This is a genomic window from Alsobacter sp. SYSU BS001988 (assembly GCF_054796215.1).
In genome coordinates, this window is the sequence record NZ_JBTAMK010000016.1 from 54,163 (window position 1) to 109,015 (window position 54,853).

A 54,853-nucleotide genomic window follows, 5' to 3' on the forward strand; every position below is an offset into this window, starting at 1 on the left:
CAACGGCGCCGCGCGACGCATGGGCCGGGACGGCCCGGCGCCACCCCCGCGCGGTCGGTCGGCCGCGCCATCAGGCGGAGGACTCATGTCCGCTCACGGTTATGGTCAGGGCGCCGTGCGCAGCCCGCGAATCGATCGGGTCGACCCGGTGTGGAGCCGCATCCGCGAGGAGGCCGACGAGATCGTGCGGCGCGAGCCGACGCTGGCGAGCTTCGTGATGGGGACCGTGGTCAACCACGACACGCTGGAATCGGCGGTGGTCCACCGCATCGCGGCGCGCCTGCATCACGCCGCGGTGCCGAGCGACCTCATCGCCCAGACCTATATGGACGTGATCCATCACGATCCCACGTTGGCGGAGACGTTCCGCGCCGACATCATGGCGGTGGCGGACCGCGATCCCGCCTGCAGCCGCTTCATCGAGCCGATGCTCTACTTCAAGGGCTTCCACGCCATCCAGACGCATCGGCTGGCCCATGCGCTCTGGAACGCCGGGCGCAGGGACCTGGCGCTCTACCTGCAAAGCCGCTCGTCCGAGGTGTTCCAGACCGACATCCACCCCGCCGCCCGGCTGGGGCGCGGGCTCTTCCTCGATCACGCGACCGGGCTCGTGGTCGGCGCCACGGCGGTCGTCGAGGACAATGTCTCGATGCTGCAGGACGTCACGCTGGGCGGCACCGGCAAGGAGCATGAGGACCGGCATCCCAAGGTCCGGCAGGGCGTGCTCATCGGGGCCGGGGCGAAGATCCTGGGCAATATCGAGATCGGACAGTGCGCCCGGGTGGCGGCGGGCTCGGTGGTGCTGAAGCCGGTGCCGCGCAACACCACGGTGGCGGGCGTGCCGGCGCAGGTGGTGGGGACGGCCGGCTGCGCCGAACCGGCGCGCAGCATGGACCAGCTCCTCGCCGACAAGATGCTCGTCGACAAGCCGGAGGCCTGAGCCCGGCTGCGGACGCCGGCGGAGGAGGCGCCCCCCCGGCCTTGCGGGGACGGGCCCGGCGTGGCAAGTCCTTCCCACGAAGCGCCGGCGCGAACGCCGTCGCAGAGGTCACGACGCAATGGACAAGACCGAACTCGCCAAGCTGCAGAACTATCTCCGGCGGCTGTTCAACAACAACACCATCAAGGTGGTCGCGCGCCCGAAGAAGACCGACTCGGCGGAAGTGATGATCGGCGATGAGTTCGTGGGCATCATCTCCCTCGACGACGAGGACGGCGACCGCTCCTACGCGCTGAACATGTCCATCCTGGACGTGGATCTCGAAGACCAGTGAGCGACGCGCGGCGCGCCGCGCCGCAGGGCTGACCGCGTCCGTTCAGCCGAGCATCCCATCGAGCAGGCGGCGCAGCCTCGCGTCGATCGCCTCCCAGTGCTGCAGGAGGGGCTGCTCCATCCGGATCTGGAGATCGAGGCCGTTGCGCCGGATCTCCGCGATGCAGACGTCCGGCAGGCCGTCCGGCGTCCGTTTCTCCCCCTCGCAGCGCGCCGCGAAGCGCCGCCCGTCCGGGGCCGCCAGAAACAGGGTCTCGCCCGCATAGGGCGACTTGTCGCGAAAGCGCCTCTGGATCAGGCCGCCCGGCCCGTCCTCGACGGCGCTGTCCAGGTAACGCCCGTAGAGCTGCGCCGGCCTTGTCTCCGGGTCGGGGCTCTCGTCGGCGGGCAGGATCGTGACCAGGACCACGTCTCCCAGCGACATCATTCCGCCACGCGTGACGTTCGGCGCAGCCGGCTCGAAGCTCGGCCAGGCCACCGCGAGGTCGAGCCGGGGCTTGGCGCCGTCGCGCCGCTGGCCCGGGTCGCGCACCAGGGGGGAGCGCACCGACAGCGCCGCATCCCCGACCGTCACGGCGAGCAGGCGGGGACGTTCCGGCTGCAGCCACGAGGCGAAGAAGGCGATCGATCCCGCCGCGAGCCCGCCCAGCAGCACGAGGGCCGCGGCCTTGAGGCCCTGGCCGTGATGATGCGCTCCGGCGTCCTGCGCCGCAGTGGTCTGGGAGGCGAGGGCCTGGGCGGCGGCGACGCGGCGCCCGTAGGCGACCGTTTCGGCGACGCCCCGGGGCGACGCGAAGGCTCGGGCGGGAAAGGGGGACGCATCGGAAAAGGGGGGCATGGGCGCGCGACTCCACCGCATTTTAACCAAACATGAAGGAAGTCCTTTAACCGACCGTTAAGGCTGCCATAAATCGGGGCGGTCCTGTGCGGGCCGCGGAGGCCCCGGCATGTCCATGCTCGTCGATCCCACCACGCTCGAAGCGTTCCAGGCCCTGGCGCTCGGGCTCGCGGCGGCGGGCGTGCTGGCGACGGGCTTCGAGGCGGTGACCGAGCGCCGGGCGAGCTTCACATTGCTGGAGACCGGAGGGCCGCGCGCCGTCGCCTCGGTGCCGCTCATCGTGTTCAGCGCGCCCTTCATCATCCTGCGCAACACCGTCCGGGGCCGCCGGTTCGAGCGCCGCCGCGTGAGCTTCGTGGCGCTCGCCACGGTCATCGCCTGCGTCTGGGGCCTGGCCTGCGGTCGGGTGCTGATGGAGCTCGTGGCGTTGCTGACGGCCTGATCCGCCCTCCCGCCCGGGCTTGACGCGACGGCCGCCGCGCCGTCTGCTCGTCCGACACAGGGAGACCCCGATGCCGATCTACGCCCTCGACGACCGCCAGCCCATCCTTCCGCCGCCCGGCCAGTACTGGATCGCGCCCGACGCGCATGTCATCGGCGCGGTCGAGCTCGGCGAGGAGGCCAGCATCTGGTTCGGCTCCGTGCTGCGCGGGGACAACGAGCTGATCCGCCTCGGCGCGCGCTCCAACATCCAGGAGCATTCGCTCCTGCACACCGACATGGGCTACCCGATGGACATCGGCGCCGACGTGACGGTGGGGCACCACGCCATCCTGCATGGCTGCACGGTGGGCGAGGGGGCCCTGATCGGGATGGGGGCGACGGTCCTCAACGGCGCGCGCATCGGCCGGGGATCGCTGGTGGGCGCCAATGCGCTCGTCACCGAGGGCAAGGAGTTTCCGGAGTTCTCGCTCATCGTCGGCGCGCCGGCCCGCGCCATCCGCACGCTGGACGAGGCCGCAGTCGCGCGTCTGCGGGCCACGGCCGCGCACTACGTCGACAACTGGCGCCGCTTCCAGGCCGGCTTGAGACGCGTCGACGCCTGACGGAACGCAGCCCGAAGGACCGGATGAGGGCTGGACCAACCCTCGCCCCGCCCCTCTCCCCGTTCCGGGGCGAGGGGGCGTCCGCGCCAGCCGCTAGTGGCCGGCGACGATGAGGGTGCTGGGGGCGGGCTCGCCGAGCTTGACCCAGACATTGGGGTGCTCCTGCGACTGGCGCTTGATGAAGCCGTAGCCGGTGCCCTCCCAGGCCAGGATGCGCGAGGTCTTGCTGTCGAGCACGAAATCGCCGCGGTCGGTCACGACCGTGAGCACCGCATGGCCCGCTCCGGTCTCGTCGCGCACGACCGTCATCAGCAGCGCCTGGCGCGGCATGCCCTCGCGCATGAGGATGCGGCGCTTCAGCAGCGCGATGTCCTCGCAGTCGCCCTTGCCCTCGTCCGGATAGGTCCACTTCTCGGAGACGCCGTAGAGGGCGATGTCCTCGACCTGCTCGATCTGGGCGTTGACGCTCTGGTTGACCCGCACGAGCTCGGACCACGCGCCCAGAGTGAGGCTGATCTTCTTGGCCGGAAGGGGGGCGACGTCGCAGTCATCCGCGTGGGACGGGCAGAAGTCGATCCAGCCGATCGGCGGCTTGACCTCGTCGAGAATGGGAGCGGAGGTGGTGGCCGCCGGAACGACCCGCGCCGCGCCAGACGGCTGTGCGCTCGCGCTCGCAGCCACACCCAGGCATACGAGCCCGAGAACCACGCCCCCAAAATGCCGCATCTGCCACAGCCCCGCCCAATTCAAGGTTAATGGACGGTAAAGAACCCCATCTGGGCGTGCAACCCTTTGGTTAGGACATCGTTAACGCACTCACGCGCTTTCCACCGCGAGATGCCGCGAGGGCGGTCGTGGGTTGAAAAAAAGAGCCGGCCCTCTGCGGAGGACCGGCTCAAGCGAAGCCCGGGCGTAGGGACGGGGTCTGTCGGCGCCGGGGCTTGGCGCATCGAACGCGCCGTCGCGCGAGGGCGACCCGCGCAGCCTGGCGCAAACGGGTTGAGGGCCGCTCAACCGGTTCGGTCGCATTCGACGGATCGGCCGCGGAGAAAGGCCTAGAGCTGGACGTTTTCGTCGAAGCTCTGGTCGGCCAGGATGCGCAGGAACTCGATGGCGACGCCGCCCTCGAAGTGGCGCACGACCTTGCCGTGCGTGGCGCCGACCGTCACCCGCGACCCGAGGTCCGGCTTCAGGTTGGTCGAGATGGCCGCGCCGGAGAGCGACACGTCGATGATCCTGACGCCGACCTCCTGGCCGTCGGCGAGCCGCATGATCGCGCCGGTGAGGCGGGGCTGGATGCGCTCGTGGCGGCGATCCTCGGGCAGGCCCAGATCCTGCCGGTTGGCGAACCAGGTGAGCTGCGAGGCGAGCTTGTCCTGCTTGCGCTTGGTCGCCTGCAGGGCGACCGCGAAGCCGCGCTCGAAGTCGCGGACGATCTTGCCCTCGACCCGGCCGAGATGTTCCAGATAGATGACGACCCGCTCGCCGAGCGCGCCCTGGACGGGGGCCAGCAGGGCCAGCCCGCCGGGAGACATGTCGACGGTCTGGCAGGCGAATTCCTGCCGGTTCTCCAGCATGTAGCGGCCCAGCAGCACCACCCGGACGCGCTGGTGGCGGCGCCGTTCGAGCGTGCGTGGATTCTCCCGGAGTGCCTGCATGACCGCCATCGTTCGACAAAGCGCTGCGACAGCAGCCTCAAGTCCCAGGCCAGTATCAGCCTGCTAGGTTAACGGCGGTTTAGCGGCGTCCTCCGCCCCGTCAATTCGGCCTCCGGCGAACACGAACAGGTGCCCGCGGCGGATCGGCGCGACGTTCGCCAGCCGCTCGCGCGGAGGGCGCAGGGTAGGCGTCCCGACCTCCGTGGCGTCGATGATCCTGCGCGAGCGCACCTCGAAGCCCGCCACGGGGTCGAGGCCGAGCCGCGGCGGGGCGGCGAGGGGGGACAAGGCGCCGAGCAGGCGCGAGTGGGTCTTGCCGCGGTGGCGCAGCGGCAGGAGCAGAAGTTCAAGGTCATGCACGCGGCCGTCGCGGCTCGAGCCCGTGACCGAGGCCACCACGGCGCTGGCGTTGTTGACGGCGACGTCGACCAGCGCCACGGCGTCCTCGCGGAACTCGTCGCGCCACAGGCCCATGAAGCTCGCGCCCTTCAGCTCGCGGCCGGCCAGGGCCGAGATCCTGGCTCCGGCGAGGCGGACCGGGCACAGCCTCTCGGCGTCGACTTCGATGATGAAGGTGTCGGCGAGGATGTGCCGGATCCGGCCCGGGTCGACCTCGGAGCGCTCCGGCGCGCTGCGCTGTCCCCGCAGTTCATTCCAGTACGCGAACAGCGACTGTGTGACGCCGTGTTTCATAATTTGTTATCCATCGCCCCGCTGGTCCCGCTTCGAGACGCTGCGCCGGCCCCGCTCAAGCGAACGCCGCGTCCCTTCGCATCCCGGGGAGTGGATTTGCACCGGGCGTGCCACGGCCCGGCCTTAACCTTAACGCGGGGTTGACGTTGCGTCCGGGCTGCTTGGGGAGCATGGTCCTCCTGCATCCTTTGCGGTCGACCGTGGCTCCTGTGTCGAACGCTAAACTGGGACAAGGCGAGGTGGAGCGGGGTCGCAAGGCCTGCTCTGCGCTTCGAAGCGCACCGCCGCGTAACGGGGAGAGTCTTCGGGCTCTCCCCCTTTTTTTGCCCCGGATTCGACTTGCGCGAGGCTTTCGCCCGGACAATGTTGCGGCTCCCGCGACAGCGCGCCCCGGATGGTCCGCCGCGCCGATGCGTCCGGACAGAGGGATCGCCCCCCGTGAAACCAGCCCTGGACGCGGAGTATCGCGAGCCGGTCTTCAACGTGCCCTTCGTGGTCGTCGCCGTGATCCTGGCGCTGGCGGGACTGCACGCCCTGCGCGCGTGGGGGGTGGGGGAGGACGCTCTCGTTTACGAATTAGCCTTCTTCCCGGCCCGCTTCACGGCCCTGTTCGGGGTCGACCCGATCCCGGGCTTGACGGAGAGGCTGGCCGCCGATCCCGGCAACACCGACCTGATGCAACGCCTCGGCCTCGCGCGGGAGCTGATGGAGAGCGGCTCCGCCAAGCCCTGGACGCTTGTCACCTACGCGCTGCTGCACGGCGGCTGGACCCACCTCATCCTGAACTCGGTCTGGCTGCTCGCCTTCGGGGCGGCGGTGGCGCGGCGGTTCGGCTCGACGCGCTTCCTGGTTTTCCTGGCCGTGACGGCCCTGGGCGGCGCGCTCGGCCACCTAGTCACGCATGGCGACGACGTCGCGCCCCTGGTCGGCGCCTCGGCGGCGATCTCGGGCTGCATGGCGGCGGCGATCCGGTTCGTGTTCCAGCCCGGCGCGCCGCTGGGCGCCTACCGCCTGGAGGAGGAGCTGAGCTACCGGCTGCCCGCCCTGTCGCTGCCCGAGGTCCTGCGGGACAGGCGGGCGGTGACCTTCCTGGCGGTCTGGTTCATCCTCAATTTCGCCACCGGGGTGGCGGGGATCGGGCTCGGGATGACGGACGCCTCCATCGCCTGGGAGGCTCATGTGGGCGGATTCGTCACCGGCCTCCTGGCCTTCCGCCTGTTCGATCCGCGGCGCGGGCGCCGCGTCTGAGCCTTCCGCCGGCCATTGCGCGTTCCGGGCTTTGAGCGCAGACTCGGCCCCTGAGCCGAGGCTGCGGACGCTCCGAGCGCGCATGGAGCGGCCGACCTGGCGCAGGCGAACCGACGGCCGCGAAGACCGTCACCGGGATGGACACGAAAGGAGGGGCGCATGACCGTCTCCCGCATACTCTCGACCAAGGGTCGCGAGGTCGTCACGATCCAGCCGCATCGCACATTGTCGGAGGCCGCCCGGGTGCTGGGCGAACGCAAGATCGGCGCGGTCGTGGTGACCGGCGCCGACGGGCAGGTGCTGGGCATCCTGTCGGAGCGCGACATCGTCCGGGCGCTGGTCCGGGGCCCCGAGTCGCTCCAGGACGCCGTGTCGGCGCACATGACCGCCGAGGTGATCACCTGCGCGCCGGACATGCTGATCGTGGACGTGATGGAGGAGATGACCTCCGGCCGGTTCCGTCACATGCCCGTGGTGGAGCGCGGACGCCTCTCCGGCATCGTCTCCATCGGCGACGTGGTGAAGCACCGCCTCACCGAGATGCAGCACGAGACCGAGGCGCTGCGCGAGTACATCACGGCCGGCTGAGGACGCCGGCCTTTCAGTACGGCCCCGGCAGCGATTCGAGCGTCGTCTCGAGGTCGGCGAGGGCTTGCGTCATCGCCTCCTCGCCGAGCGCGATGCTCTCCTGGGCGCGGTGGAAGTCGAACAGGCCCACCCGCCCGAGCCGCGGCTTGACATGCACGTCCGGCGGGTCGCCGGCCAGCCGCGACCGCGCGATGCGGTCCTGGGTGATGTTGAACGCGTCCACCATCACGCTGGCGAAGCCCGGCCCCGCGCCGCGGTTGACCATCCGGCGAAGCCGGTTCGCCGCGCCCAGCACCGGCGAGAACAGCCCCTCCGCGATGGTCTCCACCATCTCCTCGGTGGGCGGCTCGGCGCCTCCTCCATGGTCCGGGATCACGGCGCCGCGGCCGAAGAGGTCGGCGTTGAGATTGACGGCGATGACGAGCTCCGCCGACAGCGCCCGCGTGGTGGTGACCGGGATGGGGTTCACCAGGGCGCCGTCGAAGAGCAGCCGCCCGCCCAGGCGCACCGGGTCGAACACGCCCGGGAGGGCGTAGGACGCGCCCAGCGCCTCCACCATCGGACCCTTGGTGAGCCAGATCTCATGGCCGGAGCGAAGCTCGGTGGCGACGGCGGCGAAACGGGTGGCCGCGTCCTCGATGCGCATGTCGCCGAGGTCACGCTGCAGGAGTCGCTTCAGGCGGTCGCCGCTGATCAGGCCCGATCCGATGTGGAAGTCCATCAGCCAGAGCACCCGGCTCTTGGTGAGGGAGCGCGCGAAGGCCTCCAGCTCGTCGAGCTTGCCGGCGGCGTAGCAGCCGCCCACCACCGCGCCGATGGAGGTGCCGACCACGATCTCGGGCGTGTAGCCGGCCCTCTCCAGCGCGCGGATCACGCCGATATGGGCCCATCCACGGGCGGCGCCGCCGCCCAGCGCGAGTCCGATCCGGGGGCGCTTGCGCGTCACGGCGTCATGTCCTTGCGTTCTGGCGGTCGTCGGAGCCGGCGGGCCGCCGGCGGGCGCGCCCCCGGCGGCCCCGGCGCCTTCGGCGCGGGCCGGCGTGGTCAGGCCGAGCAGTTCCTGGAGCATGGTCGATCCCCGTCGCTCCTCCCATGGACGGCAGCATAGCGCAAGGCGCGTTACCGGCGGCTGAAGAGCCCACGACAACGGTCGAGCCCATGTCGGGGTTCAACGCGCCCGGAATGCCTTGCTCACGCCGCCACATGGGCGAGCGCGACCGGGCCCTGGCGCGCCTCCGCTCCGCCGCCGGGCAGCTCGACCCGGCGGTAGAAGCAGGAGCGGCGGCCGGTGTGGCAGCAGCCGCCGTCGCCGGCGACGTCCACCTTGAGGACCAGGCAGTCCTGGTCGCAGTCCACCAGGATCTCGCGCACGGTCTGGACCTGGCCGGACGTGTCGCCCTTGCGCCAGAGCGAGGCACGCGAGCGGGACCAGTACCAGCCTTCGCGGGTCTCGATGGTCCGGCGCAGGGCTTCCTCGTTCATGTGGGCGACCATCAGGATCTCGCCCGTGGAGGCGTCGACCGCCACGGCGGTGAGAAGGCCGGCTGCGTCGAATTTCGGCGCCAGGAGCAGGCCTTCCTCGACGGCGGCGGCGTCGCCGCGCGGCGACAGGCGGACGGTGGACGGGCTCATGCGGGGACTCCGGAACGCAAGCGGCCGGCTCTCGCCGGCCGTTTTCCATAGCATGGGGAGCTGCGGCGACGAACGCCGATCAGCGCAGCCCGCGCACCATGGCGAGGAAGCGCGCCTGCTCGGCGGGGTCGTCGCGGAAGACGCCGGTGAACTGCGTCGTCACCGTCATGGCGCCCTGCTTCAGCACGCCGCGCATGGACATGCACATGTGCTCGGCTTCGATGATCACCGCCACGCCGCGCGGCTTCAGGGCCTCGTCGACGGCCCCGACGATCTCGGCCGTCATGGTCTCCTGCGTCTGCAGCCGCCGGGCGAAGACGTCGACCACGCGGGCGAGCTTGGACAGGCCGACCACGCCTTCGGACGGGTAGTAGCCGATGCTGGCGCGGCCGACGAAGGGCACCATGTGGTGCTCGCAATGGGAGTGGAACGGGATGTCGCGCACGACCACCATGTCGTCGTAGCCGCCGACCTCCTCGAAGACCTTCGCGAGAACCTCCTGGGCGTCGACCCCATAGCCCGAATAGAGCTCCTCATAGGCCTTGACCACCCGCTTGGGCGTGTCGCGGAGGCCCTCGCGAGACGGGTCGTCGCCCGCCCAGCGGATGAGCGTGCGGACGGCCGCCTCGGCCTCCTCTCGGCTCGGCTTCGTCGCGACGTCCGCGGCCGGCTTCAGCGCCGGTCGCGGGGACAAGGTCTTGACCACGGCGTCCATCATGGAGCCTCCCGCCTGGATAATCTCAGCACCCTATACGGCTCGAGCTTCGGCGTGGACCACCGGCGCCGGCCCGCCTGCGGCGAAACGCGCAGGGGAGACGGCTGCGAACGCGAGCGTCCGGCGGAACGAATTCGTGAGCGTCCGCCTCGCAGCTGCGCGACGTCCGCCCTCGCACCCCAGCGCCAGGACGCCTATATATGGGAACGAAATGGTGGTGGCTTCATGCTGAACGACATCTACAACGCAAAAATCCTCGAACTGGCGGCCAACATCCCGCGCCTGGGGCGGCTCGACGCTCCGCAGGCGACCGCGAAGGCCCATTCCAAGCTCTGCGGGTCGACCGTCACCGTCGACCTTGCGATGGAGGGCGACCGGGTGAGCGACTTCGCCCATGAGGTGAAGGCCTGCGCGCTCGGCCAGGCCTCGTCCTCGGTCATGGCGCGCCACGTCGTCGGCTCGACCGCCCAGGAGCTGAGGGAGCTGCGCGACACGGTGCGCAAGATGCTGAAGGAGAACGGGCCGCCGCCGACCGGCCGCTGGGCGGACGCGGCCGTGCTCGAGCCGGTGCGCGACTACAAGGCCCGGCACGCCTCCACCATGCTGACCTTCGACGCGGTGGTGGACGCGATCGGCCAGATCGAGGCGGCGCGCCAGGCGCAGGCCCAGGCCGCCGAATAGGCGGGAAGGTTGCGAGCTGGGGCGGGGACGCCTAGCGCCGCCAGCCGCCGCCGCCGAGCTGGAACGAGTAGCTCGCGCTGGCGCCGACCGTGAACTGGTCGCGCGAGCCGAGGTTGCGGGTGATCGGGCTGTCGGCCGCCGAGCCGACGAGGCGGTCATAGGCGCCGCGCACCGTGGTCGCCCACTGGTCGTTCCACTGATAGGTCGCCGACGCCGCCACGCCGAGGGATTTCACGCCCGCGTCGGCCTTGTAGGGCGTGACGAGGCCATTCCACAGCGCGTCCTGGCGGCTCACGCCGAAATAGGCGTCCATGTATTCGCCGCCCGCGAAGGCGAGGCGGGGACCGGCCGCCAGCGTGAACTTGCCGAGGCGCTGGACGTAGTCCATCGACAGGTTGCCGACGAAGCCGCTGTATCCGTTGAAGCCGTAGCGCAGCTCGCCGCGCAGGCGCAGCGTGTCCGCCAAAGGCCAGAACTCGCCGAAGAGGCCGGGCTCGGCGGCCCATTTGGCGTCGTGGATTCCAAACAGGCTGCGGTCGTCCTGGCGGTAGCGGCCCGGCTGGTAGCGTCCGACCACGCCCACCGACCAGCGGCTGTCGCCGAAGAGCGCGAAGCTGATCCCGTCGTCGGGGGCCTTGAAGGCTTCAGGGTCGTCGGTGCGGCGGAAACTCAGGGACGGATAGGCGATGAAGCCGTAGTCCTTCGCTCCCGGGAAGTTCGGGGCGGCGATGACGTTGCCCCGGATGGTGACCAGCCAGCCCGCGGGCTGCGAGCCGGGCGCCGGCGCGGCTTCGGCCAGCGTCTCGGCAAGATCGGGGGTCTGGAGCGCATCGTCGGCGGGAGGGGCCTCGGCGGCGCGTCGGTCGGCCGGCGCCGGCTTCGGCGCCTCGGCCGCATGGCGCTTGGCCACGGCCTTTTCGGAGGCGGCCGCCTTGGCGGCGCGGGACTTGGACGCGCTCGCCTTGACGGGGGCCGCCTTGGCCTTGGCGGCGGCGTGCCGGGTCTTCGCCGACGCGGCGTCGGAGAGGGCGGCCGAGAGGGGGAGGGTCAGCGAAAGGCCGAGCAATCCTGGCCCGACGATCGATGCGGCCACGCGGAGGCTGCGTGCGGCGACGGATCGAACGCGATACACCATGGGAAAGGGGAGCTCCGTGTTGCGGGCCGCCGGCAAGCAGCATCGAACCGCGGACGGGAGAGGGATACCCAGTCGGCGGCGTCCATGCAAGCCGGGGCTGGGGCCGGCAGGCGATGGGAACGCGGAACAGGCTTTCAGGGTGAACGCGTGAAGTTAACGAAACCTTTACGTCCCGGGGTCGCGGCGGCCCATCTGCTGATCCGCGGCTACCAATTGACGCTGTCCGGGCTGATCGGCAGGCAATGCCGCCATTGGCCGAGCTGCTCGGCCTATGCGGATGAGGCGATCGGCCGTTACGGCTTCTGGGCCGGGGGGTGGATGAGCGCGGCCCGGCTGTGCCGCTGCCAGCCCTGGGGCACCGAGGGCGTGGACCTCGTCCCGGCGGCGTTGCCCGCCTCGGCGGCCTGGTATAGACCGTGGCGCTACGGACGGTGGCGCGGCGTCAATGCGCCGTCGCCCATCGTCTGCGACGCCGTCGCGCCCGACCGTGGACCGGCTTCGCCCACCCAGCCCTGATCCGGCCGCCAGCGCCGACCGGGGCCGGTTCCGCCCCGACCCAACGCTTACCTGCACCTGTTTGCAGGAGTGAGCAGGAGACCTGACCCATGATCCACGTCACCTTCCCCGACGGCGCCGTCCGCGAATTCGCTCCCGGGACCACCGGCCTCGACATCGCCAAGGGCATCTCGCCGTCGCTGGCCAAGCGCACCGTCGCGATGGCGCTGGACGGCGCGCTCGCCGATCTCGCCGATCCGATCGAGCGCGACGCCCGGCTGGAGTTCGTGTCCCGGGACGACCCGCGGGCGCTGGAGCTCATCCGGCACGACGCCGCGCATGTGCTGGCCGAGGCGGTGCAGACGCTGTGGCCCGGCACGCAGGTGACCATCGGCCCGGTGATCGAGAACGGCTTCTACTACGACTTCGCCCGCAACGAGCCCTTCACCCCGGAGGACTTCCCGGCGATCGAGGCCGAGATGCGCCGCATCATCGCGCGCGACAAGCCGTTCACGAAGGAAGTGTGGAGCCGCGAGAAGGCCCGCCAGGTCTTCGGCGACAAGGGCGAGGCGTTCAAGCTCGAGCTGATCGACGCCATCCCGGAGGGGCAGGACCTCAAGATCTACCGCCAGGGCGACTGGTTCGACCTCTGCCGCGGCCCGCACATGACCTCCACGGGCAAGGTCGGCGACGCCTTCAAGCTGATGAAGGTGGCCGGCGCCTATTGGCGCGGCGACAGCAACAATCCGATGCTGACCCGCATCTACGCCACCGCCTTCGCCAAGAAAGAGGACCTGGAGGCCTACACCCGCCAGCTGGAGGAAGCCGAGAAGCGCGACCACCGCCGGCTGGGCCGGGAGATGGACCTGTTCCACTTCCAGGAGGAGGGGCCCGGCACGGTGTTCTGGCACCCGAAGGGCTGGACCCTGTTCCAGTCCCTCATCTCCTACATGCGCCGGCGCCTGAGCACGCTCGGCTATGACGAGGTGAACGCGCCGCAGCTTCTCGACAAGTCTCTCTGGGAGACGTCCGGCCACTGGGGCTGGTACCAGGAGAACATGTTCGCGGTGAAGTCGGCCCACGCCTTCATGCATCCGGAGGACCAGGACGCCGAGCAGCGCGTCTTCGCCCTGAAGCCGATGAACTGCCCCGGCCATGTGCAGATCTTCAAGCACGGGCTGAAGAGCTATCGCGACCTGCCCATGCGGCTGGCCGAGTTCGGCGCGGTGCACCGCTACGAGCCGTCCGGCGCCCTGCACGGCCTGATGCGGGTGCGCGGCTTCACCCAGGACGACGCCCACATCTTCTGCACGGACGAGCAGATGGAGGCCGAGTGCCTGGCCATCAACGACCTGATCCTCAGCACCTACAAGGATTTCGGCTTCGACAAGATCGTCGTGAAGCTCTCCACCCGGCCGGAGAAGCGCGTCGGCAGCGACGCGCTGTGGGACCGCGCCGAGACCGTGATGACGCGTGTGCTGGAGAAGATCGCCGCGCAGTCGGGCGGGGCGATCGAGACCAGCATCAATCCGGGCGAGGGCGCGTTCTACGGGCCGAAATTCGAATATGTGCTGCGCGACGCCATCGGCCGCGACTGGCAGTGCGGCACCACGCAGGTGGATTTCAACCTGCCGGAGCGGTTCGGGGCGTTCTACATCGCCGACAGCGGCGAGAAGACCACGCCGGTGATGATCCACCGGGCCATCTGCGGCTCCATGGAGCGGTTCACCGGCATCCTGATCGAACACTTCGCCGGGCACTTCCCGCTGTGGCTGGCGCCGCTGCAGGTGGTCGTGTGCCCCATCACGCACGAGGCGGACGGCTACGCCAGGGAGGTGCTGGCCGCCGCCCGACGGGCGGGTCTGCGCGCCGAGGCCGATCTGCGCAACGAGAAGATCAGCTACAAGGTGCGCGAGCACTCGCTGGCCAAGGTCCCGGTCATCCTGGCGGTGGGCAAGAAGGAGGCCGCCGAGCGCACGGTGTCGGCGCGCCGCCTCGGCTCGCCCGACCAGAAGACCCTGGCGCTGGACGTCGCGCTGCGCAGCCTCGCGGCGGAAGCCGTCGCGCCGGACCTGAAGCGCGACGGCGAGGAGCGCATGGCGGCCGAATAGGCCGACCCTGCGGCCGGCGGCTCAGCGCTTCACGGTCTTGATATAGGCGACGAGGTCGGCGACCTCGCCGCGGTTGAGCTGCATGTCCGGCATCTTGGGATGCGGGTTCATCAGGAACTTCTCCAGCGGGACGGAGCCGGCCGGCCTCGTCGCGATGGTGGCGAAGGGGGGCGCGTCCGTCTTGGCGGAGGTCTGCCCGGGCGCGACCACGTGGCACTCCGCGCACCAGCGCTTGGCGATCCTGGCGCCGTTGGCGGCGTCCGCCGCCTGTGAGGAGCCGGCGCTCGCGACGAGGGACGCCAATCCGGCGAGGGTCGCGGCGACGCGGAATGCGGGAAGGTGGGACATGTGGGCTCATCCGGATTGCGATCGCCCACAGGCTCGCGCATTCCGGGCGCCCCGTCGACGATCTTGATCAACCTGTGGGAGAACCCGGTCCTAGCCGGCCGAGGATGCGGCGTGGGGGGCCGGATCCTGCGCCGATCCGAACTCCAGCGAGCGGCGCAGGTCCTCGATCTCCAGCCTGATCGTCTGGGCCTCCGCCTCCAGCATGGTCGTGGTGCCCAGCAGGTCCGAGGCGCAATGGTCCGCCAGTTCGGCCGCCTCGCGAATCGCATTGGCGCTGCGCGAGGCCTTGGCCGCCGTCTCCGCCGCGGTCGCGATCGTCATGGCGATGTCGGTGGCGGTGTTGCTCTGGCGCGCCACCGTGCCGGCGATTCCCTGCGTCGTGTCGCGCGTGATCTTGAGGCCCTCCAGCATGGCCCGCACGCTCTCGATGGAGGTGCGCCCGGCGCGCTGGATCGCGGTGAGCTGGGCGCTGATCTGGCCGGTGGCGTCGGAGGTCTGGGCCGACAGGAGCTTGATCTCCTGCGCCACCACCGAAAAGCCGCGGCCGGCGTCCCCGGCGCGGGCGGCCTCGATGGTGGCGTTGAGCGCCAGCATGTTGGTCTGGTGCGCCACCGCTCGGATCATCTGCACGACCCGGTCGATCTGCAGGGTGGCGCTGTCGAGGTCCGAGAAGGCCTCGCTGCTCCGCCCCGCCTGGGCGATGGCCTCGTCGAAGGTCTGCAGCGCGCCGGTGACGGCCCGTTCGGCTTCGATGCCGATGTCGGAGATGGTCGCGGCGCTGACGGCGATGTGGTCGACGTTCTGCGCCGAGGCGTTGGATATGTCGGCGGCGCCGGCGCTGCCGTCCCGGGCCCGCGCGGCCGCCTCGTTCATCCGCGAGCACTGCCCGGAGATGTCGGCGATGATCCGGCCGAGCGTGTCGATGGAGCCGCCGAGCCGGCCGCCGAGCGCCTCGACATGCGAGAGGATCTCGGCGTCCCGGGTCAGCATGGCCTCGCGCTGGTCGCGCAAAGCAAGCTCCGCCAGCTGAGAAGCGGCGGTGTGGCTGGCTTCCTCCAGCGCGAGCCGGGTAATCCTGGCGCGCGTGACGATGATCGCCACGGCCCCGATCAGGGCGGTGCCGACCAGCCCGATCAGGATCAGGGGCAGCGCCTGCCGGCGGATGGCCTGCATGGTCTCCTCGGTGGAGAGGCCGACGGCGACGATGAGGTCGTGCCCGACGACGCGCTTGAACGCGCCTGAGCGCTCGACGCCGTCGATGGGGCTCACCAGCCTGAAATTGCCCTGCGGCGCCGCCGTGATCGCCTGGAAGAAGGGCGTGCCCAGGACGGACACGCCCGTCGCGTTCTGCGACGTCCCCCGCCGGAAGCGGATGAGGCCGTCCGCGCCCACCAGGGCGACCACGCCCGCGGGGCCGAGATCGACCGCCTCGTACAGCTTGGAGAAATGGTCCGGGTCGGCCGAGGCGACGATGACGCCCGCGAACCGGCCCTGGCGGTCGGTGATGCGGCGCGTGAGCTGGATCGACCAGCGCCCCGAGGCGCGCCCGAGCACCGGCTTGCTGACGAAGAGCTTGTCCTCGGCGCTGTTCTTGTGGACCAGGAAGTGCTCGCGATCGCTCAGATTGACCGCCGGCGCGGTGGTCGGAATGTTGCTGGCGCGCAATTCCCCATCGGCCCCGATGATGGCCATCTGGAAGATCATGCTGTCGAACTGGGCCGAGCGCTTGGAATAGGCCGCCGCCAGGAAGTCGCTGGGGTCGTCCTCGTAGAGCGCCCTCAGCACCAACAGGGACTTGTCCACCTCGCGGATCGCCCGGCTGGCGTTTTCGGAGAACAGCGTGGCGAGGTTGGCGGTGGTGCGGTCGACGAGGGCCTGGGCGTGATCATACTCCGACCACAGCATCGCGGCGATGCTCGTCCAGACCACGACGCCCATTGCGACGCCGAACAGGATCGGGGTCGTCGTGAGTCTCTCGATCCAGCCGGGCGACGATGTGGAGGACAAGGCTTGCTCCTTCGCGCCACTGTCCTCCGAAATTGTAATTTTGCGATTAACAACCCTAAAGACGTCAAGTGCTAAGCCCCTGGCCCGCCGGCGACGCGCCCGCCTACCGGGCCATAACCTCGATGTCGCGATCGAGGCCGGACTTCACGCTGAACTCCTGCGTGTAGACCTTGCCCCCGTTGCGGGCGATGGCGACGTATTCACCTTCCGCCAGCGTCATGGACGGGAAGGCGCCGATGGCCTCGCGGATCGTGTCGCCGCCGGGGGTCAGCACGCTGAAGGCCGTATTGGCCAAAGCCTCGCTGCCGGGCGCGGTGACGAGCTTCAGGATGATGGTCGCCGCCTTGTGGCGCAGGGTCGCTTCGGTGATCCGGCCGGCCTCGACCTTGAGGTCGGCGGACATGATCGCGTTGCTGTCGCCATAGGTGGACACCACCCGGTACCCGCCCTCCGGCAGCCGCAGCATGGCGCCGCCATGGGCCGCCTCCACGACCAGCCGCCCCTCCGGATCATTGCCCAGCGGCACATAGACGTTGAAGCGCAGCTTCTCCGGCGGGATCGTCGAGTCGCCGATCACGCCCCCGAGGATCAGCCCGCCGGCGTTGATCACCAGGCTCTCGCTCGTCGACGCGCCGCCCATGACGATGCGCTTGACGGCGCTGGCCAGCCCGTAGGCGGCATGGACCGTATAGACGCCCGGCTCCAGCGACATCGTGGGGGAGGCGGCGCGGGACTCCTGCAGCAGCGTCGCGGGGCCGCCGTCCTGCGGATCGGAATACACGCGCCACACGATGCCGGAGCGGATCGGGCCCGCTTGTCCGCCCAGGACGGCGCTGAGGCTCAGGGTGCCGCCGTCGCGATGCACCGAGGAGGTGGAGGGGCCGCGCGGGATCGGGCTGGACGGGGCGGGGGCGCCGGGCGCGGGCCCGGGCGGAGGCTGGGCCTGGTCCGGCGCGACCAGGGGGAAGGGGAGCGCCGGAGAGACGGGCGGCGCCAGCGCCGGGCCGCGCTCCTGCGGGGCGACCTGCGGCGGCGGGTTGACTTGCGCCCCAGCGGGGGCGGAGGCCAGCATGGCGAGGCCGGCGAGGGCGAGGATGATCGCGGTCTTCATGTCGTCCTTGGCCGCCGGCGGCGGGGAGGTCTGGGCGCGGCGACCTTCTGCACGGCTTGCGCCGTCTGGCAAGCCGGCCTGCGCGACGCGCCCGTCGGCCGCGCTAGCGGGTGGCCGTCTCGGCGCCGCTGTCGCGATGCACGAGGTCCGTCGCGGCGGTCAGGAGGTTGTCCGCCGAAAGCGGCCGGAATGTGAACTCGACCGTGTGTTCGCCGGCCGGGACCTCGACGCCCCTGAACAGCAGGTTGGCCTTGAGCACCGTCTTCTCCTCGCCGTCGACGCTGACCTCCCAGCCCGGATAATAGAGATCATGCAGGACGAGGACGCCGGCCTTCTCGGTGGAGACGGTCAGCTTCACGGCGTTGCGCTTGTAGGACTGGATCGTCACCTTCGCGGCGTTCGGCCGGTCGTCGGCGGAGGGATCCTCGGTCGTGTAGTTGGCGTCCAGAAGCTCCATGTCGGACTTGTCGATCAGGGCTTCGGTCGTGCGGTCGAACTCGGGCAGCTCCTCGTCGGACAGCACCTCCTCGGTCTCGACCGGCTTCAGGCGCGTCGCCACATAGGCGCGGGGCGCGGCCGGGGCCAGCCGGTAGATCCACATCGCGTCGGAGGCGTAGAGGAGGGTGGCCGAGCCCAGCCGCGGGAAGTGGCGCGGCAGCTTGTCGGCCGGTCGGTCCAGCACGAGATATTCGAGGCCGAGCAGGCGGGCCAGATTGCAGCGGTAGCCGCGGAACGTGCCGGGGAACTGGCGCAGGCGCAGTTCGACGGCGTTCTCGCCAGGGCCGACCGCCTTCTCGTATTCGGCGATGCGCAGCGCGTTGTAGCCCACCGTGTCCTCGATGCCGAGCACCATGGAGGCGTTCTGCCATGCGCCGGTGAGGCCCAGGATCTCGACCCGGGGGCGCTCGCCGCGGGCGTGGCGTTCGTCGAGCTCGCGCTTCAGCACGTTGAGCCCGGCGAAGTCGGCCGGCTTCAGGCTGTTGTAGATGGCGTAGCGGCCGGCGGGCTCGGCGTTGAGCGCCGAGGCGGCGTTGCGCCAGACCAGTTCGCCGCCCGTCGCCGCGACGAGCAGCGCCGCCGCGATGGCGCGGGTGCGCCGGCTCGTCTGCTGCATCGCGAGGCTGAGCGCCACCGCGGCGATGGCCACGAAGAGGGCCACCTGAACGCTGGCCTCGGTGAGGTGGCCGACCCGGCGGGAGAATACGAGGCCGGACACGACGAGGCCCAGCGGAATCAGGACGGCCGCGCCCTGGCGCAGCCGCGCGGCCCAGGGCCGGATCCTCTCGGCCGCCGCGGCCGCGCCGTCCGTGACGTAACGGTGCACGCAATAGCCGGCGCAGAAGGCCAGAGAGATGTTGATCAGAAAGGTGGCGTCCGCAGGCCGGCGATAGAGCGAGATGCCCGGCACGTGGTCGAAGAGCTGGACGAAGACGGGGGTGTAGCGCCCGAGCGCATAGATCACCGCGAAGACGCCGACGAGGCCGAAGAATCGCAGGTCGCGCGTGAACAGCCGGCCCCGGGCGACGCCCTGCCAGAGCAGCAGCGCCGCCGGGATGGTGCCGGCGAAGATGTAGTTCACGGCGCGGTCCGTGTAGGTGCCCTCGGGGATCGTGTCCCACATCGGGCCCCAATAATCGTAGGTGTGGTTCAGCGTGCCGAAGATGTTGGGCGCCAGCAGCGTGACGAGGCTCGACGGCGGCAGGGAGTTCATCGCCGCGACGCCGTAGCTGATGGCGGGCCGGTTGGAGTCGGCCAGCAGCTGCATGGTGAGCAGCGCCGGAATGGCCAGCATGGCGACGATCACCACGGCCGCGAAGGCGAGCAGGGGCGCCCGGCTGGCGGCGAAACGCAGCGGGCGCTCCGCCGCGAGGCTCTGGTCGATGACGGCGGCCGCGATGGCGAGGCAGCACAGGAACGCGACCTGGTCGCGCCCCAGCGCCATCAGCCCGGCGCAGACCGCGAAGGCGAGCGCGGCGCGCCAGGATTTCCGCGCCAGGGCGATCTCCACGAAGAGGAGCGCCGGCAGGAAGAACGAATAGGAGAAGATCATGCCGGTATGCTGCAGGCGGGCCGCGGCGGACCCCCCGAGCACGATCATCATGGCCGCCGCGACCGCCCCGATGGGGTGCCAGCCGCGCCGCCAGAACAGGCCCAGCGTGGCGAAGGCGGGCAGCAGCAGATGGGCGAAGACGACCCCGTCGAAGAGCTGCATCGACGCTTCCGGCGCCAGCCAGGCGAAAAGCGCCATGGTGGGCGTGAACAGCAGCGACTGCGGGTCCGCCACCGAGGGATGGCCGCTGAAATGGAAGGGGTTCCAGAGCGGCCACTCGCCCTGCGCCAGCGCGGCGCCGAGATAGCGGAACATGGGATAGAAGTGGTTCTTGGAGTCCCACGGCACGACCGAGTCCGTTGCCTGCCAGGCGGCCGCCGCGATGACCCAGAACGCCAGGACGGCCGCCACGGCGCGCAGCGTCGTGGGCCTGTCCCAGAGGGAGGCGGAGGGCGTTCTGCCGGAATCGCGCGTCATGGTGTGCTGGACTCTGCCTCGGGCGGGGGTGGGTGCGCCAATCTTGACGTCGCCTCGAGCCGGCTCTAGCTCTCGGAAACCTCTCGCCCGGTCGCCCGGCCTTCTGCGCCCCATCTTCTTGGTTCCGCATCCAACCACGAGGCGCATGAACGGCCCATGAATGCTTCGCTTCCGCCGCCCCGGCGGCGCTCGCCCGCCTTTTCCCGACACCGACCAGGACCTGCCTGATGACCGACGCGCTGACCCTTCTGGAGACCCGCCGCTCGCTGCCGCCGCAGCTGATGACCGGACCCGGGCCGACCGAGGCGGAGCTGGAGACCCTGCTGCGGATCGCGACGAGGGTGCCCGACCACGGCAAGCTCGCGCCGTGGCGCCTCATCGTCATCGAGGGCGAGGCCCGCGACCGGCTCGGCGCCGAAGTCGGGCGCATCTTCGCCGCCCAGAACCCGGAGGCCGACGCGGACCGCGTCGCGCTGGAGCGCGGCCGCTTCAGCCGCGCGCCGCTGGTGATCGCCGTGGTGAGCCTGGCCGGCCCGCATGTGAAGATCCCCGAATGGGAGCAGACCCTCTCGGCCGGCGCGGTGTGCATGACGCTGTGCGTCGCCGCGAACGCGATGGGCTTCAGGACCGCCTGGCTGACCGAATGGATGGCCTATGACCGCCAGGCGCTCGAGGTCCTGGGCGTTCGCCCGCAGGAGCGCGTCGCCGGCTTCATCCATATCGGCCGGGGCGAGGGGCAGGCGGACCGTCCGCGTCCGAATCTCGCCGACGTCGTCACGCGCTGGGGCGCATGAGATTCACGAATCGGTTCAAGCCGCAGGGGCGTCGCGTTCATGTTCTACGATACTGTCAGCTACGCCCACGGATTGCCGCACGACCCGCTGAAGGCCATCGTGGCGCCGCGCCCGATCGGCTGGATCAGCGCGATGAGCGCCGACGGGGCGGTGAACCTGTCGCCCTACTCGTTCTTCAACGCGTTCTCGACCCGCCCTCCCATCGTGGGCTTCTCGTCGGAGGGGCTGAAGGACGCCGTCGCCTTCATCAGCGAGACGAAGGAGTTCGTCTGCAATCTCGCCACATGGGACCTGCGGCATGAGATGAACGCCACCTCGGCGACGTTGCCGCGCGGCGAGAGCGAGTTCGCCCATGCCGGGCTGGAGCAGGAGGCGTCCCGGCTGGTGCGCCCGCCCCGGGTGAAGGGCGTCGCGGCGGCGCTGGAGTGCCGCCTGTCCGAGATCGTCAAGCTGAAGACCTCCACCGGCGAGGAGCTCGATAGGTGGCTGGTGCTGGGCCATGTCGTGGGCGTCCATATCGACGAGCGCTTCATCCGGAACGGGCTCTTCGACATCACGGCCGCCAAGCCGATCGCGCGCTGCGGCTACCACGACTACGCGGTCGTCAGCGAGGTGTTCTCGATCGTCCGGCCGGAGTGACTCAGCTCCTCCGCCCGCCGCGCTCCAGCGTGCGCAAAGCGCGGCGCAGGTGGGGGCGGTCGAGCATCTCGCCATCGAGGCCGATGACGCCCGCCCCGGGCTGGGCCTCGAACAGCGCGACGATCCTGGCGGCCCTTTCGAGGGCCTTGGCCGAGGGCGTGAAGACGCGGTTGATCGTGGCCACCTGCCCGGGATGGATCGCCATCTTGCCGGTGAAGCCGTCGCGCCGCGCCGCCTCGCATTCGGCCTCGAGCCCCGCCTCGTCGCGGAAATTCGTGAACACGGTGTCGATGGGCGCGGCGTCGGCGGCGTTGGCGGCGAAGAGCGTGAGCGTGCGCGCCAGCCGGTAGGGATCCGCATAGGTCCCGTCCTCGGCGCGGTTGGTCTCCGCGCCCAGGTCGGCGGAGAGGTCCTCGGCTCCCCAGGTGAGGCCGGAGAGGCGATGGCTCGCCCCCGCATAGGTTCCCATGTGGAAGATCGAGCGGGCGGTCTCGGTCGCGATGGCGACGATGCGGGTGGCGCCGTCCTCCAGCTCGCATTCGGCCTCGCGCACGGCGAGCTTGGCGGCGGCGTGCTGGACGTCGACGCCCGACGAGGTCTTGGGCAGGAGGATTCCGTCCGGCGCGCCCGGCATGACGGCGTCGAGGTCGATGTCCGTGAGGCCCGTGTCGAGCGCGTTCACCCGCACATAGAGCCGCGGCCGTCCGGGCTGCGCCCGCGCCTGCCGCAGGACGGCGAGGACGGTGTCGCGCGCCGCGGCCTTGGCCTCCAGGGCGACGGAGTCCTCCAGGTCGAGAATGAGGGCGTCGGCCTCGCTGGCCATGCCCTTCTCCAGCTTGCGGGGGCTGTCGCCCGGCACGAACAGCAGCGAGCGCATCGGCTCAGGCCCGCGGCTGCTTGCGCATGAAGGCCTGCCGGCGGCACTCGGCCACCAGCGTTCCGTCCTGCTTGTAGGCGCGATGCACGAAATCGACGATGCCGGCGTCCGGCCGAGACCGGGATTCGCGCTTGGCGGCCACCTCGGTGACGCAGCGCACGGTGTCTCCCTCGAAGAGCGGGGCCGGGAAGCGCACGTCGGTCATGCCCAGATTGGCGATGGTGGTGCCGACCGTGGTGTCGTTGACCGAAATGCCGATCATCAGCCCGAGCGTGAACAGGGAGTTCATCAGCGGCTGGCCCCACTCCGTCTCGGTCGCGCAGAAATGGGCGTCGATGTGCAGCGGCTGCGGGTTCAGCGTCATGTTGGAGAACAGCATGTTGTCCATCTGGGTGACCGTGCGGGTGAGCCGGTGCGGGATGGTCTCGCCGACCACGAAATCGTCGAAATAGAGCCCTCCGCGAGCATGGCGCCGCTGCTCGCGGGCCGGATCCACCGTCACTGTCGCCTCAGACATGCCTTCGCTCCCTCTGACACAGGCCGGCGCCGCCGCCGCATTGACCGAACGTTTACCATAATCGCTCACGGTGAAAGGCCAGACAGCCGGCCGGCTCGCGCCGGCGCGCCCGGAGTCGCGATGTTCCTGTTCACCACCCCCACGGCGACGCCCGAGACGCGGGCCCAGAGCCCGGTCGTGGACGCGATCAAGCAGGGTTCGGAGCAGACCGGGACGGATTTCGGCTACCTGCTCCAGACGGCGCAGCGCGAATCGTCGCTGGATCCGGCCGCCAAAGCGAAAAGCTCGTCGGCCTCGGGGCTGTTCCAGTTCATCGAGCAGACCTGGCTGGGGCTGATCAAGTCGAAGGGGGCGGAGCACGGCCTCGGGTCGCAGGCGCAGGCCATCACGCAGTCGCAGCAGGGCCGTTACGACGTGCCGGATCCGGCGGCGCGCCAGCAGATCCTGCAGCTGCGCAACGACCCGCAAACCGCCGCCGTGATGGCGGGCGAGCTGACGCGCCAGAACACCGCGGCGCTGACCTCCGCGCTGGGCCGGGCGCCCAGCTCCGGCGAGCTCTACGCGGCGCATTTCCTCGGCGCGGCGGGCGCGGGCGAACTCGTCAAGCGCGCCCAATCCACCCCCCAGGCCAGCGCGGCGGACGTTTTTCCGGACCAGGCCGCCGCTAACCGCGCCGTGTTCACGGACCGGGCGACCGGACGGCCGAAGACGGTCGGCGAACTCTACGCGTCGCTGGCCAGGGCCGGCGCGCCGCAGGCCATTCCGGCCGATCCCGCCGCCTGGGGCGCGGCCGGCGAGCAGCCCCACGCTCCGGCGCTCGCCTATGCGCGGCAGGACGGGCCGCCCATGCATGGCCTGTTCAGGACCGAGGGCAGCCGGGCGCCGATGAACCAGACCGTGGCGCGGCTCTGGGCGGGGCTTCCCGCCGCCAGGGCCGCGGACGACGCGCCCCGGTTCTATCCGCGCACCGCCTCGCTGGGCGCGAGCCCCAAGGCGTCGGACGCCGCTCCGGCGGGCGCCGCGAACCTCGTCGTTACGCCGGCCGCCCCGGCCCAGGCCGCGGCCGTTCCGCTTCCGCCCGAACGCCCCGCCGAGTTCGGCCCCTCGGTCAGGACCGCCGCCATGGCGGGCGTGGAACCGGCCAAAGCCGGCCCCCGCCGCGGCCGCGCGCCGCTGGACCTGCTCTCCTTCATGAAGAAGGCCGCCCCATGATCATCCGGCGCTTCCTGGCCTGGACCCGCACGGCCCCCGCCGAACCGCGCGCCGCCGCCACCGGAGCGCTGGCCCGGGCCTATCTCACGGCGGGCATGGACGCCCACGCCAAGGCCGAGGCCGAAGCCGCCCTGACGCTGGCGCTCGACGATCCCTCGCCGCTGGTGCGCGCCGCCCTGGCGGACGCCCTGGCCGGGGAGGCCGGCGCGCCGCGCCACCTCGTGGCCGCGCTCGCGTCCGACGCGCCCGAGATCGCGGCGATGATCCTGGAGCGGTCGCCGCTGCTGTCCGACCCGGAGCTGATCGACCATGTCGCCATGGGGTCGGCGGCGACCCAAGCCGCCATCGCCCGGCGGGCGGACCTGTCTCCCGCCGTCGCGGCGGCGCTGGCCGAAGTGGCGGAGGCGGACGCCGTCCTGGCCCTGGTCCGCAACGCGGGCGCGGTGATCCCGGCCTTCTCGCTGGAGCGGATGATCGAACGCTTCGGCGCCGAAGCGGACCTGCGCCACGCCTTGCTGGACCGGCCGGACCTGACCATCGGGGTCCGCCTGTCGGCGCTGCTGGCGGGGGTGCGTGCTCCGGGCCCGGACGCGGCCCTGCGCGACGGCCAGTCGCCGGCCCGGTGGGAGCAGCTGCAGCGGGACGAAGAGGAGAAGATCGTGCTCGCGCTGGCGGCGCGCTGCGACGACGACGATCTTTCCGGGCTGGTCGCGCATCTGCGGGCGACCGGTCGGCTGACTCCCGGGCTGCTGCTGCGCGGACTTCTCTTCGGCGAGGCGCGCCTCGTCACCGAGGCCGTCGCCAACCTGGTGCGGGTGCCCGCGCGCCGCGTGGCCGCCCTCATGGCCGAGCCCCGCTCGGGAGGCTGGAGAGCCCTCTACCGCAAGGCGGGGCTGCCACAGCTCCTGCTCGGCGCCTTCCAGAGCGCGATCGAGGCCGCCCGCGCCGAGGCGGGGAACGACGGACTGGTGGGCGGGCCCGCTTTGGCGCGGCGCGTCGTCGGCCGGGTCATCGCCGACTGCGCCGCCATGGGCGAGGACGTGGGCGGCCGCGTTCTCGTCCTCCTCCAGCGTTTCGAGGTCGACATCGCCCGGGACGAGGCCCGCTGGGCGGCCGACGCCATGTTGGCCAGCATGGCGCAGGAGAGCGCCTCGGCGCTGGCCATCGCCGCGCCGGCCAACGCCGACGCTGCGGCGGAGCCGGCCGATCTTTTCGGCGATCTCGGCGCGGCCGTCGCCAATGACGGGACGGCGGAGCCGGACTTCGCGGATGCGGCGGACAGCCCGGAGCCGATCGAAGGCGCGGCGCCGGACGTCGTCGCCGAGGAGAGCGGCGCCGTGACGGCGGCGAGCCCGGACGCGGATGCGGCGGCTGAGCCCGACGAGGCGCAGCAGGTCCCGCGCGAGCCTGCGGCCATCAAGGCGAGCGACCCCGACTTCACGGCGTTCTTCGCCAAGGTCCGGGCCGAGCTCGTCGCCAAGGCGGCCTGAGAGGCCCTCAGTCAGTCCTCCGGATAGGACGCCTCATCCGGCGCCGGCGCCGTCCTGGCGCGCGGCGCGGCGTGGTCGAGATGCAGCAGCGCGGCGTGCAGCTTGCGCAGCCAGTCTTCGGCGACCTTCGCCCGGTCCTCCGCCTCCTGGGCCTCCCGCTCGGCCTGGGCCACGCGGGCGAGCAGCTTCTGCTCCTGCGCCTGGCCGTCGCGGGCCTGGCGCTCGAGTTCGCGCGCCCGGACCTCGGCGACGCGCACGCGGTTCTCCGCTTGCCTCTGGAGCTCGGCGTTGCGGATCCGGTCCTGGTCGATGATGCGCAGAAGTTCGTCGGCTCGCGCCTCCCACTCGGCCGAGCGCTGCGCCGTCGCCCGCGTCCGCTCGGCGGCCGCCTCCACGAGCTTCAGCGTCTCGGACCAGTCCCGGCCGGGATCGAAGGCGTCCAGCCGGGGCAGGTCCGGCCCGGCCTCCGGGACCAGGGCGGGCGCGGGCCCGACGGCGCGCTGAACGGGGGAGGCGCGCCGCATCAGCTCCAGGACAGGGGCGCGCCGATCGGGAAGCGACATGGTGGCCTCACGCCGGATGAGGAGAGGAGTTCGTCCGCCGTAATCGGCTCGTCCGAGCCGAAACGCTCACGAGCGGCCGGACGATGGTCGTCGGCGGGGGTCGAAGCCCTCGACGACCGCAGTGTGGAAGCGCTCCAGCCATGTCTCGGCCTCCGTGGCGCGGGTTTCGGCGAGGACGATCCGGCTCTCCAGCGCGGCGATCCGCTCCTGGTAGGCCAGGGACTCGGCCCGGTGCAGGCGGCGCGCTTCCTCGGCCGCCGCCTCCAGCTGCTGGTTGTGGTTTTCGGCGACCCGGACGGCCTCGAACGCCTCGTGAAGCATGTCGAGCGCGGTGCTCCAGTCCCGCTGGGGCTGGCTCGGAGCCTGCCCGTCGAGGAGCTCCGGCTCGGTCTCGGCCTGCGGCTCGGCCTGCGCGGCGGCGGAGGAGGAAGCCTCCGCCCCGGGCGGCGCCTCCGCCAGGCGGGCGGCCGGAACGGGATCCGACTCGCCCTCCAGGCGGACGGGACGGAGCGGGAAGTGAAGCGGCTTTTCGATCGGAGATGACATCACGCCTCCAGGGTCTTTCACGGCCGGCGGAGCCGGCCTACGCGCTTACAGTGAGCTTGGTTGCGGGTTCTCGGCGGGCGGGAACGCCCGCACATTGGTGTCCGCCGCGGGTTTCGGCTCCTCCGCGGCGGGTTGGTCCTTCGGCGCGTCCGAGGCGGCCTCCTGCGCCTCCATCTCGGCGCGACGGCGCAGATTGGCGAATTGCGTCTGCAGCTTGGCGCGGCTCTCCCGCGCGATGGTGAGGGCCCCCTGCGCCAGCGTCCGCTCGGCCTTTTCGCCCTGAAGCGCCTCGCTCAGCTTGCGGTTGGTGGCCTCGAGCGCGGCGCGCTCCTGCTCGAAGCGCTGGCTCAGCTGCTCCAGCCTCTCCGTCAGGGCTTCGATCTTGCCGTTGGCGCCGTCCAGATGGGCGCTCTTGGCCGACAGCGCCTTCGTCAGCATGTCGCAGCGCTCCTCGGCGGCCTCCTTGGCGGCCTGGGTCTCCTGCCCGGCCTCCTGGACGCGGCGGGCTTCCTCCAGGGCGGCGGCGAGCTTGCGCTGGGACGCGTTCGTCTCGATTCGCGCCTCGCTGACGGCGCGCTCGGCCGCCTGCAGGGCGTCCATCTTCTCACGCACCTGTTCGCGCATCTGGGCGAGCGTGCGGGTGGTGGTGGCGAGGCGCGAGGTGAGGCCGTCGACCTTCAGGGACAGGCTGGCGGCGTTGACCGAATGCGCCGTCCTGTCCGTCTCGCGGTCGGCCTCGGCCTTGTCCCGCCGGGCCTGCTCGGCGTTGAGCGCGGTTTCAAGCGTCGCATTCGCCTCCAGGGCGGTCTCCAGCTTGCGTTCGAGCTCCTCGCACCGGGCGGATGATTCCGCGAGCTTGCGCGCCTGGTCTTCCGTGGCCTGCTGGAGGCGGTTGTTCTCCCGCTCGAGGAGATGCACCTGGGCGTGCGCCTCGTTCAGGCTCTGCTCCAACCGGAGATTGGTCTGGTCGCTCGCCTGGGCGTGCTGGCGCAGGATGCGCGATTCGTCCGCCAGCGCCTGCGAGCGCTCCGCCTCGGCGTAGAACTGCCTCTCGATGTGCTCGGCGCGCGCGGTGGTCTCGCGCATCAAGGTGCGCAACTCGGCCAGCGCCTCCTCGCTGTCGCGCAGCATCGCCTCCTGGCGGCTCGCCGTCGCCATGGCCTGGGACAGCTCGTCCGACGCAGCGGCGCGCGCGCTGATCGCCTCGTCGCGCTCGCGGCGAAGAAGCCGGGCCGCTTCGGTCTCGCGCTTGAGGGCGGCCTCCGCGTCGAGCATCCGGGCCTGGGCCTTGGGATATTGCACGAGGAAATCGTCGAGCGGCGCGCGGAGACGGGAGAAGTCCTCCGAAAGCGTTTTGATCTCGTCCAGCCGCGCCACCATGTGGGAGACATGGACCCGAACCAGCTCGGTCTGTTCGCCCGTGACGTCCAGGGGCGAAACCCGGGGCGCCGGGAGGGCCGGGAAGGTGGGCGTCGGGCGCTCGCGGCCTTCAGCGTCGGGCGGCGTCGCCCCAGACTCCGCCACCGGACCCGGCTGCTCGTCCTTTCGGCCGTTCGGGCGTCGCGCCAAAATCGACCACCGTTTCATGCTGTTCCCTTAACTTCGTCGGAGGAGTGATCCGAAACTGAATGAATTTCTAAACTTTATCAATTACAAAAATGATGGATTTCACAACTTTAACGTTTTCATGTCAATTGATTCCCGCTATCGTGGAGCCGCTCCGGGGTTCAGGGGCCGTTCGGGTCAGTTCATGAGATCGAGGCGGATGCGAGAACGGTTGGAAACGGTCGCCCCCGTCGTCCAGGCGGGTGCGGCCGATGCTGCGAATCGCAACCCCGCCCGCGCAGATCCGCCCTGGAGCGGAACGCTCGGGCTCGCCTATCGGGCCGGCGAGCGCCTGCGCGCCGAGAACAGGCGCTTGACCGAACTGGAAGCGCGCACGCGCGAGTTGCACCGCGCTTTCATGCATGAGCGGCGGCTCGCGACCGAGAGGGTGAACGAGATCAGGAGCCGCGCCGAGGCGGCGGACGAACGGGTCAGGGCGGCCGAACAGGAGGTCGGCCGCGTCGGCGCGGCGATCGCCGACGCCGCCGCGCGCCTGACCGCCGCGGAGGAGCGGGCGCGCGGGGCGCAGTCACGGCTGCGCGACGCGGAGCTCTGGCTGCGCCGCATCCATGGCGCGATCGACGTCAGGACCGACGCAGAGCCTGGATCCGTCGACAGGACGGCGCCCGACGACGCGGCTTCGGCCGTCCGCGACTTTCTCATGCCGGCGGCCGCCGAGACGGCGCGCTCTGCGGCTCAGTAGCCGAACTGCTCCAGCAGGATCCGCTCCTCCAGGCTGTGGCCGGGATCGTGGAGCATCACGAGGTCGACGGTCCGGTCCATCGCCACTTCCACCCGCCGGATGTTGCGGTGCTCGAAATGGTCCGCCACTGCGCTCACGGGCCGCTTGCCCGGCTCCAGCACGTCGATGGCGATGCGGGCGTGATCGGGCAGGAGGGCGCCGCGCCAGCGACGCGGCCGGAAGGCGGAGATCGGCGTGAGGGCGAGCAGCGGCGCGTTGAGGGGCAGGATCGGCCCGTTCGCCGAGAGATTGTAGGCGGTGGAGCCGGCCGGCGTGGCGACGAGGACGCCATCGGCCACGAGCTCCGGCAGGCGCGGCTTGCCGTCGATGGTCACGCGCAGCTTGGCGGCCTGGTAAGACTGGCGGAACAGATAGACCTCGTTGATGGCGCGCGCCGTGTGGGCGACCCCCGCGGCGTCGGTCGCCACCATCAGCAGCGGATGCACGATGCTGCGCTCGGCCCGCTCCAGCCGCTCGAGCAGGTCGTCCTCGCCATATTCGTTCATCAGGAAGCCGACGGAGCCGCGGTTCATGCCGTAGATCGGCTTTCCCGAGCCCATGAAGCGGTGCAGCGTCTGCAGCATCAGCCCATCGCCGCCGAGCGCCACGATCACGTCGGCCTCGAGCGGATCCACGTCGCCGTAGCGCGCCGCGAGGCACTCGCCCGAGAGGCGCGCGTCATCGGTGTCGCTGGTGACGATCGCGATGGTGTTGAAGCGGCGCACGTGACAGGTCCAGGCCAGCGGCGGCAGGTCGCCGGACGCGTTGCTTAGCATGGATGCGGACGGTTGCGGAACCGCACGGCTTGCGCGCTGCGGCGGCGGCGTTCACGCTCGCCGGGCAACAGCCGGATCTCCCATGCGCCGCCACGACCGCTACGACTACCATCCCATGCCCGAGCGGGCCGACTACTCCTGGCCCGACGGCCGCAGGCTCGCCGTCTATCTGGCGCTCAACCTGGAGCATTTCGCCTTCGGGGAAGGGCTGGGCGCGGAGCTCGCGCCGGGCGGGCCTGCGCCGGACGTGCTGAACTACGCCTGGCGCGACTACGGCAACCGGGTCGGCGCGTGGCGGCTCCTGGCCATGTTCGACGCGCTGGGCCTGCCCTGCTCGGTGCTGGCCAACACCGCCATGTACGACTATGCGCCGGCCCTCATGCAGGCGTTCCGCGCCCGGGGCGACGAATTCGTGGGTCACGGCCGCACCAACAGCGAGCGCCAGGGCGTCCTCTCCGAAGCCGAGGAGCGCGGCCTCATCGCCGAGTGCGCCCGCGTGATGGCCGAGCGCGAGGGCAGGGCCCCCACGGGCTGGCTCGGCCCGTGGATCTCGCAGAGCCACGCCACGCCCGATCTGCTGGCCGAGGCCGGTTTCTCCTACATGCTCGACTGGTGCCATGACGACCAGCCGATCTGGTTCAGGACGCGCCGGGGAGGGCGCATCCTGTCGGTGCCCTATCCGCAGGAGCTGAACGACATCCCGCAGATCGTCGGGCGCAAGCAGGAGGGCGACGCCTTCGCCGACATGATCGTCGACGCCTTCGACGAGATGCTCGAGGAGAGCCGCGACCGGCCGCTGGTGATGGGGGTGGCGCTGCATCCCTATCTGGTCGGCTGGCCGCACCGCGCCCGCCATCTGCGGCGGGCGCTGCGCCACGTCGTGGACCATGCCGACGGCCGCGTCTGGCTGACCACGGCGGGCGCCATCGCCCGGCATGCGGCGGAGCTGCCCGCCGGGATCGTGCCGGGGCAGGCCGCGCCGCCCCTCTAGCCGCCCGTCAGGGCCAGGCGCACGGCTTCGCCGTCGGCGAGGTCGGCCGCGGTCTTTCCGTCCTTGTCGCGCAGCGTCGGATCTGCGCCGGCGGACAGCAGCCTGCGCACGATGGCGGCGTGGCCAAGCTCGACGGCGTTCATCAGCGCGGTGCGGCCGCGATCGTCCACGGCGTTCACCGGCGCCCCTTTTTGCAGCAGCAGCTCGACGACCTGAAGCCCGTCGCTCTCGGGCGCGTCATGGGCGTGGCCGGCGGCCCACATCAGGAGCGTCAGGTCGTTGGCGTAGCGCTGGTTGGGATCCACGCCGGCGTCGAGCAGCCGCCGGACGATGGGCAGGAAGCCGCGCGCCGCGGCGTAGACGATGGCGGATTTTCCGGTCGCGTCTCGCCCGGACGGATCGGCTCCGCGGGCCAGGAACATTTCAAGCAGGCGCAAGTTGCCGTTGAACGCCGCGGCGCTCAGGGGCGAGACGCCGCTTCGGCCGGGCGCGTCCGTCTTCGCGCCCGCTTCCGCCAGGATCTGAACGATCCGGGTTCGATTGGCCTGGGTGGCGACGAAGAGCGCCGTCGCGCCCTGCAGGTTGCGCTGCTCCGGGTCGGCCCCGCGCTTCAGGAGGAATTGCACCGTCGAGGCGTGGCCGGCGCGGGCGGCGCGCGCCAGAGCGGTGTCGCCCTCGCGGTCGCGCGCCAGCGGCGTCGCGCCGGCGTCGAGGAGGCGTCCCAGCAGCGCGTCACAGCCATTGTCGGCCGCGACGAAGCTCTGCGAGGCGATCTCGATCGCCACGGCCGTCGCGCTCACGAGGTCATAACGGCGCTCGAGGTCCTGGCACGGGATGGCATCGGCCTTGCAGATGGCGGGGAGCGCCATCGCGAGGGCGAAAAAGGCGGCCGCCGTCGGACGGCGGAACTTCAGGGGTGCGCGCGAAGCAGGGAGCTGGGCGGAGAGCCGAGCCAGAGAAGGCGGGACAGCGCAATGCGGCAGGTCATGGGCGTGCACGGCAGATCCCCCCGGTCGTCCTGTTGGCTCCGGCCATGGTGGCCCGAACGGCGGGCGGCGCCAACCGGGCGGCCGCGGCCGGCCTTGGCGGCGTCGCGCGGCCTGCGCGCGGCCGGGCTGGCGCTCCTCGGACCGTGGCTGGGCGGGGCCGAAGCCGCGCCGGACCTGAACCAGCCTCCGGGCCGGATGATCCAGACCGTCGACGCGCGCCTCCATCTGCTGTGCGCCGGCCAGGGGTCGCCCACGGTCGTGCTGGAGGCGGGGCTGGGCGGCAACCACCTGGACTGGACGCTGGTGCAGCCTCAGCTCGCCCGCCGCAGCCGCGTGTGCAGCTATGACCGGGCCGGCGCCGGCTTCAGCGGCAAGGCGACGCGGCCCCGCACGCTGGCGAATTTCGCGCAGGATCTGGAGAGCCTGCTGGCCAGCGCCGGCGTGGACGGCCCGCTGGTGCTGGTCGGCCATTCCTTCGGCGGCGTGCTGGCCGCCCATTTCTCCGCGAGCCACCGCGATCGCGTGGTCGGGCTGGTGCTGCTGGACAGCATGCATCCGAGGGAGTTCGAGCGTTTTGCGGCGGCGGGCGTGACGCTGCCCCAGGATGGCGGCGTGGCGAACCGGACCCCTCCGGCCGCGGCGGGCTACGGCCTGCCGGCGGCACTCCAGCGCCTCGCGGTCGACCTCGCCAGCGCCGACAAGGCGCGCATCGCGGTGGTGCGGGAGTTGCGGGCCGTGCCGGCCAGCCTGGCCGAGGCCGACCTGACCGGCTATCGGCGCATCCCGGCCCGGGTGCTGGTGCATGGCGACGGCGAGTGGAACGGCCTTTATCCGGACGGCCGGATGGAGGCCGCGTGGCGGGCCATGCAGATCGACCTGGCCGAGCGGCTCGGGGCGCCCGCGCCTGAGGTGGTGGCGAATTCGGGCCACCAGATCCCGCTGGACGCCCCCGCCTCGGTCGTGGCGGCGGTGGACGACGTCATGCGCGAGGGCCGCAACTGAGCGAAGCGCCGCGCCGCGCTTGATCCGGCGCGGCGCCGGCCCCACGATGCGGGCCAAGCGCTGGCGAAGCCCGCGCGCGGCCTCGCGCCGCATGAACCCGCGGCTCCGTCCGCAGGCGGACACGGGGCGGAGCGACATGAGGCGGAGCGCAACGGGCTTGGGGCGAAGCGCATCGGGCGCCGTCGGCTGGGCGGCGGGACTGGGCCTCCTGCTCGCGGCTGGCGCCGGGCCGTCGCTGGCCGGAACGGGGCTCGTCTTCGTCTCGCATGAGCGGTCCGACAATATCGTGGTGCTCAACAAGGCGGACGAGGTGGTCGGCCAGTTCAAGACCTGCGCCCGCCCGCGCGGGATGCGGCGGACCCCGGACGGCAAGAGCCTCATCGTCGCCTGCGGGAACGACGACACCATCGCGGTCTACGATATGGCGACCCGCACGCTGGTGAAGCGCTTCCGCGACATCCCGGACCCGGAGACGTTCGACCTGCATCCCAACGGGCGCGACCTCTACATCTCCAACGAGGACGACTCGGAGGCGACCGTTCTCGACCTGGAGACCGGCGAGGTGAAGGCGCATTACGCCACCGGGCCGGAGCCGGAAGGCGTGCTGGCGACCCCGGACGGCAAGCGCGTGTTCGTCGCCTCGGAAGCCGCCAATCTCGTCCATGTCATCGACGTGGAGAGCGGCAAGATCATCAAGGACATCCTCACGGCGACCCGCCCGCGCCGCTTCGCGCTCTCTCCCGACGGCCGCGAGCTGTGGGTCTCCTGCGAGCTCTCCGGCATCGTCGACATCATCGATGCCGCGTCGCTGCAGAGCAAAGGGCAGATTGCTTTCCTGCCCAAGGGCATGCGGCGCGAGCAGGTGACGCCCGTGGACCTCGTGATAAGCCGGGACGGCAAGACCGCCTATGTGGCGCTGGGGCGCGCCAATCACGTGGCGGTGGTCGACGTCGCGTCGCGGTCCGTGAAGGATTACATCCTGGTGGGGCGGCGGCCCTGGGGCCTGCGCTTCTCCGCCGACGAGAAGACGCTCTACGTCGCCAACGGGCTCTCCGACGACGTCTCGATCATCGAGACGGCGACCCAGAAGGTGCGCAAGACCGTGCCGGTCGGCATGGTGCCCTATGCGGTGGTGATCGATGACTGACGGCGCACCCGGGCGTGCGGCGCGAATCGTGCTGGCGGCCGCGTCGCTCCTGACCGTCCTGGCGGGGCCGGCCTCGCCGCAGAGCCCGGCCGCAGCGCCGCAGGACCGCGTCATCCTGTTCGTCGAGCGGCAGGACGATCCGTGGCGCCAGGCCCTGAGCGCGCATGACGGGGTGATGCGGCCGAGCCATCGCTCGCCGCTTCCGGGCGCGGAGCTCGCCGCCAAGGACGGGCGCGCCGCCGGCCGGGCGCTCGGGCTGGCCTTCAAGGTGGTGCGGCGCACGCTCCGCGCCGACGAGCCCGTCGAGCAGGCGCTGGCGTCGGCCGCCGACCAGGGCGTCGCGGCCGCCATCCTGGACCTGCCGGGCTCGGACCTCCTGGCCGCCGCCGGCGGGCCGCCCTCGCTGGCGCTGTTCAATGTGCGCGATCCGGACGACCAGCTGCGGGCCGACGCCTGCCGGGGGGCGCTGTTCCACATCGTCCCGACCGTGTCGATGCGGACCGACGCGCTGGCGCAGTTCCTGGTGCGGCGGAACTGGAAGAAGATCCTGGTGCTCGAAGGACCCGAGCCCGAGGACAAGGCCTTCTCGGCCGCCATGAAGGCTTCCGCCCGGAAGTTCGGCGCGCGCATCGTCGACACGCGCTCCTTCGCCATCACCAACGATCCGCGCCGGCGCGAGCAGGTGAATGTGGGGCTGCTGACAGGCTCGGAGGACTACGACGTCGTGTTCGTCGCCGACGTCGTCGGCGAGTTCGCCCGCATGATCCCCTACCGCACCGTCCTGCCGCGGCCCGTGGTGGGCTCGGAGGGCCTGCGGCCCCTGGCCTGGCACCCCTCGGCGGAGCGCAACGGGGCGCCGCAACTCAACCGGCGCTTCGAGCGCGACGCCGGCCGGCCGATGGAGGAGGAGGACTGGGCCGCCTGGGCGGCGGTGCGGGCCGTCATCGACGCGGAGGTCCGCAACGCCCGGGACGGTGCGGCCTCGCCCCTGCCCAAACTTCTGGGGCGCGCCGACATGACGCTCGAACTCTACAAGGCCTATCCGGGCTCGTTCAGGCCGTGGGACCACCAGCTGCGGCAGGCCATCTTCCTGGCCACCTCCAACGCGGTGACGGACATCGCCCCGATCGAGGGTTTCCTGCACGAGACCAACATTCTCGACACGCTGGGCCGGGCGGCGAACCAGTCGCCCTGCGGCGCGCCATAGTCTTGCCCTGGGAACAAGATCGACGTCATTCATTCCGTGGCGGCTAAAGTGTGTTCGCGACAGTCCGCTTTCTGGCGGACGCGGAACGTGTTCTAAAGCCGGCACATTTCAGAGGCGGAGCCGGGAACGGTCCGGCAGGGAGTTGAAAGATGATCAGCGTCGGTAATCTTCAGGTCGCGCCCGTCCTGCACGACTTCATCATGCGGGAAGCCCTGCCCGGATCCGGCGTGAGCGCCGAGGCGTTCTGGGCCGGGCTGGACGCTCTCGTCAAGGAGTTCGGGCCGCGCAACCTCGCTCTGCTGGAGACGCGCGACCGCATCCAGGCTCGGCTGGACGCCTTCCACGAGGCGCGCGCCGGCAAGCCGCTGGACCAGGACGAATACCAGGCTTTCCTGCGCGAGATCGGCTATCTGGTCGAGGAGCCGGCCGCCTTCAAGATCGGCACCAGCAACGTCGACGAGGAGATCGCCCATATCGCCGGGCCGCAGCTCGTCGTCCCGGCCTCGAACGCCCGCTACGCCCTGAACGCCGCCAATGCGCGCTGGGGCAGCCTCTATGACGCCTTGTACGGGACGGACGCGCTGCCGGAAACGGACGGCGCCGATCGCGGCCGCGGCTTCAACCCGGTGCGCGGCCAGAAGGTCGTCGCCAAGGCGCGCGCCATCCTGGACGAGGCCGCGCCGCTGGCCGGCGGCAGCCACGCCGAGGTGAAGGGCTATGCGGTGCAGGACGGCGCGCTGGTCGCCAAGTTCGGCGACGGCGGCACGGCCGGGCTCGCCGATCCGGCGCAGTTCGTCGGCTACACGGGCGACACGCTCTCGCCGAAGTCGATCCTGTTGCGCCACCACGGGCTGCACCTGGAGATCGTCATCGACCGCGGCAACCCGATCGGCGCCACCGATCCGGCCGGGGTCGCCGACCTGATCCTGGAGGCGGCGGTCACCACCATCGTCGACCTGGAGGACAGCGTCGCCGCGGTCGACGCCGACGACAAGGTGGACGTCTACCGCAACTGGCTTGGCCTGATGAAGGGCGACCTCGTCGCCACCTTCCCGAAGGGCGCAGGCACGGTGGAGCGCAAGCTGAACCCCGACCGCGTCTATACGGGCGCGAAGGGCGGAACGGTCACGCTGCACGGGCGCAGCCTGATGCTGGTGCGCAATGTCGGGCACCACATGTATACCGACGCGGTGCTGGACGGGAACGGCGCCGAGATCCCCGAGACCGTGCTGGACGCCGCCGTCAGCGTGCTGATCGCGCTGCACGACCTGCGCGGCGGGCACGCGCTGCGCAACAGCCGCCGCGGCTCGGTCTACATCGTCAAGCCGAAGATGCACGGGCCAGACGAGGTCGCCTTCGCGGACGCCCTGTTCGGCGCGGTGGAGGACGTCTACGGCCTGCCCCGGCACACGCTGAAGATGGGCATCATGGACGAGGAGCGCCGCACCACCGTGAACCTGCGCGCCTGCATCCGGGCCGCGCAGAACCGCGTGGCCTTCATCAACACGGGCTTCCTGGACCGCACGGGCGACGAGATCCACACCTCGATGGCGGCCGGCCCGATGGTGCGCAAGAACGACATGCGCAAGACCGTCTGGCTGCAGGCCTATGAGGACGCCAATGTCGACGCCGGCATCGCCTGCGGGCTGCCCGGCAAGGCGCAGATCGGCAAGGGCATGTGGGCGATCCCCGACCGGATGGCCGACATGCTGGCGCAGAAGATCGCGCACCCGATGGCGGGCGCGAACACCGCCTGGGTCCCGTCGCCGACGGCGGCCACCCTGCACGCGCTGCACTATCACCAGGTGGACGTGGCCAAGCGGCAGGCCGAGCTTGCGGGGCGCAACCGCAAGCCGCTCTCCGACGTGCTGACCATCCCGCTCGCCACCGGCCCGTTCGACGCCGCCGCGATCCGCGAGGAGGTCGACAACAACTGCCAGAGCATCCTGGGCTATGTGGTGCGCTGGATCGACCAGGGCGTCGGCTGCTCCAAGGTGCCCGACATCCATGACGTCGGCCTCATGGAGGACCGCGCGACGCTGCGCATCTCCTGCCAGCACATCGCCAACTGGCTGGCGCATGGCGTCGTCGACCACGCGCTCGTCTTGGGCTCGCTGAAGCGCATGGCCGAAGTGGTGGATCGCCAGAACGCCCCCGACCCGCTGTACCGGCCCATGGCGCCCGGCTTCGACGGGCCGGCCTTCCGGGCGGCCAGCGACCTCGTGTTCAAGGGACGCGAGCAGCCCAACGGCTACACCGAATGGGTGCTGCACGCGTATCGGCGCGAGGCCAAGGCCCAGGCCGCCAAGGCGTGACCTTACGCGCCGCGCCGCTCAGGCGGCGTGGCGCTTGCGGATGCGCCGGACCAGCCAAGCCACGGCGAGGAGCGTGACCGGCAGCGCGATGGCGGTGCCGGCGTTCGGGTTGACGGGCAGCCCCGCCTGGTGCGCGCCATCCAGCATCAGGTGGATGAGGTTGACCACGTAATAGGTGATCGCCGCGATCGAGAGGCCCTCGACCGTCTGCTGCAGCCGCAGTTGCAGGTGCAGGCGGTCGTTCATGACCTGCAGCTGGTCGCGGTTCTGGCGCTCCAGATCGACGTCGACGCGCGTGCGCAGCAGTTGTGCCGCGCGCGACAGCTTGCGCGACAGGTTGTCCTGCCGCTCCTGGGTGGTCACGCAGGTGCGGATGGCGGGGCTGAGCCGCCGGGCCAGGAAGGACGACCAGCCCACATGGCCGGCGATCGGCTCCTCGCCGATGGCCTCCATCCGCAGCTGGACCAGCTCGTGATAGGCGCGCGTCGCGCCGAAGCGGTAGAGGCTGGCGGCGGCCCCGTGCTCGAGTTCGGCGGCGAGCGCCGTCAGGCGGTCCAGCGCGCGGTGGTTGTCGTCGAAGTCGTCGCGGCCCCGCATCTCGTCGAGGATGCCGGGCAGCTCGGTCTCGATCCGCCGGATGATGGGCGCGAGGGCCTGCGCCTCCGGCAGTCCGAGCAGCGCCAGCGTGCGGTAGGTCTCGATCTCCAGCAGGCGCTGGGCCAGCGCGCCGGCCTGCGTCTCGGTGAGGCTTCGGCTGACGACCAGGATGCGGACGAGGCCGAGCGGATCGGCCTTGAAGTCGCTCGCCACGCGCGCCGCGCCGTGCTCGGCCGACGAATAGGCGAGGGAATCCGCCGCGAAGACGCCCTCGGCCGCGGCGTTGCGGTCGCTCTCCTCCGCGAGGACGAGATCGACGGCGACGATGAGCAGGCCGGGAGGAGCGACCTTGCGCATATAGGCCATCAGCCGGTCCGGCGGGGTCGCGAAGGGGACGCCCGGCGGGGCCGCTTCCTCCCAGGTGAAGGTGGAGAACTCGCTGTGCATCTCGAAGCGCAGCCGGACGCCCGAGAGGCTGAGGCGGTGATGCTTGGCCCCGGGGGCGGGGCCCTGCTCGCCCAGGGAGGCGCAGAACCGGTCGAGCGCCTCCGCCGCCGCGGAGGCGTTGTCGCCCTCGTTGAGGAAGGCGAAATGCAGGATGCGGGTGGGCGGCGAGAGAGGCGCGAAGGGCCTCGCATGCAGTTCGGCCAGAACGCGTGAGCGGAGCGGGTGCTGCTGGAAGTCCATGAAGGACGTTCTCCCGATCGCCGTCCGCCCGTCGGGCCGACGCTCGGCGCAGCTTAAGTCACCCCGGAGGGAGACCGCTAGTGCGGGCTGGCGCGATTGGCCGGTTGAACGTCCTCGGGGAGGCTGCTACTGACCGGTCCGGGCCGGTGTAGCACAGCGGTAGTGCAGCGGTTTTGTAAACCGAAGGTCGGGAGTTCGATCCTCTCCACCGGCACCATTTGATAAGAAAAGATTCTCCATTACGATTTTCCATCCGCCGAACGGGCTTGCGGTGATGCTGGATTTCGACGCTCTCCTCAAGCCGGCGCCGACAGTCCCGTTCCGCCGCGCAGGACGATGTAGATCGCCGGGATGACCAAGACGGTCAGCAGCGTGGACGAGGCGAGGCCGAAGAGCAGCGAGATCGCCAGCCCCTGGAAGATCGGGTCCGCCAGGATCACGGCCGCGCCGATCATGGCGGCCAGGGCCGTGAGCAGGATCGGCTTGAAGCGGATCGCGCCGGCCTCCAGCACGATCTCGCGCAAGCTGCGGCCCGCGCGGTCGGCGTGGCGGATGAAGTCCACGAGCAGGATGGAGTTGCGCACGATGATGCCGGCGAGCGCGATGAAGCCGATCATCGAGGTCGCCGTGAAGGGCGCGTGGAACAGCCAGTGCCCCAGCATGATGCCGATGAATGTGAGCGGGATCGGCGTCAGGATGACGAGCGGCAGCTTGAACGATCCGAACTGCGCGACCACGAGGATGTAGATCCCGACGAGGGCGATCATGAAAGCGCCGCCCATGTCGCGGAACGTCACCCAGGTCACCTCCCACTCGCCGTCCCACAGCAGCACGGGCTTGCCTTCGTCGAGGGGCTGGCCGTGCAGGGCGATTTCGGGCTTCGCCAGGCCGCCCCAGTCCAGCTTGTCGAGAGCGTCGTTGACGGCGAGCATGCCGTAGATCGGCGCCTCGAAGGCCCCGGCGAGCTCGGCGGTCACCATCTCGGCGGCGCGGCCATTGTGGCGGAAGACCGGGTAGGAGGACGGCTCGGTCGTCACGCTGACGACATCGCCGAGCTCCACGACCGTGCGATTGCCCGGCAGGGCGTTGGCCGGGACCGGCGTGGTGAGGGCGCGCTCGCCCCAGACCCGGGCGGCCTTGGACAGCTCCAGGCGGATCGGGATGGGCTGGCGACCGCCTCCACGGTGGGAATAGCCGACCATGGCGCCGCTCTCGAGCGTGCGCAGCGTGTCATAGACGTCGCGCTGCTCCACCCCATGATATTCGAGATTGTCCTGGTCCAGCCTCACCCGAAGCCGTGGGGCGGGCTGGCCGAAGCTGTCGTCCACGTCGACGATGAAGGGCACGGAGGAAAACGCCTGCCGCACTTTCGCGGCGACGGCGCGCCGGGTCTCTGGATCCGGCCCGTAGATCTCGGCCAGGAGCGTGGCGAGGACGGGCGGACCGGGGGGCGGCTCCACCACCTTGATCGCGGTTCCGGCCCGGACCGGCAGATCGGCGAGGCGGCGGCGCAAGTCGAGCGCGATATCGTGGCTGGCGCGCTTGCGGGCGTCCTTCGGCGCGAGATTCACCTGGACGTCGCCCATCTCCGGCGACGTGCGCAGCGCGTAATGGCGGACAAGGCCATTGAAGTTGAACGGCGCGGCCGCGCCCGCATAGGTCTGGAACGAGACTGCCTCGGGGACCGCGCCCAGGCGGTTGGCGATCTCCTGCAGCGTGCGGTTGGTGTCCTCCACCGAGGCGCCCTTTGGCAGGTCCACCACGACCTGCAGCTCCGCCTTGTTGTCGAAGGGCAGCAGCTTGACGGTGACGCCCTTGACGGCGAACAGGGCCAGCGAGCCGACCGTGGCCGCGCCCACGACAGCCAGGAACAGCCAGGCCCGCGCTTTCGAGGCGAGGATCGGCTTGGCGACGGCGAGATAGATGCGGCCGAGCCGCCCAACCTCTTCATGGCCATGGCTCTGGCCATTTGATGCGGCGGCGCCGATCTCAGTCCCGCCGGAGGCCAGCGCCCGCGAGGCGATCTTGACCATCAGCCAAGGCGTCAGGATCACGGCGACGAAGAACGAGAAGATCATCGCCGCCGAGGCGTTGGACGGGATGGGGCTCATATAGGGGCGCATCATCCCGGACACGAAGAGCATCGGCAGCAGCGCCGCCACGACCGTGAGCGTCGCCACGATGGTGGGGTTGCCGACCTCCGCCACCGCGTCGATCGCGCCCTGCGCCGGCGGGCGCCCGTCCCGCATCGCCCAGTGCCGGGCGATGTTCTCGATGACCACGATGGCGTCGTCGACGAGGATGCCGATGGAGAAGATCAGCGCGAAGAGGCTGACGCGGTTCAGGGTGTAACCCATCAGCCGGGCGGCGAAGAGGGTCAGCAGAATGGTGGTCGGAATGACCACCGCCACGACCAGCGCCTCGCGCCACCCAATGGCGACGGCCACCAGCAGCACGATCGAGATCGTGGCGAGGCCGAGATGGAACAGGAGCTCGTTCGCCTTCTCGTTGGCCGTCTCGCCGTAGTTGCGGGTCACCGCGATCTCGATGTCGGGCGGGAGCAGCGAACCCTTGAGCCGGGCGACGCTCTCCACGATCCGCTCGGAAATCACGACCGCGTTGGCCCCGGCCCGCTTGGCCAGCGCGATCGAGACGGCCGGCGTCCTGGCGAAGCCGCCCTCGGCCTTGGCGTCGCGCACCATGCTCGACACGCGCGTCTCGGCGGGCGACGTTTCCAGGGTGACGCGGGCGACGTCGCGGACATAGACAGGGCGGCCGTCGCGGGTGGTAACGAGAAGGTTGCCGATTTCGTCCGCACCCTGGAGGGTCTGGCCGGCCACAAGGGCCAGCTGGCGGCCGCCCTCGCGCACCTGCCCCGCCTCGAAGGAGCGGTTGGCTCCCTCGATTTTGGCGGCGAGCTGCTGCAGCGTGACGCCCTGGCGCGCGAGCGCCTCCGGGTCCGGCTCGATCCTGATCTCCTCGGGCTGCTCGCCCACGATGTAGGAAAGCCCGACATCGTCCAGTTTGGAGAGGGCCACGCGCAACTCGCGGGCCACGCGGGTGAGGCCGTTGGCGTCCCAGCGGGCCGCGGCCTCCGGCTTCGGCGTGAGCGTGAGGACGACGATCGCGACGTCGTCGATGCCGCGCCCCACAATGAGCGGCTCGGGTATGCCTACGGGGATCCTGTCCATGTTGGCGCGGATCTTCTCGTGAACGCGCAGGATCGCGGCGTCGGAGCTGGTCCCCACCAGAAAGCGCGCCGTCACCATCACGGCGTCGTCCTTCGTCTGCGAATAGACGTGCTCGACCCCGTTGATGGCCTTGACGATCGTCTCGAGCGGCTCGGTGACGAGCTTCACCGCGTCCTCGGCCCTGAGGCCGTCGGCGCGCACCATGATGTCGACCATGGGCACGGAGATCTGCGGCTCTTCCTCGCGCGGCAGCGTGACCAGCGCGACGAGGCCGAGAGCGAAGGAGGCGAGCAGGAACAGGGGCGTGAGCGGCGACCGAATGAAGAAGCGCGTCAGCGAGCCCGCCAGGCCGAGCCGATGGGGAGTGGGAACCGACCCGCTCATGGCGTCACCACGCGGTCTCCGGCGCGAAGGCCGGAGAGCACCTCGACGCGGCCGTCCCGCGCCGGGCTAACGACGACGGGAACGTCCAACGCGCCGCCTTCGCCGGCGACGCGGACATAGTCGACCCCGCTGCGGGTGGCGACCGCCGCGGCGGGAACCAGCAGGGCCTGCCGTTCCGCCACGGTGATCCAGACGGGAACGCGCTCGCCCACGAAGAAATCCCCGAGCCCGTCAACCTCGGCATCCGCGATGACGCGGCCGCCCTCGAGTTCGGGATAGACCTTGACGATGCGGCCTTGCCGCCCGGCGCCGGCCTTCGCGTTCGCCCCCTGGCCTCGACCGCCAATGCGGACTGGATCGCCAACTTTCACATGGGCCGCATGGCGCTCCGGCAAGGCGAGCCGCAGGTAGTAGCCGCCCGAGGCGATGCGGGCCACGGGTTCGCCGGGCATGATCACGGAGCCGGGCACGGCGGGCGTGGTCAGCACGCGGCCATCCTTCGGCGCGAGGACCTGACCCTCGGTCGTCTGCTGCACGATGACGGCGCGCTCGGCCTTGGACGCCTCCAACTGGTTGGTGAAGACGTTCACAGCCGTGCGCAGCTGGTCGAGGCGGCTCTGGGTCTCGGCGCCGCGGCTGATCAGCGCCTGCGAGCGCTCGACATCCACCTTGGCGTTATCGAGCTGCGCCTGCAGGGCCTTGATCCGGGCGTCGGTGGCCTGGAGCTGCAAGGCGAGCTTTTCGTCGCCGACGACACCGATCACGTCGCCCGCCTTCACGGCGCTGCCCTCCTCGACGCTGCGGGAGATCAACGTTCCGCCGATCCGGGCGCGGGCCGGCACGGTGTCGCGGCTCTGGACCTGGCCGAACACGGCCTTGGTGTCCTGCACGGTCGTGGGTTGCACGACGACCTCGCCGGCCGCGGCGGAGTGAACGAGAACGAGCAGCATCGCTGCGGCAGCAGGGGCTTTCCGCATGATATCTTTCCATCGATTCGGTATGCGCTATTCGGTGCAGCAGCGGCTAACGGGGCGAGCCCGTCAGTGATTGACATATATTCGAACATCCGCAATTATGCAACCCATGATCATGGACATCGAAGCCCTTTCCGCCGCCGCCGACGAGGCCAGCGAATTCCTGAAGTCGCTCGCGAGCCCGGTGCGCCTGCGAATCCTGTGCAGCATCCTGAGCAGGGAGGCTTCCGTCGGAGAGCTGGCCGAGCAGCTCGGCGTGCGCCAGAGCGTCGTCTCCCAGCACCTCGCCTTGCTGCGCAAGGATGGCCTGGTCAGGACCCGCAGGGACGGCCAGACGATCTGGTACGCGTTGGCCGACGAACGGGTGGTGCGCGTGATGGACGTGCTGCAGCAGACCTTCTGCCCGGCGCCGACCGCAGAAGACCCGGCCCGCGAAGCGCGGGCCAGGGCCTGATCGGACAGGCTTGGTCCGGGCTCAGCGGAACGCCTCGCCCACGCGGCAGCCCAGCCCCTTGAACAGGAGAGCAGCTGGGCAAAAGCCCGTGAAAGCCGACTGGATCATGTTCACGCCAATGAAGGCGGTGAACAACAGGAACCAGGGCGACACGAAATAGACGAGCGCCGCCGAGAGCAGCACCATGCATCCGGCGAACACGAGGACGGCGCGATCAATGGACATGCGGGTTCCCCTGATTGGAGCGTGAGGCGGCCGTCAGGCCACCTCGTCGTGGATTTCCTTGAGCTTGCTGATGCCGAGCATGTCGAGCGCAAGCTTCTCATAGAAGGTTTCGCTCTTGCCCTGCCTGATCTTTCGCAGGAAGTAGCGCTCGAAGCCGATCTTGGCGGCGTGCACCCACTTGCCTGAAGAAGACCAGTTTACGTTGCGGGTGAGCCGCACCACCCTTTGCACTGCAGCGGCGACTGTCTGTATCGTATATTCGAAATCACGATTATACAAGCGTGATCCTTACGCTTCTCCGGCGGCCTCGTGCTGTCATTCCTCCGTTGCGACGGCGAGCTTGTCGAAGGCTTCGATGACAGACAGGATAAAGTCCTGCCGCGACTTGCGAGGGTGCAGCTTGTCTTTTGGAGCCTCGCCAGGACCGACGACTTCGCTCGCTCAGGTTGGGGGTCGTGAGAGGTGATCGACCCACGAGGCCAAGAGCTTGGAACCGACGACGCCGGCAGGATGGGCATGGGCCGTCCCGCTCTTCGGGGCGAATAGCGCCGTAATGCCCCGAACGCCGAGACGGGCGGCCGCGGCCGGGTTGTCGTCCACGTTCACCACGAAGCGGGCGCGCGGCTCCAGTTCGCAAGCCGCGCGTTCAAAGATGGGCGACATGGCCCGGCCTCGAGGAGCGGCGTTCGGTCCGCCCGTTTCTGGTCGGGCAAGCGACCAAGATGCCGGACTACGTCGTCCTCATCTCGACATTGGGCGGCATCGAGACGTTCGGCCTGCATGGCTTCATCGTCAGGCCGGTGATCGCCGCGAGTTTCGTGCCGTCTGGGACATCTACTCCGCATCGCAAGACCGACAGGTGCGCCGTCGACCGGGCAAGCCACCCTGTCTTGCGACTGAAGACAATACCAACGCCTCACATCTCAAGGGCGATTCAATGATGAGGACGGCGGCATCAAATGACGGTCTCACCGCCCAGGAAGCCGCGGAGCGGCTGCGGCGAGACGGTCCCAACGAGCTGCCCCGATCCGGCCGCCGCAGCCTCCCTCGGATCGTGCGTGACGTCCTGAGCGAACCGATGCTGGCGTTGCTTGCGGTCGGCGCGATCGCCTATCTGCTGCTTGGCGACGCGGTCGAGGCTGTGATGCTGGCCACCTTCGCCTCGCTCTCAATCGTGATCACGATCGTTCAGGAAAGCCGCACCGAACGGGTTCTTGAAGCCCTGCGTGACCTCACCAGCCCGCGCGCCCTCGTCATCCGCAACGGCGAACGCGTCCGCGTCGCTGGTCGCGAGGTGGTCCACGGCGACATCGTGGTCTTGGCGGAGGGTGACCGCGCGCCAGCTGATGCGGTGCTGGTCGAGGCGTCCGACCTGCAGGTCGACGAGTCGCTCCTGACTGGCGAATCCGTTCCGGTCCGTAAGCGGCCCGCATCAGCCAACGAGAGCTTTGCCGGCCGTCCCGGCGGCGACGATCTGCCGATGGTCTTCTCCGGGACTCTGGTGGTGCGCGGTTCTGGATTGGCCCAAGTCACCGCCACCGGCGTTCGCAGCGAGATTGGCCGCATTGGCGCGTCCCTGGGCGGCCTGGAGACGGAGGCTCCGCGCCTGGCGGTCCAGACCGGGCGCGTGGTGCGCGTTTTCGCCGTTGTAAGCTCCGCCGTGTGCGTCTTCGTCGTGATTGTCTATGGCTTGGCCCGCGGAAGCTGGCTCGACGGCGTTCTGGCCGGGATCGCGCTCGGCATGGCGCTCCTTCCGGAGGAGTTCCCGGTCGTCCTTGCGGTTTTCATGGCCATGGGCGCCTGGCGGATATCCCGGGCTCGGGTGCTGACCCGACGCGCGGCCGCGATTGAAGCCCTGGGATCCGCCACGGTGCTGTGCACCGACAAGACCGGCACCCTCACGGAGAACCGGATGAGCATCGCCGAGATCCGTCTCGCCGATGGAAGCGCCCACGCGCCCGAGTCTCAGGATCCCGCCGTAGGGGCCGTGATCGAAGCGGGGGCTCTGGCGAGCGCGCCGCACCCGACCGATCCCATGGAGATTGCCTTCCACGCGCTGCGTCGGGAGGGCGCCCCTTCGGCCGAACTGGTCCGCTCCTATCCACTGCGCCCGGATTTGCTCGCCATGACGCAGGTCTGGCGGACGCCGCGGGCGACCGGCTGCATCGCCGCGGCCAAAGGCGCTCCCGAGGCCGTCGCCCGCCTGTGCTGCATCGGGAACAGTGAGATGAAACTCCTCACCGACGTCGTGGAGGCCATGGCCTCCGGAGGACGGCGCGTGCTCGGCGTCGCCATGGCGACGTGGGAGGCTGGTGACCTACCCGACGCCCAGACGGCGTTCCGCTTCACCCTGCTGGGCCTGGTCGGGCTGGAGGACCCGCTACGCCCCGCTGTTCCCGCCGCGGTGGCTGAATGCCGTGCGGCGGGAATACGGGTCGTCATGATCACCGGCGACTACCCCTCGACCGCAAGGGCCATCGCGCGCCAGGCCGGCTTGGCCGATGGGATCCTTCTCACCGGAGAGGAGCTCGCCACGCTCGATGGCGAGGCGCTGCAAGAACGGGTACGCACCGCCACCGTGTTCGCCCGCATCATGCCGGAGCAGAAGCTGCGCATCGTCCAGGTCCTCAAGGCGAACGGGGAGGTGGTCGCCATGACCGGCGACGGCGTGAACGATGCGCCCTCGCTCAAGGCCGCGCACATCGGCATCGCCATGGGCGGGCGCGGGACGGACGTCGCCCGGGAGGCCGCCGCGTTGGTTCTGCTCGACGACGACTTTGGCGCGATCGCGACGGCCGTGCGCCTCGGTCGGCGCATCTACGACAACCTGCGCAAGGCCATGGGTTTCATTTTCGCAGTGCATGTGCCGATCGCCGGCCTGACGCTCGCGCCGCTGCTGCTCGGCTGGCCGCCGCTCTTCGGGCCCGTGCATATCGCCGTCTTGGAGATGGTGATCGATCCGATCTGTTCGCTCGTCTTCGAAGCGGAGCCGGAAGAGAATGACGTGATGCGCCGTCCGCCCCGCAATCCAGATGCGCCGCTGTTCACGCCTGGACTGATCGTGGGGGGCCTGCTGCAAGGCGTGCTCGCCCTCGCGGCGACCGCCGGCGTGGTCTGGCTCTCGTCGGCGCGGGGCATGGGCGCCGACGAGGTCCGGGCCGCGGCCTTCGTAGCCCTCGTGCTCTCCATCCTGGCGCTCGTCTTTGCGAACCGTTCGTTCTCGGCCTCCCTGCTCGGGGCGCTGCGACGACCCAGTTGGGCCTTGCTGGCCGTGCTCGTCGCGGTCGCGGTGGCTCTGTCCTGCCTCCTCATGTGGCCGCCGCTGCGTTCGCTGTTCCGCTTCGCCCCCCTGCATGCCGACGACCTCGCCGCAGCCGCGCTGGCCGCCATCGCGCTGCTCACCACCCTGGAGGGTCTCAAAAGGCTCGTGAGCACACGCGTCATTGGCAGCCCCGGTTGGGCTCGACCCAGACAAGGCGCGACCTGACCGTCAATGCGCCTGAGCCTCCGGCCGCCGCGTCAGTGCGCCGGCCCGCGCTCGTCAAGAGCGCGCCGCAGCAGTCGGATGAACCCGGCGAGCCTGCTCGTCCGCCGCCTGCGGAACTGCATCGCCAATGTCGAGCGGCAGGCGCGGCATGTCGTTGCGCCGATCGAGGTGGGCGATCTGTTCAGGACGGATCGGGCGTCGCCGTTCAGACCGCGCGTCCGACGAGAGCGCCGATCAGGGCCGTCGCGCCCATGGCGACGGCGCCCCAGAAGGTCACCCGCAGGGTCGGGCGGAGAATCCCGGCGCCGCCGGCCCGCGCTCCGATCCCGCCCAGCAGCGAGAGGCCCGCGAGCGATCCGCCGGACACCGCGACGCTCGTCCATGGCGCCGGCGCCAGGACGGCCAGCGCCAGCGGCAGCACGGCTCCCGTCGCGAAGGTCGCGGCCGACGTGAGCGCGGCCTGAACGGGCCGGGCCGCCCCATGCTCTGCGATGCCGAGCTCGTCGCGCGCATGCGTTGCGAAGGCGTCCTTTGCGGTCATCTGTACCGCGACGAGGCGAGCGAGGGCCGGTTCGACGCCTCGTTCGACGTAGATTTGCGTGAGCTCGTCGAGCTCCGCCTCCGGCGTGGAGGCGAGTTCCTGTCGCTCGCGCGCCATGTCCGCCTCCTCGGTGTCCGACTGGGAGCTGACCGAGACATACTCGCCGGCCGCCATGGACATGGCCCCTGCCACCAGGCTCGCAACGCCCGCGACGATCACCTCGCTCGGGCCGGCGGCGGCGGCCGCCACGCCCACCATCAGGCTCGCGGTCGAGATGATGCCGTCATTCGCCCCGAGCACGGCGGCGCGCAGCCAGCCGATGCGCTGGATCAGGTGGGCTTCCCGGTGCAGCGGATGCATGTCGGTCCTCCTCGGACGGGACGGCGAAGATTGCGGGCGTTCCGCTCAGGTCGCGGCGCATGGTGTCCGGCCTGGGCGCCGTCGGGAGGTCGGGGGGACGCGGGCGCCGGCTGGATCACCATTCCGCTTCGCCGCCGCGGCGTCCATGCGAAGGATCAAGTCGGGACGGGATCGAGGCTCTCGGCTGGAGTCGCACGGTCCGGCCCCGCCGACACGGAGGCGAGGTGTGCCCGCTCGAGCCGGGCGATGATGACACGCGCCGACGACGCGCGGGCGCGGCGCCGTCTATCAGGCGAGGTTGTCGCGCAGGAAGATCTCGATGCGGATCCGTTCCTGGTCAGGATAGATCAGCTGGCCGGTGCACAATGCGAGCAGGATGCGGGCGGCGGAGCGGGCCTCGTGCCCGGCGTCCTGGTTGATGATGGCGTCGATCGTGCCTTCGAGCAGGAGACGGCGCGTGTCGGGCGTCAGCTCGTGCGCGATCCAGACGATGTGGCCGGGGCGCCCGGCCTCGCGCAGCGCCGCGGCGATGCCCTCATTGCCCGCGCCCGCATTGTAGAGGCCGACGAGATCGGGGTGTTGGGCCAGGAGGGCCCGGGCGATCTCATGGTTGCGCTCGCTGTCGTCCCTGCCTTCGGCGGGCGGAAGCGCCAGCAGGTCGGGATATTCGGCGGCGAGAACCTGGCGGAAACCGAAGTGCCGCTCGGCGTGGTCGCGCAGCGAGAGCGATCCGGTGATGATCCCCACGGAACCCTCTCGGCCGTGCAGGAAGCGGCCCATCAGGGAGCCCGCCGTGCGGCCGGCGGCGGGGTTGTCGATTCCGACATAGTTCGGCCGCCGCGAACCCGGCGCGTCCGACACGAGCGTGACGACATGGACGCCGCGGGCGACGAGGTCGTCCATGGCGGCGCGCACCCGTGCGTCGTCCAGGGCCACCACCGCCACGCCCTCGTAAAGCCGCGGCAGGCTCCACAGCGCATCGGCCAGCTTCACCGGGTCGAAGACATCGACGCGCAGGACGTCGATGAAGCCGTTCTGCTGGGCCAGCCACTCCGACGTGCGCCCGACCTGCTCGGCCAGGTGGGCCATGAAGGCGTTGGAGTTCTCCGGCAGGATGAAGGCGAAGCGATAGGTCCTGTTGCGCGACAGGATCGCGGCCGCCGCGTTGGGCCGGTAGCCCAGCTTGGCGATCGCCGCCTCGACGCGCCGGATGGTCTTCTCCCGCACGCCGTCCCGTCGATGCACTACCCGGTCGGCCGTGGCCAGGGAGACGCCGGCCTCCCGGGCGACGTCCTCCAGGGTCGATCGGCGCAGGAGGCGATGCTCGGTCATGAGGTCAGCGGGCCGCCCACAGGAGGCCGCGGGTCATGATCGTCCGGATCTCCGGCACGTCGAGCTCATAGGCGCGGTGGCCCAGCGCCGAGTAGAAGACGCGGCCCTGGCCGAAGCGTTTCTTCCACACCACCGGCATCACGACGCCGTCGATCCAGGGCGCATGCTCGCCCGTGAAGGTCGTCGTCGCCAGCACCTCGTTGGCCGGGTCGACATGCATGTAGTACTGCTCCGAGCGGTGCTCGAAGCTCTCGATGCCGGCCATGATGGGATCGTCCGGCCGGGTCACGTCGACCTTGTAGTCGATGATGTTGCCCGGATGCGCGACCCACTGGCCGCCGCACATGAACTGGTAGTCGACAGCCTCGCGGAAGGCGTCGCCCATGCCGCCATGGTGGCCGGCGAGGCCGACGCCGCCCTTCACGGCCTCGCACAGGGCCGCGGCCTCGGGTTTCTCGATCTTCGCCATGGTGTAGATGGGGATGATCAGCGAGTAGTCCTTGATGGCGGGGTCGAGGAAGACCTCGGTCTTGGTCTCGACCCGCACCTCGAAGCCTTCGCGCTTCAGCCAGCCCCGGATCATGGAGGCGCAGAGATCGGGGTCGTGGCCCGCCCAGCCGCCCCAGACAATCATCGCAGTCCGCATGGTCGTGATCCTCAATCGAGCTGGCCGGTGGGCAGGCCCGGCGGCAGCATGGCCGGGCGCTCCACGGTGGTTTCGAGCTTCACGCGACGTCCCTCATCCGAGGACGTCTGGAAGGCCTCCATGGCCTCCAGCGCGTGCAGGGCCAGCGCGCCGCTGGCGCGGTGCGGCCGGTTGTTCTGGATGGCGGCCGCCATGTCGGCGACCCCGATGGAGCGGTATTCGCCCTCGGCGTTGCCGTGCGTGATCGGCATGGCCTCGAAGTCGCCGCCGAGCTTGGCCACCTGCACCTCGCCGCCGAAGCGGTTGGGGTCGGGCACCAGGATGCTGCCCTTCGTGCCGTAGATCTCGATGGGCGTGTGCCGGTGCTTGGGCACGTCGAAGCTCATCGCGATGGTGACGAGGGCGCCCGAGACGAATTCCAGCGTGCCGGCCACATGGGTGGCGACCTCCACGGGGATCATGGTCCCGTTCATCGGCTCGCTCGTGACGAGCCGCTCCTTGCGGGGCGTCGCCACGGAGCCCATCACGGACGCGATGGGACCGAGCAGCTGGATCAGGTCGGTGATGTAGTAGGGGCCCATGTCGAGCATGGGGCCGCCGCCGCGCAGGTAGTAGAAGCCGGGCGCGGGATGCCAGCGCTCATGGCCGGGGCACATGAAGAAGGCGGAGCCCGCCACCGGCGTCCCGATGGCGCCGTCGTCGATGAGCTTGCGGGCGGTCTGATGGCCGCCGCCCAGGAAGGTGTCGGGCGCGCAGCCGACGCGGAGGTTCTTCTGCGCCGCGAGGTCCATCACCTTCCGGGCCTCGGCGACGTTGACGCCGAGCGGCTTCTCCGAATGCACGTGCTTGCCGGCGTTGAGCACCGCAAGGCTGACGTCCGTGTGGGCCAGCGGCACCGTCAGGTTGACGACGATCTCGACGTCGTCGCGCTTCAGCAGCTGGTCGACCCGCATGGCCGGGACGTTGAACTCGCGGCCGCGCACGTCCGCCACGGACTGGCGCATGTCGGCCACGGCGCGCAGCTCGATATTGGGGAATTGCTGCATGGCGGTCATGTATTTCTGGCTGATGTTGCCACAGCCGATGACGCCGATCCCGGTCTTGCTCATGGGTTGCTCCGATTCAGTGTCTGCTCAACCCTTCACCGCGCCGGCCGTGAGGCCGGCGACGATGTGCTTCTGGGCGAGCAGGAACAGCAGGATGGTGGGAAGGATCGTGAGGGTGATGAAGGCCAGGATCAGGTGCCACTCGGACGAGTATTCGCCCTGGTAGATCATGATGCCGAGCGGCCAGGGATAGCGCTCGTCGCTGTTCAGCATCACGAGCGGCACCAGGTATGCGTTCCACGAATTCACGAACGCGATGGTGCCGACGGTGGCCAGGATGGGCCGGGACAGCGGCAGCGTGACGTAGCGGAAATAGTTGATGTAGCTGCAGCCATCCACCAGCGCGGCCTCCAGCAGCTCCACCGGCAGGTCGCGGAAGAAGCGCCGCAGCAAGAGGATGCTCATCGCCAGCGCGAAGGCGACCTGCGGCAGCACCACGCCGAAATAGCTGTCGAGCAGGCCGAGGTCCCGGACCTTGATGAACAGCGGCAGGATGGCGGTTGCGGCCGGGAACAGCAGCCCCAGCGTGATGTAGTTCAGCAGCATGGCGCTGCCGAAGAAGCGGATATGCGCGAACACGAAGGCCGCCATGGAGGCGACGATCAGGGTGAGCACCACCGTGAGGCTGGAGATCACCAGCGAGTTGCGCAGCAGGATCCAGTAGCGCGGCGAGCGCAGGATGCCGGCGTAGTTCTCCCACTCCCACACCTGCGGCAGGCCGAACGGGTTGGTGCGCAGCTCGCCCAGCGACTTGAAGCCGCCCAGAAGCGTGGCGATCAGCGGCGTGGCGACGAAGACCACGATCACCGCCAGGAACAGGCCCTTGTAGAGCGCGGCGGGATCGAAGGGCTTTCCGACGACGGGCGAGGAGCTATTCATCGCGCATGAACCACCGCTTGTACGTGAACGCGAAGGTGACGCAGATCACGAAGAGGATGACGCCCACCGCGCTGCCGAAGCCCACCCGCATGCGCATCACGCCGAAGCTGTAGAGGAAGCTCACCAGCGTCTGCGAGCTATCGGCCGGGCCGCCGCGCGTCAGCGGCATCACGAGGTCGAAGAGCTGCAGCGAGCCCACCACGGCGAAGAAGGCCGAGAGCCGGATGGTCGGGTAGAGCAGGGGAATGATGATCAGCCGCACGGTCTGCCAGCGGCTGGCGCCGTCGATGCGCGCGGCCTCGATGAGATTGCGGTCCATGCCCTGCAGGGCGGCGATGAACAGCATCATGTGGAAGCCGAAATACTTCCACACCACCACGATCAGCACGGCCAGCATGGAGGTCTGCGGGCTGGCCAGCAGATGCGGCGCCTCGGCCCCGAACTGGCGGTAGATGGCGGCCAGGAGCCCATAGTCGCCGTCATACACGAAGCTGAAGATCAGGCCCGTGGCGATCTCGGCCAGGATGTAGGGCATGAAGAACAGCATGCGCAGCGCCACCGCGCCGCGGAATTTCTCGGCGAGCAGCAGCGCCAGGGTCAGCGCCAGCGGCAGCTGGATCAGCAGCGACACCGCGATGATCAGAAGGTTGTTGCGCAGCGCCAGGCCGAAGGCCCGCGTCTCGAACACGAAGCGGTAGTTGTCCCAGCCGACCCAGTTCTTCGGGCTGCCGAAGCCGTTCCAGTTGTAGCCGCTGTACCAGGCCGCCTCGGCGATCGGCAGCACCACGAAGATCGTGAACAGCAGCAGCGCTGGAGGCAGGAACAGCGCGATGGCGGTGAGCTTGCCGGACCGCATCGAGCGGCGCGCCGCGGTGGCGTACATGGGTTTGTCCTTGGGCAAGGGCCGTGGGAGGCGGGGAGGCGGGGCCGCCGCCTCCCACGACGCGCTCAATTGCCCTGCCTCACGGCGTCCTGGATCGCCTGGGCCACCTGCTTGGCGTCCATGCTGCCGCCGGCCATCTCGGTCGTGGCGTCGTTCACGACGCGCCCGACATTGGGGCCGAGATCCTGGTCGTAGAAGTTCTGGTGGTACTTCGACTTGGCCAGGTTCGCGGCGATCTGGCGCATGAAGGGGCTCGCGAGCCCTTCCTCGGCGCCCTTGAAGGTCGGGATCAGGAAGTTGCCGGCGGCGAGGCGCTTCTGCACGTCGAGCGAGACGAAGTGCTTCAGGAAGGCCGCCGCCTCCTTGGGCGCGCCCTTGGTGACGAGCCAGCCGTTGATGCCGCCCAGCGTGTCGGTCGGGTCGCCCTGGCCGCCCGGAACGGTCGGGAAGTCGAACCAGCCGATATTGTCGTCCGCGATGCCCTTCTTGTCGGCCGCGAGCGCCTTTTGCGTGTGATAGAACGAGCTGATCGCCAGGATCATGGCGGCCTTGCCGTCGCCGAAGGCGCCGACCGCCTGCGGGTTCTTGAAGCCCAGGAAGCCGTTCTGGAAGGGCTGCAGGTCGACGAGCTGCTTGAAGAGTTCGCCCGACTTCAGGAACACCGGCCCTGCGAAGCCGCCGTTCTCGCCCTTCAGCGCGGCCTCGAAGGCCGGCTTGCCGCCGAGCCGCACGGCGAGGTTGGTCCAGTAGAAGTGCAGCGGCCACTTGTCCGCGCCGCCCGCCACGATCGGGGTGACGCCGGCGGCCTTGAGCTTCTTCACGGCGCCCAGCAGGTCGTCCCAGGTCTTGATCGAGGCCGGATCGACGCCGCCCTTGGCCATGAGCTCCTTGTTGACCATGAAGCCGACCTGCGACTGCGCATGCGGCACGCCGTAGATCTTGCCGTTCACCGTAAAGGCCGCGACGGCTGCTGGCGCAAGGTTATCCTTATACCCCTGCATAGATGCCGTGAGGTCCTCCAGCACGCCGGCTTCGACCTGCGACTTCAGCACGCCGCCGGCCCAGCTATAGATGATGTGCGGGCGATCCTTGGATTGCAGGATGGTCGGCAGCTTGGCCTTGTAGGCCTCGTTCTCGAGGAACTGCATCTCGACCTTGACGCCGGGGTTCTTCGCCTCGAAGTCCCGCGCCACCTCCTCCCAGATCTTCACCTGGTTGGGGTTCACCTCGATGTGGAGCCACTTCACGGTCGTCTGTGCGGCGGCTGCGCCGGCCGCCATCACAAGCCCCGCCGCCGCAAGCGCGGCGCGCCTCAGAATGCTCATCGCGTCCTCCCCGAAAGTGGCGTTTCCCGCCTGCCGAAGACCTTACCTCAGAATTTGAGGTACGCCACTCAAATCTGCGCGGGACGCCCCGGGCGGCGCTGCCTCCGTATCACTGCAATCGGGCCGGATGGGGTGGGAATTGGCGTCTTTCCTGCTGGACCGCCGGCGAGCTGCGTTATGCTGGCCCATGCGTTCGATCAAGAAAGTCATCGACTCGCGCGCGGAGATACAGCGGGCCAGGGACCTCATCGCCGAGATCCAGGC

The 54,853-nt window shown here is 70.2% G+C and carries 53 protein-coding genes, 1 tRNA gene and 1 pseudogene (1 of these 55 cut by a window edge); 24 read left to right on the forward strand and 31 right to left on the reverse strand.

Translation table 11 applies throughout. The annotated features are described in order from the left end of the window. Window positions 1-85 precede the first annotated feature (85 nt). A complete protein-coding gene (cysE, locus tag ACYVO7_RS21610) occupies window positions 86-940 on the forward strand; it encodes a serine O-acetyltransferase (RefSeq protein WP_460451852.1) in 855 nt (284 codons plus the stop codon). Between the two features lie 118 nt (window positions 941-1,058). After that, a complete protein-coding gene (locus ACYVO7_RS21615; protein WP_460451853.1) occupies window positions 1,059-1,274 on the forward strand; it encodes a DUF3126 family protein in 216 nt (71 codons plus the stop codon). A 42-nt stretch (window positions 1,275-1,316) separates the two neighbouring features. Here ACYVO7_RS21615 and ACYVO7_RS21620 read toward each other — a convergent pair whose 3' ends face one another. Then, a complete protein-coding gene (locus ACYVO7_RS21620; RefSeq protein ID WP_460451854.1) occupies window positions 1,317-2,111 on the reverse strand; it encodes a hypothetical protein in 795 nt (264 codons plus the stop codon). Between the two features lie 115 nt (window positions 2,112-2,226). On the opposite strand from ACYVO7_RS21620, the gene ACYVO7_RS21625 reads away from it, so the two are divergent. Both ACYVO7_RS21625 and ACYVO7_RS21630 read left to right on the forward strand, forming a co-directional pair. Then, on the forward strand, window positions 2,227-2,553 hold the full coding sequence (locus ACYVO7_RS21625) for a DUF6949 family protein (protein WP_460451909.1): 327 nt from the start codon (window positions 2,227-2,229) through the stop codon (window positions 2,551-2,553). Between the two features lie 70 nt (window positions 2,554-2,623). Next, the gene (locus ACYVO7_RS21630; protein WP_460451855.1) at window positions 2,624-3,157 is read left to right on the forward strand and encodes a gamma carbonic anhydrase family protein; all 534 of its coding nucleotides are present in this window, start codon (window positions 2,624-2,626) and stop codon (window positions 3,155-3,157) included. Window positions 3,158-3,250: 93 nt separating this feature from the next. On the opposite strand, the gene ACYVO7_RS21635 is transcribed toward ACYVO7_RS21630, so the two are convergent. The 3 genes from ACYVO7_RS21635 to ACYVO7_RS21645 all read right to left on the reverse strand — a co-directional run bounded on the left by ACYVO7_RS21635 (window position 3,251) and on the right by ACYVO7_RS21645 (window position 5,508). Further along, window positions 3,251-3,838, reverse strand: coding sequence for a transglutaminase-like cysteine peptidase (locus tag ACYVO7_RS21635; protein WP_460451856.1), 588 nt, complete (start codon window positions 3,836-3,838; stop codon window positions 3,251-3,253). A gap of 374 nt (window positions 3,839-4,212) precedes the next feature. Further along, on the reverse strand, window positions 4,213-4,824 hold the full coding sequence (locus ACYVO7_RS21640; protein WP_460451857.1) for a PilZ domain-containing protein: 612 nt from the start codon (window positions 4,822-4,824) through the stop codon (window positions 4,213-4,215). Window positions 4,825-4,878: 54 nt separating this feature from the next. Continuing rightward, on the reverse strand, window positions 4,879-5,508 hold the full coding sequence (locus ACYVO7_RS21645; RefSeq protein WP_460451858.1) for a PAS domain-containing protein: 630 nt from the start codon (window positions 5,506-5,508) through the stop codon (window positions 4,879-4,881). A 438-nt stretch (window positions 5,509-5,946) separates the two neighbouring features. On the opposite strand from ACYVO7_RS21645, the gene ACYVO7_RS21650 reads away from it, so the two are divergent. Together ACYVO7_RS21650 and ACYVO7_RS21655 are read left to right on the forward strand one after the other, a co-directional pair. Then, a complete protein-coding gene (locus ACYVO7_RS21650) occupies window positions 5,947-6,756 on the forward strand; it encodes a rhomboid family intramembrane serine protease (protein ID WP_460451859.1) in 810 nt (269 codons plus the stop codon). 159 nt (window positions 6,757-6,915) lie between these two features. Next, window positions 6,916-7,344 carry a CBS domain-containing protein gene (locus tag ACYVO7_RS21655; protein WP_460451860.1) on the forward strand — a complete coding sequence of 143 codons (429 nt, stop codon included), beginning with the start codon at window positions 6,916-6,918 and terminating at the stop codon, window positions 7,342-7,344. Window positions 7,345-7,357: 13 nt separating this feature from the next. On the opposite strand, the gene ACYVO7_RS21660 is transcribed toward ACYVO7_RS21655, so the two are convergent. From ACYVO7_RS21660 to folE, 3 genes are all read right to left on the reverse strand, one after another. Beyond that, window positions 7,358-8,413, reverse strand: a complete 1,056-nt coding sequence (locus tag ACYVO7_RS21660) for a patatin-like phospholipase family protein (RefSeq protein ID WP_460451861.1) — start codon at window positions 8,411-8,413, stop codon at window positions 7,358-7,360. A gap of 122 nt (window positions 8,414-8,535) precedes the next feature. Continuing rightward, a complete protein-coding gene (hisI, locus tag ACYVO7_RS21665) occupies window positions 8,536-8,976 on the reverse strand; it encodes a phosphoribosyl-AMP cyclohydrolase (protein WP_460451862.1) in 441 nt (146 codons plus the stop codon). 79 nt (window positions 8,977-9,055) lie between these two features. Then, window positions 9,056-9,691, reverse strand: coding sequence for a GTP cyclohydrolase I FolE (folE, locus tag ACYVO7_RS21670; protein ID WP_460451910.1), 636 nt, complete (start codon window positions 9,689-9,691; stop codon window positions 9,056-9,058). A gap of 225 nt (window positions 9,692-9,916) precedes the next feature. Between folE and ACYVO7_RS21675 the strand changes: the two genes are divergently transcribed. Then, on the forward strand, window positions 9,917-10,372 hold the full coding sequence (locus tag ACYVO7_RS21675; protein ID WP_460451863.1) for an iron-sulfur cluster assembly scaffold protein: 456 nt from the start codon (window positions 9,917-9,919) through the stop codon (window positions 10,370-10,372). A 31-nt stretch (window positions 10,373-10,403) separates the two neighbouring features. Here ACYVO7_RS21675 and ACYVO7_RS21680 read toward each other — a convergent pair whose 3' ends face one another. Beyond that, the gene (locus tag ACYVO7_RS21680) at window positions 10,404-11,465 is read right to left on the reverse strand and encodes a MipA/OmpV family protein (protein WP_460451864.1); all 1,062 of its coding nucleotides are present in this window, start codon (window positions 11,463-11,465) and stop codon (window positions 10,404-10,406) included. Between the two features lie 189 nt (window positions 11,466-11,654). On the opposite strand from ACYVO7_RS21680, the gene yidD reads away from it, so the two are divergent. Next, the gene (yidD, locus tag ACYVO7_RS21685) at window positions 11,655-12,023 is read left to right on the forward strand and encodes a membrane protein insertion efficiency factor YidD (protein WP_460451865.1); all 369 of its coding nucleotides are present in this window, start codon (window positions 11,655-11,657) and stop codon (window positions 12,021-12,023) included. Window positions 12,024-12,112: 89 nt separating this feature from the next. Beyond that, the gene (gene thrS, locus ACYVO7_RS21690; protein WP_460451866.1) at window positions 12,113-14,113 is read left to right on the forward strand and encodes a threonine--tRNA ligase; all 2,001 of its coding nucleotides are present in this window, start codon (window positions 12,113-12,115) and stop codon (window positions 14,111-14,113) included. 21 nt (window positions 14,114-14,134) lie between these two features. Here thrS and ACYVO7_RS21695 read toward each other — a convergent pair whose 3' ends face one another. From ACYVO7_RS21695 to ACYVO7_RS21710, 4 genes are all read right to left on the reverse strand, one after another. After that, window positions 14,135-14,461, reverse strand: a complete 327-nt coding sequence (locus ACYVO7_RS21695; protein ID WP_460451867.1) for a c-type cytochrome — start codon at window positions 14,459-14,461, stop codon at window positions 14,135-14,137. Window positions 14,462-14,551: 90 nt separating this feature from the next. Beyond that, window positions 14,552-16,468, reverse strand: coding sequence for a methyl-accepting chemotaxis protein (locus ACYVO7_RS21700; RefSeq protein ID WP_460451868.1), 1,917 nt, complete (start codon window positions 16,466-16,468; stop codon window positions 14,552-14,554). Between the two features lie 103 nt (window positions 16,469-16,571). Continuing rightward, complete coding sequence (locus tag ACYVO7_RS21705) at window positions 16,572-17,579, reverse strand: hypothetical protein (protein ID WP_460451869.1); 1,008 nt, start codon at window positions 17,577-17,579, stop codon at window positions 16,572-16,574. A 103-nt stretch (window positions 17,580-17,682) separates the two neighbouring features. After that, window positions 17,683-20,106 (reverse strand): YfhO family protein, encoded by a 2,424-nt coding sequence (locus ACYVO7_RS21710; protein ID WP_460451870.1) that lies wholly within the window; start codon window positions 20,104-20,106, stop codon window positions 17,683-17,685. A 227-nt stretch (window positions 20,107-20,333) separates the two neighbouring features. Between ACYVO7_RS21710 and ACYVO7_RS21715 the strand changes: the two genes are divergently transcribed. Together ACYVO7_RS21715 and ACYVO7_RS21720 are read left to right on the forward strand one after the other, a co-directional pair. After that, window positions 20,334-20,900, forward strand: a complete 567-nt coding sequence (locus ACYVO7_RS21715; protein WP_460451871.1) for a nitroreductase family protein — start codon at window positions 20,334-20,336, stop codon at window positions 20,898-20,900. Between the two features lie 39 nt (window positions 20,901-20,939). Next, complete coding sequence (locus ACYVO7_RS21720; RefSeq protein WP_460451872.1) at window positions 20,940-21,539, forward strand: flavin reductase family protein; 600 nt, start codon at window positions 20,940-20,942, stop codon at window positions 21,537-21,539. 1 nt (window position 21,540) lies between these two features. Here ACYVO7_RS21720 and ACYVO7_RS21725 read toward each other — a convergent pair whose 3' ends face one another. After that, window positions 21,541-22,416, reverse strand: coding sequence for an HpcH/HpaI aldolase/citrate lyase family protein (locus ACYVO7_RS21725; RefSeq protein ID WP_460451873.1), 876 nt, complete (start codon window positions 22,414-22,416; stop codon window positions 21,541-21,543). 4 nt (window positions 22,417-22,420) lie between these two features. Beyond that, window positions 22,421-22,933: a MaoC family dehydratase gene (locus ACYVO7_RS21730; protein WP_460451874.1), complete on the reverse strand. Its 513-nt coding sequence runs from the start codon at window positions 22,931-22,933 to the stop codon at window positions 22,421-22,423. A 120-nt stretch (window positions 22,934-23,053) separates the two neighbouring features. On the opposite strand from ACYVO7_RS21730, the gene ACYVO7_RS21735 reads away from it, so the two are divergent. After that, the gene (locus ACYVO7_RS21735; RefSeq protein ID WP_460451875.1) at window positions 23,054-24,145 is read left to right on the forward strand and encodes a lytic transglycosylase domain-containing protein; all 1,092 of its coding nucleotides are present in this window, start codon (window positions 23,054-23,056) and stop codon (window positions 24,143-24,145) included. Further along, window positions 24,142-25,635 (forward strand): DUF2336 domain-containing protein, encoded by a 1,494-nt coding sequence (locus ACYVO7_RS21740; RefSeq protein WP_460451876.1) that lies wholly within the window; start codon window positions 24,142-24,144, stop codon window positions 25,633-25,635. Before ACYVO7_RS21735 ends, ACYVO7_RS21740 begins: the two co-directional genes overlap by 4 nt. An 11-nt stretch (window positions 25,636-25,646) precedes the next feature. Here ACYVO7_RS21740 and ACYVO7_RS21745 read toward each other — a convergent pair whose 3' ends face one another. The 3 genes from ACYVO7_RS21745 to ACYVO7_RS21755 all read right to left on the reverse strand — a co-directional run bounded on the left by ACYVO7_RS21745 (window position 25,647) and on the right by ACYVO7_RS21755 (window position 28,331). Continuing rightward, complete coding sequence (locus ACYVO7_RS21745) at window positions 25,647-26,198, reverse strand: hypothetical protein (RefSeq protein WP_460451877.1); 552 nt, start codon at window positions 26,196-26,198, stop codon at window positions 25,647-25,649. A 66-nt stretch (window positions 26,199-26,264) separates the two neighbouring features. Beyond that, a complete protein-coding gene (locus ACYVO7_RS21750; RefSeq protein WP_460451878.1) occupies window positions 26,265-26,744 on the reverse strand; it encodes a hypothetical protein in 480 nt (159 codons plus the stop codon). Between the two features lie 45 nt (window positions 26,745-26,789). After that, complete coding sequence (locus ACYVO7_RS21755; protein WP_460451879.1) at window positions 26,790-28,331, reverse strand: hypothetical protein; 1,542 nt, start codon at window positions 28,329-28,331, stop codon at window positions 26,790-26,792. A gap of 178 nt (window positions 28,332-28,509) precedes the next feature. Between ACYVO7_RS21755 and ACYVO7_RS21760 the strand changes: the two genes are divergently transcribed. Then, window positions 28,510-29,052 (forward strand): hypothetical protein, encoded by a 543-nt coding sequence (locus tag ACYVO7_RS21760; RefSeq protein ID WP_460451880.1) that lies wholly within the window; start codon window positions 28,510-28,512, stop codon window positions 29,050-29,052. Here ACYVO7_RS21760 and ACYVO7_RS21765 read toward each other — a convergent pair. Next, complete coding sequence (locus tag ACYVO7_RS21765; protein WP_460451881.1) at window positions 29,046-29,867, reverse strand: NAD kinase; 822 nt, start codon at window positions 29,865-29,867, stop codon at window positions 29,046-29,048. The two genes, ACYVO7_RS21760 and ACYVO7_RS21765, sit on opposite strands and share 7 nt — an antisense overlap. Window positions 29,868-29,949: 82 nt before the next feature. On the opposite strand from ACYVO7_RS21765, the gene ACYVO7_RS21770 reads away from it, so the two are divergent. Next, the gene (locus ACYVO7_RS21770; protein WP_460451882.1) at window positions 29,950-30,858 is read left to right on the forward strand and encodes a polysaccharide deacetylase family protein; all 909 of its coding nucleotides are present in this window, start codon (window positions 29,950-29,952) and stop codon (window positions 30,856-30,858) included. On the opposite strand, the gene ACYVO7_RS21775 is transcribed toward ACYVO7_RS21770, so the two are convergent. Continuing rightward, window positions 30,855-31,727, reverse strand: coding sequence for an ankyrin repeat domain-containing protein (locus ACYVO7_RS21775; RefSeq protein WP_460451883.1), 873 nt, complete (start codon window positions 31,725-31,727; stop codon window positions 30,855-30,857). The two genes, ACYVO7_RS21770 and ACYVO7_RS21775, sit on opposite strands and share 4 nt — an antisense overlap. A 213-nt stretch (window positions 31,728-31,940) precedes the next feature. Between ACYVO7_RS21775 and ACYVO7_RS21780 the strand changes: the two genes are divergently transcribed. The 4 genes from ACYVO7_RS21780 to ACYVO7_RS21795 all read left to right on the forward strand — a co-directional run bounded on the left by ACYVO7_RS21780 (window position 31,941) and on the right by ACYVO7_RS21795 (window position 37,518). After that, window positions 31,941-32,849: an alpha/beta fold hydrolase gene (locus ACYVO7_RS21780; RefSeq protein WP_460451884.1), complete on the forward strand. Its 909-nt coding sequence runs from the start codon at window positions 31,941-31,943 to the stop codon at window positions 32,847-32,849. Between the two features lie 157 nt (window positions 32,850-33,006). Then, a complete protein-coding gene (locus ACYVO7_RS21785) occupies window positions 33,007-33,996 on the forward strand; it encodes a PQQ-dependent catabolism-associated beta-propeller protein (RefSeq protein ID WP_460451885.1) in 990 nt (329 codons plus the stop codon). After that, the gene (locus ACYVO7_RS21790) at window positions 33,989-35,203 is read left to right on the forward strand and encodes a type 1 periplasmic-binding domain-containing protein (protein WP_460451886.1); all 1,215 of its coding nucleotides are present in this window, start codon (window positions 33,989-33,991) and stop codon (window positions 35,201-35,203) included. Before ACYVO7_RS21785 ends, ACYVO7_RS21790 begins: the two co-directional genes overlap by 8 nt. 149 nt (window positions 35,204-35,352) lie before the next feature. Further along, on the forward strand, window positions 35,353-37,518 hold the full coding sequence (locus ACYVO7_RS21795; RefSeq protein ID WP_460451887.1) for a malate synthase G: 2,166 nt from the start codon (window positions 35,353-35,355) through the stop codon (window positions 37,516-37,518). 18 nt (window positions 37,519-37,536) lie between these two features. Here the strand turns inward: ACYVO7_RS21795 and ACYVO7_RS21800 are convergent, their stop codons facing one another. Continuing rightward, window positions 37,537-38,802: a DUF3422 family protein gene (locus ACYVO7_RS21800; protein ID WP_460451888.1), complete on the reverse strand. Its 1,266-nt coding sequence runs from the start codon at window positions 38,800-38,802 to the stop codon at window positions 37,537-37,539. 142 nt (window positions 38,803-38,944) lie between these two features. Here ACYVO7_RS21800 and ACYVO7_RS21805 point away from each other — a divergent pair. Beyond that, window positions 38,945-39,019 (forward strand) — tRNA-Thr (locus ACYVO7_RS21805). 79 nt (window positions 39,020-39,098) lie between these two features. Here ACYVO7_RS21805 and ACYVO7_RS21810 read toward each other — a convergent pair. Both ACYVO7_RS21810 and ACYVO7_RS21815 read right to left on the reverse strand, forming a co-directional pair. Continuing rightward, complete coding sequence (locus ACYVO7_RS21810; protein ID WP_460451889.1) at window positions 39,099-42,377, reverse strand: efflux RND transporter permease subunit; 3,279 nt, start codon at window positions 42,375-42,377, stop codon at window positions 39,099-39,101. Beyond that, window positions 42,374-43,354, reverse strand: coding sequence for an efflux RND transporter periplasmic adaptor subunit (locus tag ACYVO7_RS21815; protein ID WP_460451890.1), 981 nt, complete (start codon window positions 43,352-43,354; stop codon window positions 42,374-42,376). The genes ACYVO7_RS21810 and ACYVO7_RS21815 overlap by 4 nt, the downstream gene beginning before the upstream one ends. 106 nt (window positions 43,355-43,460) lie before the next feature. Between ACYVO7_RS21815 and ACYVO7_RS21820 the strand changes: the two genes are divergently transcribed. Further along, entirely contained in the window at window positions 43,461-43,805 is a 345-nt protein-coding gene (locus ACYVO7_RS21820) for an ArsR/SmtB family transcription factor (RefSeq protein ID WP_460451891.1), read from the forward strand. Between the two features lie 21 nt (window positions 43,806-43,826). Here ACYVO7_RS21820 and ACYVO7_RS21825 read toward each other — a convergent pair whose 3' ends face one another. After that, a complete protein-coding gene (locus ACYVO7_RS21825) occupies window positions 43,827-44,030 on the reverse strand; it encodes a YgaP family membrane protein (RefSeq protein WP_460451892.1) in 204 nt (67 codons plus the stop codon). 33 nt (window positions 44,031-44,063) lie between these two features. Then, a complete protein-coding gene (locus tag ACYVO7_RS21830; RefSeq protein ID WP_460451893.1) occupies window positions 44,064-44,309 on the reverse strand; it encodes a hypothetical protein in 246 nt (81 codons plus the stop codon). A gap of 410 nt (window positions 44,310-44,719) precedes the next feature. Here ACYVO7_RS21830 and ACYVO7_RS21835 point away from each other — a divergent pair. Continuing rightward, a pseudogene (locus ACYVO7_RS21835) lies at window positions 44,720-44,901 on the forward strand (AI-2E family transporter); the annotation flags it as partial. Window positions 44,902-44,970: 69 nt separating this feature from the next. After that, a complete protein-coding gene (locus ACYVO7_RS21840) occupies window positions 44,971-47,517 on the forward strand; it encodes a cation-translocating P-type ATPase (RefSeq protein ID WP_460451911.1) in 2,547 nt (848 codons plus the stop codon). 205 nt (window positions 47,518-47,722) lie between these two features. Here the strand turns inward: ACYVO7_RS21840 and ACYVO7_RS21845 are convergent, their stop codons facing one another. The 7 genes from ACYVO7_RS21845 to ACYVO7_RS21875 all read right to left on the reverse strand — a co-directional run bounded on the left by ACYVO7_RS21845 (window position 47,723) and on the right by ACYVO7_RS21875 (window position 54,589). Further along, a complete protein-coding gene (locus tag ACYVO7_RS21845; protein ID WP_460451894.1) occupies window positions 47,723-48,418 on the reverse strand; it encodes a VIT1/CCC1 transporter family protein in 696 nt (231 codons plus the stop codon). Between the two features lie 288 nt (window positions 48,419-48,706). After that, the gene (locus ACYVO7_RS21850) at window positions 48,707-49,750 is read right to left on the reverse strand and encodes a LacI family DNA-binding transcriptional regulator (RefSeq protein ID WP_460451895.1); all 1,044 of its coding nucleotides are present in this window, start codon (window positions 49,748-49,750) and stop codon (window positions 48,707-48,709) included. A gap of 4 nt (window positions 49,751-49,754) precedes the next feature. Then, complete coding sequence (locus ACYVO7_RS21855; protein WP_460451896.1) at window positions 49,755-50,396, reverse strand: ThuA domain-containing protein; 642 nt, start codon at window positions 50,394-50,396, stop codon at window positions 49,755-49,757. An 11-nt stretch (window positions 50,397-50,407) separates the two neighbouring features. After that, window positions 50,408-51,505 carry a Gfo/Idh/MocA family protein gene (locus ACYVO7_RS21860; protein ID WP_460451897.1) on the reverse strand — a complete coding sequence of 366 codons (1,098 nt, stop codon included), beginning with the start codon at window positions 51,503-51,505 and terminating at the stop codon, window positions 50,408-50,410. A 24-nt stretch (window positions 51,506-51,529) separates the two neighbouring features. Beyond that, complete coding sequence (locus ACYVO7_RS21865) at window positions 51,530-52,381, reverse strand: carbohydrate ABC transporter permease (protein ID WP_460451898.1); 852 nt, start codon at window positions 52,379-52,381, stop codon at window positions 51,530-51,532. Further along, window positions 52,374-53,264, reverse strand: a complete 891-nt coding sequence (locus ACYVO7_RS21870) for a carbohydrate ABC transporter permease (protein ID WP_460451899.1) — start codon at window positions 53,262-53,264, stop codon at window positions 52,374-52,376. The genes ACYVO7_RS21865 and ACYVO7_RS21870 overlap by 8 nt, the downstream gene beginning before the upstream one ends. 65 nt (window positions 53,265-53,329) lie before the next feature. Beyond that, window positions 53,330-54,589, reverse strand: coding sequence for an extracellular solute-binding protein (locus tag ACYVO7_RS21875; protein ID WP_460451900.1), 1,260 nt, complete (start codon window positions 54,587-54,589; stop codon window positions 53,330-53,332). 139 nt (window positions 54,590-54,728) lie between these two features. Between ACYVO7_RS21875 and ACYVO7_RS21880 the strand changes: the two genes are divergently transcribed. Then, window positions 54,729-54,853, forward strand: partial view of a hypothetical protein gene (locus ACYVO7_RS21880; RefSeq protein WP_460451901.1) — the beginning only. The gene runs 175 nt beyond the window's last position; the window shows 125 of its 300 coding nt (coding positions 1-125); the start codon lies at window positions 54,729-54,731; the stop codon falls past the right edge of the window.

Bases quoted from the DNA above. Each gene is read 5' to 3' on its own strand.
- ACYVO7_RS21660 (WP_460451861.1), bottom strand. From the start codon at position 8,413: ATGCTCCAGGAACTGCTCGGCCTGACCACGCCGGCCCGCGCCGAAGGC.
- ACYVO7_RS21675 (WP_460451863.1), top strand. From the start codon at position 9,917: ATGCTGAACGACATCTACAACGCAAAAATCCTCGAACTGGCGGCCAAC.
- ACYVO7_RS21815 (WP_460451890.1), bottom strand. From the start codon at position 43,354: ATGCGGAAAGCCCCTGCTGCCGCAGCGATGCTGCTCGTTCTCGTTCAC.
- ACYVO7_RS21695 (WP_460451867.1), bottom strand. From the start codon at position 14,461: ATGTCCCACCTTCCCGCATTCCGCGTCGCCGCGACCCTCGCCGGATTG.
- ACYVO7_RS21745 (WP_460451877.1), bottom strand. From the start codon at position 26,198: ATGTCGCTTCCCGATCGGCGCGCCCCTGTCCTGGAGCTGATGCGGCGC.
- ACYVO7_RS21620 (WP_460451854.1), bottom strand. From the start codon at position 2,111: ATGCCCCCCTTTTCCGATGCGTCCCCCTTTCCCGCCCGAGCCTTCGCG.
- ACYVO7_RS21630 (WP_460451855.1), top strand. From the start codon at position 2,624: ATGCCGATCTACGCCCTCGACGACCGCCAGCCCATCCTTCCGCCGCCC.
- cysE (WP_460451852.1), top strand. From the start codon at position 86: ATGTCCGCTCACGGTTATGGTCAGGGCGCCGTGCGCAGCCCGCGAATC.
- ACYVO7_RS21865 (WP_460451898.1), bottom strand. From the start codon at position 52,381: ATGAATAGCTCCTCGCCCGTCGTCGGAAAGCCCTTCGATCCCGCCGCG.
- ACYVO7_RS21820 (WP_460451891.1), top strand. From the start codon at position 43,461: ATGATCATGGACATCGAAGCCCTTTCCGCCGCCGCCGACGAGGCCAGC.
- ACYVO7_RS21705 (WP_460451869.1), bottom strand. From the start codon at position 17,579: ATGAAGACCGCGATCATCCTCGCCCTCGCCGGCCTCGCCATGCTGGCC.
- thrS (WP_460451866.1), top strand. From the start codon at position 12,113: ATGATCCACGTCACCTTCCCCGACGGCGCCGTCCGCGAATTCGCTCCC.
- ACYVO7_RS21770 (WP_460451882.1), top strand. From the start codon at position 29,950: ATGCGCCGCCACGACCGCTACGACTACCATCCCATGCCCGAGCGGGCC.
- ACYVO7_RS21655 (WP_460451860.1), top strand. From the start codon at position 6,916: ATGACCGTCTCCCGCATACTCTCGACCAAGGGTCGCGAGGTCGTCACG.
- ACYVO7_RS21730 (WP_460451874.1), bottom strand. From the start codon at position 22,933: ATGTCTGAGGCGACAGTGACGGTGGATCCGGCCCGCGAGCAGCGGCGC.
- ACYVO7_RS21870 (WP_460451899.1), bottom strand. From the start codon at position 53,264: ATGTACGCCACCGCGGCGCGCCGCTCGATGCGGTCCGGCAAGCTCACC.
- ACYVO7_RS21760 (WP_460451880.1), top strand. From the start codon at position 28,510: ATGCGAGAACGGTTGGAAACGGTCGCCCCCGTCGTCCAGGCGGGTGCG.
- ACYVO7_RS21625 (WP_460451909.1), top strand. From the start codon at position 2,227: ATGCTCGTCGATCCCACCACGCTCGAAGCGTTCCAGGCCCTGGCGCTC.
- ACYVO7_RS21735 (WP_460451875.1), top strand. From the start codon at position 23,054: ATGTTCCTGTTCACCACCCCCACGGCGACGCCCGAGACGCGGGCCCAG.
- ACYVO7_RS21850 (WP_460451895.1), bottom strand. From the start codon at position 49,750: ATGACCGAGCATCGCCTCCTGCGCCGATCGACCCTGGAGGACGTCGCC.
- ACYVO7_RS21715 (WP_460451871.1), top strand. From the start codon at position 20,334: ATGACCGACGCGCTGACCCTTCTGGAGACCCGCCGCTCGCTGCCGCCG.
- ACYVO7_RS21750 (WP_460451878.1), bottom strand. From the start codon at position 26,744: ATGTCATCTCCGATCGAAAAGCCGCTTCACTTCCCGCTCCGTCCCGTC.
- folE (WP_460451910.1), bottom strand. From the start codon at position 9,691: ATGGACGCCGTGGTCAAGACCTTGTCCCCGCGACCGGCGCTGAAGCCG.
- ACYVO7_RS21810 (WP_460451889.1), bottom strand. From the start codon at position 42,377: ATGAGCGGGTCGGTTCCCACTCCCCATCGGCTCGGCCTGGCGGGCTCG.
- ACYVO7_RS21845 (WP_460451894.1), bottom strand. From the start codon at position 48,418: ATGCATCCGCTGCACCGGGAAGCCCACCTGATCCAGCGCATCGGCTGG.
- hisI (WP_460451862.1), bottom strand. From the start codon at position 8,976: ATGAGCCCGTCCACCGTCCGCCTGTCGCCGCGCGGCGACGCCGCCGCC.
- ACYVO7_RS21640 (WP_460451857.1), bottom strand. From the start codon at position 4,824: ATGGCGGTCATGCAGGCACTCCGGGAGAATCCACGCACGCTCGAACGG.
- ACYVO7_RS21855 (WP_460451896.1), bottom strand. From the start codon at position 50,396: ATGCGGACTGCGATGATTGTCTGGGGCGGCTGGGCGGGCCACGACCCC.
- ACYVO7_RS21800 (WP_460451888.1), bottom strand. From the start codon at position 38,802: ATGGACTTCCAGCAGCACCCGCTCCGCTCACGCGTTCTGGCCGAACTG.
- ACYVO7_RS21645 (WP_460451858.1), bottom strand. From the start codon at position 5,508: ATGAAACACGGCGTCACACAGTCGCTGTTCGCGTACTGGAATGAACTG.
- ACYVO7_RS21710 (WP_460451870.1), bottom strand. From the start codon at position 20,106: ATGACGCGCGATTCCGGCAGAACGCCCTCCGCCTCCCTCTGGGACAGG.
- ACYVO7_RS21740 (WP_460451876.1), top strand. From the start codon at position 24,142: ATGATCATCCGGCGCTTCCTGGCCTGGACCCGCACGGCCCCCGCCGAA.
- ACYVO7_RS21755 (WP_460451879.1), bottom strand. From the start codon at position 28,331: ATGAAACGGTGGTCGATTTTGGCGCGACGCCCGAACGGCCGAAAGGAC.
- ACYVO7_RS21765 (WP_460451881.1), bottom strand. From the start codon at position 29,867: ATGCTAAGCAACGCGTCCGGCGACCTGCCGCCGCTGGCCTGGACCTGT.
- ACYVO7_RS21615 (WP_460451853.1), top strand. From the start codon at position 1,059: ATGGACAAGACCGAACTCGCCAAGCTGCAGAACTATCTCCGGCGGCTG.
- ACYVO7_RS21825 (WP_460451892.1), bottom strand. From the start codon at position 44,030: ATGTCCATTGATCGCGCCGTCCTCGTGTTCGCCGGATGCATGGTGCTG.
- ACYVO7_RS21860 (WP_460451897.1), bottom strand. From the start codon at position 51,505: ATGAGCAAGACCGGGATCGGCGTCATCGGCTGTGGCAACATCAGCCAG.
- ACYVO7_RS21720 (WP_460451872.1), top strand. From the start codon at position 20,940: ATGTTCTACGATACTGTCAGCTACGCCCACGGATTGCCGCACGACCCG.
- ACYVO7_RS21840 (WP_460451911.1), top strand. From the start codon at position 44,971: ATGAGGACGGCGGCATCAAATGACGGTCTCACCGCCCAGGAAGCCGCG.
- ACYVO7_RS21775 (WP_460451883.1), bottom strand. From the start codon at position 31,727: ATGGCGCTCCCCGCCATCTGCAAGGCCGATGCCATCCCGTGCCAGGAC.
- ACYVO7_RS21725 (WP_460451873.1), bottom strand. From the start codon at position 22,416: ATGCGCTCGCTGCTGTTCGTGCCGGGCGACAGCCCCCGCAAGCTGGAG.
- ACYVO7_RS21795 (WP_460451887.1), top strand. From the start codon at position 35,353: ATGATCAGCGTCGGTAATCTTCAGGTCGCGCCCGTCCTGCACGACTTC.
- ACYVO7_RS21875 (WP_460451900.1), bottom strand. From the start codon at position 54,589: ATGAGCATTCTGAGGCGCGCCGCGCTTGCGGCGGCGGGGCTTGTGATG.
- ACYVO7_RS21790 (WP_460451886.1), top strand. From the start codon at position 33,989: ATGACTGACGGCGCACCCGGGCGTGCGGCGCGAATCGTGCTGGCGGCC.